At 52.6% G+C, this 57,671-nt stretch carries 48 protein-coding genes (2 of these 48 cut by a window edge); 26 read left to right on the top strand and 22 right to left on the bottom strand.

What is annotated here, in order from left to right:
• Positions 1–6,975: the 3' portion of an Ig-like domain-containing protein gene (locus ACOZIO_RS21125; RefSeq protein ID WP_421595679.1), read on the top strand. 1,869 nt of this gene lie to the left of the window's left edge; only the last 6,975 of its 8,844 coding nucleotides appear in the window; its start codon lies off the left edge, out of view; the stop codon is at positions 6,973–6,975.
• A 50-nt stretch (positions 6,976–7,025) separates the two neighbouring features.
• Complete coding sequence (locus tag ACOZIO_RS21120) at positions 7,026–9,185, top strand: peptidase domain-containing ABC transporter (protein ID WP_421595678.1); 2,160 nt, start codon at positions 7,026–7,028, stop codon at positions 9,183–9,185.
• A 67-nt stretch (positions 9,186–9,252) separates the two neighbouring features.
• Here ACOZIO_RS21120 and ACOZIO_RS21115 read toward each other — a convergent pair whose 3' ends face one another.
• The 7 genes from ACOZIO_RS21115 to ACOZIO_RS21085 all read right to left on the bottom strand — a co-directional run bounded on the left by ACOZIO_RS21115 (position 9,253) and on the right by ACOZIO_RS21085 (position 15,366).
• A complete protein-coding gene (locus ACOZIO_RS21115) occupies positions 9,253–9,945 on the bottom strand; it encodes a CidB/LrgB family autolysis modulator (RefSeq protein WP_129955680.1) in 693 nt (230 codons plus the stop codon).
• Positions 9,938–10,342 (bottom strand): CidA/LrgA family protein, encoded by a 405-nt coding sequence (locus ACOZIO_RS21110; protein ID WP_129955681.1) that lies wholly within the window; start codon positions 10,340–10,342, stop codon positions 9,938–9,940. The genes ACOZIO_RS21115 and ACOZIO_RS21110 overlap by 8 nt, the downstream gene beginning before the upstream one ends.
• A 370-nt stretch (positions 10,343–10,712) precedes the next feature.
• A complete protein-coding gene (locus ACOZIO_RS21105) occupies positions 10,713–11,558 on the bottom strand; it encodes an amino acid ABC transporter ATP-binding protein (protein WP_235173987.1) in 846 nt (281 codons plus the stop codon).
• Positions 11,559–11,573: 15 nt separating this feature from the next.
• Complete coding sequence (locus ACOZIO_RS21100; RefSeq protein WP_129955481.1) at positions 11,574–12,488, bottom strand: amino acid ABC transporter permease; 915 nt, start codon at positions 12,486–12,488, stop codon at positions 11,574–11,576.
• Between the two features lie 15 nt (positions 12,489–12,503).
• On the bottom strand, positions 12,504–13,019 hold the full coding sequence (locus ACOZIO_RS21095) for a GNAT family N-acetyltransferase (RefSeq protein ID WP_129955482.1): 516 nt from the start codon (positions 13,017–13,019) through the stop codon (positions 12,504–12,506).
• A 15-nt stretch (positions 13,020–13,034) separates the two neighbouring features.
• Complete coding sequence (locus ACOZIO_RS21090) at positions 13,035–13,964, bottom strand: ABC transporter substrate-binding protein (protein ID WP_205951635.1); 930 nt, start codon at positions 13,962–13,964, stop codon at positions 13,035–13,037.
• Positions 13,965–14,172: 208 nt separating this feature from the next.
• Positions 14,173–15,366, bottom strand: a complete 1,194-nt coding sequence (locus tag ACOZIO_RS21085; protein WP_129991809.1) for an amidohydrolase — start codon at positions 15,364–15,366, stop codon at positions 14,173–14,175.
• 232 nt (positions 15,367–15,598) lie between these two features.
• On the opposite strand from ACOZIO_RS21085, the gene ACOZIO_RS21080 reads away from it, so the two are divergent.
• The 10 genes from ACOZIO_RS21080 to ACOZIO_RS21035 all read left to right on the top strand — a co-directional run bounded on the left by ACOZIO_RS21080 (position 15,599) and on the right by ACOZIO_RS21035 (position 25,409).
• Positions 15,599–16,585, top strand: a complete 987-nt coding sequence (locus ACOZIO_RS21080; protein WP_129991808.1) for an MsnO8 family LLM class oxidoreductase — start codon at positions 15,599–15,601, stop codon at positions 16,583–16,585.
• 9 nt (positions 16,586–16,594) lie between these two features.
• Positions 16,595–17,932, top strand: coding sequence for an LLM class flavin-dependent oxidoreductase (locus ACOZIO_RS21075; protein WP_129955485.1), 1,338 nt, complete (start codon positions 16,595–16,597; stop codon positions 17,930–17,932).
• A 172-nt stretch (positions 17,933–18,104) separates the two neighbouring features.
• On the top strand, positions 18,105–18,770 hold the full coding sequence (locus ACOZIO_RS21070) for a TetR/AcrR family transcriptional regulator (RefSeq protein ID WP_129955486.1): 666 nt from the start codon (positions 18,105–18,107) through the stop codon (positions 18,768–18,770).
• A gap of 89 nt (positions 18,771–18,859) precedes the next feature.
• The gene (locus ACOZIO_RS21065; RefSeq protein ID WP_129955487.1) at positions 18,860–19,837 is read left to right on the top strand and encodes an oxidoreductase; all 978 of its coding nucleotides are present in this window, start codon (positions 18,860–18,862) and stop codon (positions 19,835–19,837) included.
• Positions 19,838–20,028: 191 nt separating this feature from the next.
• Positions 20,029–21,000 carry a chemotaxis protein gene (locus ACOZIO_RS21060; protein ID WP_129955488.1) on the top strand — a complete coding sequence of 324 codons (972 nt, stop codon included), beginning with the start codon at positions 20,029–20,031 and terminating at the stop codon, positions 20,998–21,000.
• Between the two features lie 324 nt (positions 21,001–21,324).
• On the top strand, positions 21,325–22,107 hold the full coding sequence (locus tag ACOZIO_RS21055; RefSeq protein ID WP_129955489.1) for an alpha/beta fold hydrolase: 783 nt from the start codon (positions 21,325–21,327) through the stop codon (positions 22,105–22,107).
• Between the two features lie 109 nt (positions 22,108–22,216).
• Positions 22,217–22,780, top strand: a complete 564-nt coding sequence (locus ACOZIO_RS21050; RefSeq protein ID WP_129955490.1) for a peptidylprolyl isomerase — start codon at positions 22,217–22,219, stop codon at positions 22,778–22,780.
• 45 nt (positions 22,781–22,825) lie between these two features.
• Positions 22,826–23,152 (top strand): hypothetical protein, encoded by a 327-nt coding sequence (locus ACOZIO_RS21045; protein WP_129955491.1) that lies wholly within the window; start codon positions 22,826–22,828, stop codon positions 23,150–23,152.
• A gap of 10 nt (positions 23,153–23,162) precedes the next feature.
• Positions 23,163–23,999, top strand: a complete 837-nt coding sequence (locus tag ACOZIO_RS21040; protein WP_129991807.1) for an MBL fold metallo-hydrolase — start codon at positions 23,163–23,165, stop codon at positions 23,997–23,999.
• 195 nt (positions 24,000–24,194) lie between these two features.
• The gene (locus tag ACOZIO_RS21035) at positions 24,195–25,409 is read left to right on the top strand and encodes an acyltransferase family protein (RefSeq protein ID WP_129991806.1); all 1,215 of its coding nucleotides are present in this window, start codon (positions 24,195–24,197) and stop codon (positions 25,407–25,409) included.
• A gap of 174 nt (positions 25,410–25,583) precedes the next feature.
• Here the strand turns inward: ACOZIO_RS21035 and ACOZIO_RS21030 are convergent, their stop codons facing one another.
• Positions 25,584–26,471: a LysR family transcriptional regulator gene (locus ACOZIO_RS21030; RefSeq protein WP_129955493.1), complete on the bottom strand. Its 888-nt coding sequence runs from the start codon at positions 26,469–26,471 to the stop codon at positions 25,584–25,586.
• 471 nt (positions 26,472–26,942) lie between these two features.
• On the opposite strand from ACOZIO_RS21030, the gene ACOZIO_RS21025 reads away from it, so the two are divergent.
• The 4 genes from ACOZIO_RS21025 to ACOZIO_RS21010 all read left to right on the top strand — a co-directional run bounded on the left by ACOZIO_RS21025 (position 26,943) and on the right by ACOZIO_RS21010 (position 31,950).
• Positions 26,943–28,370, top strand: a complete 1,428-nt coding sequence (locus ACOZIO_RS21025; protein ID WP_217138432.1) for a bifunctional 2-methylcitrate dehydratase/aconitate hydratase — start codon at positions 26,943–26,945, stop codon at positions 28,368–28,370.
• A gap of 67 nt (positions 28,371–28,437) precedes the next feature.
• Entirely contained in the window at positions 28,438–29,562 is a 1,125-nt protein-coding gene (locus ACOZIO_RS21020; protein ID WP_421595677.1) for a hypothetical protein, read from the top strand.
• A complete protein-coding gene (locus ACOZIO_RS21015; RefSeq protein WP_129955496.1) occupies positions 29,559–30,539 on the top strand; it encodes a hypothetical protein in 981 nt (326 codons plus the stop codon). The genes ACOZIO_RS21020 and ACOZIO_RS21015 overlap by 4 nt, the downstream gene beginning before the upstream one ends.
• Before the next feature lie 28 nt (positions 30,540–30,567).
• Complete coding sequence (locus ACOZIO_RS21010) at positions 30,568–31,950, top strand: DHA2 family efflux MFS transporter permease subunit (protein WP_129955497.1); 1,383 nt, start codon at positions 30,568–30,570, stop codon at positions 31,948–31,950.
• 88 nt (positions 31,951–32,038) lie between these two features.
• On the opposite strand, the gene ACOZIO_RS21005 is transcribed toward ACOZIO_RS21010, so the two are convergent.
• The 3 genes from ACOZIO_RS21005 to ACOZIO_RS20995 are packed head-to-tail and all read right to left on the bottom strand — an operon-like array spanning position 32,039 to position 35,182.
• Complete coding sequence (locus tag ACOZIO_RS21005) at positions 32,039–32,956, bottom strand: HlyD family secretion protein (protein WP_129955498.1); 918 nt, start codon at positions 32,954–32,956, stop codon at positions 32,039–32,041.
• Entirely contained in the window at positions 32,953–33,168 is a 216-nt protein-coding gene (locus tag ACOZIO_RS21000) for a DUF1656 domain-containing protein (protein ID WP_129955499.1), read from the bottom strand. The genes ACOZIO_RS21005 and ACOZIO_RS21000 overlap by 4 nt, the downstream gene beginning before the upstream one ends.
• Positions 33,158–35,182 carry an FUSC family protein gene (locus ACOZIO_RS20995; RefSeq protein ID WP_421595676.1) on the bottom strand — a complete coding sequence of 675 codons (2,025 nt, stop codon included), beginning with the start codon at positions 35,180–35,182 and terminating at the stop codon, positions 33,158–33,160. Before ACOZIO_RS20995 ends, ACOZIO_RS21000 begins: the two co-directional genes overlap by 11 nt.
• Positions 35,183–35,307: 125 nt before the next feature.
• Between ACOZIO_RS20995 and ACOZIO_RS20990 the strand changes: the two genes are divergently transcribed.
• From ACOZIO_RS20990 to katG, 3 genes are all read left to right on the top strand, one after another.
• Positions 35,308–36,093, top strand: a complete 786-nt coding sequence (locus ACOZIO_RS20990; RefSeq protein ID WP_421595684.1) for an AraC family transcriptional regulator — start codon at positions 35,308–35,310, stop codon at positions 36,091–36,093.
• 228 nt (positions 36,094–36,321) lie between these two features.
• Positions 36,322–37,347, top strand: coding sequence for an LLM class flavin-dependent oxidoreductase (locus ACOZIO_RS20985; RefSeq protein ID WP_129955501.1), 1,026 nt, complete (start codon positions 36,322–36,324; stop codon positions 37,345–37,347).
• A 271-nt stretch (positions 37,348–37,618) separates the two neighbouring features.
• Positions 37,619–39,829, top strand: a complete 2,211-nt coding sequence (gene katG, locus ACOZIO_RS20980; protein ID WP_421595675.1) for a catalase/peroxidase HPI — start codon at positions 37,619–37,621, stop codon at positions 39,827–39,829.
• A gap of 98 nt (positions 39,830–39,927) precedes the next feature.
• On the opposite strand, the gene ACOZIO_RS20975 is transcribed toward katG, so the two are convergent.
• From ACOZIO_RS20975 to ACOZIO_RS20935, 9 genes are all read right to left on the bottom strand, one after another.
• Complete coding sequence (locus ACOZIO_RS20975) at positions 39,928–41,205, bottom strand: TonB-dependent receptor (protein WP_129955502.1); 1,278 nt, start codon at positions 41,203–41,205, stop codon at positions 39,928–39,930.
• 127 nt (positions 41,206–41,332) lie between these two features.
• Positions 41,333–42,736, bottom strand: a complete 1,404-nt coding sequence (locus tag ACOZIO_RS20970; protein ID WP_421595674.1) for an FAD-binding oxidoreductase — start codon at positions 42,734–42,736, stop codon at positions 41,333–41,335.
• A gap of 27 nt (positions 42,737–42,763) precedes the next feature.
• A complete protein-coding gene (locus tag ACOZIO_RS20965; protein WP_129955504.1) occupies positions 42,764–43,579 on the bottom strand; it encodes an ABC transporter permease in 816 nt (271 codons plus the stop codon).
• Positions 43,580–43,583: 4 nt separating this feature from the next.
• Positions 43,584–44,411 carry an ABC transporter ATP-binding protein gene (locus tag ACOZIO_RS20960; protein WP_129955505.1) on the bottom strand — a complete coding sequence of 276 codons (828 nt, stop codon included), beginning with the start codon at positions 44,409–44,411 and terminating at the stop codon, positions 43,584–43,586.
• Complete coding sequence (locus ACOZIO_RS20955) at positions 44,408–45,391, bottom strand: ABC transporter substrate-binding protein (RefSeq protein WP_129955565.1); 984 nt, start codon at positions 45,389–45,391, stop codon at positions 44,408–44,410. The genes ACOZIO_RS20960 and ACOZIO_RS20955 overlap by 4 nt, the downstream gene beginning before the upstream one ends.
• Positions 45,392–45,404: 13 nt before the next feature.
• Positions 45,405–46,286, bottom strand: coding sequence for a creatininase family protein (locus tag ACOZIO_RS20950; RefSeq protein ID WP_129955506.1), 882 nt, complete (start codon positions 46,284–46,286; stop codon positions 45,405–45,407).
• Between the two features lie 29 nt (positions 46,287–46,315).
• The gene (locus tag ACOZIO_RS20945; RefSeq protein WP_129955507.1) at positions 46,316–46,777 is read right to left on the bottom strand and encodes a RidA family protein; all 462 of its coding nucleotides are present in this window, start codon (positions 46,775–46,777) and stop codon (positions 46,316–46,318) included.
• Positions 46,767–48,062, bottom strand: a complete 1,296-nt coding sequence (locus tag ACOZIO_RS20940) for a cytosine deaminase (RefSeq protein ID WP_129991914.1) — start codon at positions 48,060–48,062, stop codon at positions 46,767–46,769. Before ACOZIO_RS20940 ends, ACOZIO_RS20945 begins: the two co-directional genes overlap by 11 nt.
• 20 nt (positions 48,063–48,082) lie before the next feature.
• The gene (locus ACOZIO_RS20935) at positions 48,083–49,057 is read right to left on the bottom strand and encodes a PDR/VanB family oxidoreductase (RefSeq protein ID WP_421595673.1); all 975 of its coding nucleotides are present in this window, start codon (positions 49,055–49,057) and stop codon (positions 48,083–48,085) included.
• Positions 49,058–49,270: 213 nt separating this feature from the next.
• Here ACOZIO_RS20935 and ACOZIO_RS20930 point away from each other — a divergent pair, with 213 nt between their 5' ends.
• From ACOZIO_RS20930 to ACOZIO_RS20915, 4 genes are all read left to right on the top strand, one after another.
• Positions 49,271–50,194, top strand: coding sequence for a LysR family transcriptional regulator (locus ACOZIO_RS20930; protein ID WP_217138424.1), 924 nt, complete (start codon positions 49,271–49,273; stop codon positions 50,192–50,194).
• 262 nt (positions 50,195–50,456) lie between these two features.
• Entirely contained in the window at positions 50,457–51,446 is a 990-nt protein-coding gene (locus ACOZIO_RS20925) for an ABC transporter substrate-binding protein (protein ID WP_129991798.1), read from the top strand.
• Positions 51,447–51,457: 11 nt separating this feature from the next.
• A complete protein-coding gene (locus ACOZIO_RS20920) occupies positions 51,458–52,885 on the top strand; it encodes an amidohydrolase family protein (RefSeq protein ID WP_421595672.1) in 1,428 nt (475 codons plus the stop codon).
• A 27-nt stretch (positions 52,886–52,912) separates the two neighbouring features.
• Positions 52,913–53,902: an isopenicillin N synthase family dioxygenase gene (locus ACOZIO_RS20915; protein WP_129955512.1), complete on the top strand. Its 990-nt coding sequence runs from the start codon at positions 52,913–52,915 to the stop codon at positions 53,900–53,902.
• A gap of 80 nt (positions 53,903–53,982) precedes the next feature.
• Here the strand turns inward: ACOZIO_RS20915 and ACOZIO_RS20910 are convergent, their stop codons facing one another.
• The gene (locus ACOZIO_RS20910) at positions 53,983–54,171 is read right to left on the bottom strand and encodes a YjfB family protein (protein ID WP_129955513.1); all 189 of its coding nucleotides are present in this window, start codon (positions 54,169–54,171) and stop codon (positions 53,983–53,985) included.
• Positions 54,172–54,392: 221 nt separating this feature from the next.
• Here ACOZIO_RS20910 and ACOZIO_RS20905 point away from each other — a divergent pair, with 221 nt between their 5' ends.
• The 3 genes from ACOZIO_RS20905 (at position 54,393) to ACOZIO_RS20895 (ending at position 57,267) form a co-directional block, all read left to right on the top strand.
• Positions 54,393–54,932 carry a DUF2058 domain-containing protein gene (locus ACOZIO_RS20905; RefSeq protein ID WP_129955514.1) on the top strand — a complete coding sequence of 180 codons (540 nt, stop codon included), beginning with the start codon at positions 54,393–54,395 and terminating at the stop codon, positions 54,930–54,932.
• 51 nt (positions 54,933–54,983) lie between these two features.
• Positions 54,984–55,886 (top strand): LysR family transcriptional regulator, encoded by a 903-nt coding sequence (locus ACOZIO_RS20900; RefSeq protein WP_235173999.1) that lies wholly within the window; start codon positions 54,984–54,986, stop codon positions 55,884–55,886.
• Between the two features lie 172 nt (positions 55,887–56,058).
• Positions 56,059–57,267 carry an MFS transporter gene (locus tag ACOZIO_RS20895; protein WP_421595671.1) on the top strand — a complete coding sequence of 403 codons (1,209 nt, stop codon included), beginning with the start codon at positions 56,059–56,061 and terminating at the stop codon, positions 57,265–57,267.
• Between the two features lie 58 nt (positions 57,268–57,325).
• Here the strand turns inward: ACOZIO_RS20895 and ACOZIO_RS20890 are convergent, their stop codons facing one another.
• Positions 57,326–57,671 carry the end of a LysR family transcriptional regulator gene (locus ACOZIO_RS20890; protein ID WP_129955516.1) on the bottom strand. The gene runs 563 nt beyond the window's last position, so only the last 346 of its 909 coding nucleotides appear in the window; its start codon lies off the right edge, out of view — the gene reads right to left on this strand; its stop codon occupies positions 57,326–57,328.

Here is a 57,671-nt window from a genome sequence, read left to right as displayed (position 1 = left end):
GATGCAGACGTCTACAAAGTTCAGGTAGTGCTTAATGGCACGACCTATGAGGTGAGCAAAGATCCGAAGGATGCCTGGCACTGGACCGCACCGGAACTCGCGGCAGGTACGTATACATTAAGCACGATCGTGACTGATAGAGCGGGTAACCAGAGTACGGAGTCGATGACTTTTGTCATTGATACTTACGTACAAATCGACAGTATCCAGATGTCTGCTGACACCGGTTACGCTGACAACGATCACCTGACGTACGATCCCCGTCCTGATTTTACTATTCAGGTCTCTGACGATGTTTCACACGTTTATGTTTCTCTGGATGGCACCACGCCGGTTGAACTGACCAAAACTAATGGCGAGTGGATCTTCTCCTGTCCGGCTGAACTCTCAGATGGCGCGCACGCGGTCAACGTTCAGGTCATTGATGCCGCAGGGAACACCGCATCTCAGCAGGTTGATTTTGTTGTCGATACCACGCTCATGCCGGTCACCATCGATTTACGTGATGAGGATGATTCAGGCAACAGCAGCGTGGATAACTATACCCGTAATACTCAGCCGGTCTTTCTGTTCCAGGGCATTCCTGCGGATGCGCACAGTATGGTGGCAGTCCTCGACGGGCAACGTTACGAGATCGACCTGTCACTGTCGCCGGTGAGCTTTATGCCGCCAGCCTCGCTGCAGGATGGCAGCTACACCCTTGAGGTGGAGCTGACGGATAATGCCGGTAATACCGCAGAGTCTTCCATCATCTTCAACGTCGATACACAAACATCGGTGAGTGTAGATTTTGCTGCCGGTGATGACACCGGTCGCTCAGATAATGACAACTGCACAACGCAGAATATGCCAACCTTTGATATTGCGGTGCCTGAAGATGTCACCACCGTTCTGGTGGCGTTAGATAACGGTACGCAGACGTCCATTCTGAAAGACAGTTCAGGTAAATGGTTATTCACTACGCCGGTGCTCACTGATGGGGTACACAACATCGTGGTATCGGTGACCGATCGAGCCGGTAATACCGCCCAGACTACGCTCGACTTTACGGTGGATACGACACTGAATATGCCACTGATTGATCTGATCAGTGACAGCGGTTACCTCACTAACGACAATCTGACAAATGATGCCACGCCGAAATTTGAAATATCCAACGTGGATAGCGATGTCTGGTCCGTGGTGGTCTTGCTCAATGGCAAATCTTATCCGGCAAGCCGCGTGGACGGAACATGGGTATGCCAGATCCCGGATGCCGATGCACTGAGTGATGGCAACTATGTGGCAGAAGTAAGAATCGAAGATCAGGCCGGTAATACGCGTTCAGGCTCGTTAAACTTCATTATCGATACGGTTTGCCCTTCACCGGTTGTCTCGCTGAGTGATGCCGACAACAGTGGTGATAAGGGTGATAACATCACTAATGTTGCGCAACCTCGTTTGATCATCAGCGACATGCCTGGAGATATTTATCAGGTCAGCGTGACGCTGGGCGGAGAAACATGGCAAATCGAGCCGCAGGCGGGGGGCTGGGATGTCCCGCAAAGTCTGGCAGACGGAACCTATTCCGCCGTGGTCAGCTTCACCGATAAAGCCGGCAATACCAGTTCAACGACCTACAGTTTTGTCGTCGATACCACCGTGCAGTCACCGGGGCTGGTGCTGCTCGATGATACCGGCAGCAATGTGACCGATAACCTGACCAATGTCACCGCACCGAGATTTGAAATTACGGCAGCGGAACCGCTGGTTTCAGTCAGGGCCACGCTTAACGGTATTACGGTCAATGTAGAGCAACAGGATGGCCGCTGGATATATACGGCAGAAAGCCTTGCCGATGGCAGCTATACCCTGCAGGTCGAATGGGTTGATATTGCGGGTAACCATGTGACGGATGATCTGACGTTCACGGTTGATACGCAAATTCCAACGCCGGTGATCGATCTGAGCACGGACAGTGATTCAGGTAGCTCTGCGTCAGATAATATTACCAACGATCCTCAGCCTGTCTTTGTGATCAGCAACGTACCGGATGATGTTGATTCGATCAGGGTGAACATTAATGGTACGAGCTACATCGCCACCATGAATAGCGCTGACCAGTGGACCGTTCGCCCCAATAACCTGCCGGATGGAGAGTATACCGCCACGGTCATCATGACCGACAACGCGGGTAACCAGGCTGAAAACAGTATCAGTTTCGTGATAGATACGCAGATCGCCTTGTCGATGGAAATGGATCCGGCGTCAGATACCGGCGTTTCATACACTGATCATCTGACCAAGGATGTGTCCCCGACTTTTTCAGGCAACACCGAAAGCCATGCGCAGATAGTCATCAGTATCAAAGACAATAGCGGGACGGTCATGCAGACCGTTGAGCAGCAGGCGAATGCGGACGGTAGCTGGAGTTTCACTGCGGCTGATCTGGCTGACGGGCAGTATACGATTAGTGTGCGGGCCACTGACGTCGCCGGTAACTCGACCGAACAAAGTATGAATTTTGTCATTGATACGCTGGTTGCCACGCCGACTCTCGGGCTGACGGAATCTGATGCCAATAACTCCCATGAAGCGCTGGGGCTGGCACCTGAATTCAGCGGCATGGCAGAGGCGGGCTCAAATCTGTCGATTAAAATTGATGGCATGACAGTCGCCAGTGTCACGGTGTCGGCAAACGGGACCTGGGCCTGGACGCCGCCAAGTTCCTTCCTTTCCGGGGACCACGTGATTGCCGTCACGGCCACAGATAAAGCCGGAAATATTTCCTCGGAAACATCCTTTAGCTTCATTATTCCGGTGGTCGATCTTGATCCACCGACGGTGATGTTAAGCAATGATACAGACAGCGGCTCACTGGGTGATTTTATCACCAATAATACGAAGCCCGTGATCACGGGGATTACCCTGCCGGGCGTGACAGTCACGCTTTATATCAATGGCGTGGTCGTTGGCGCAGCACAAAGTGACTCCACAGGTCGTTACAGCTATGAGCTGCCGGTAATGGCTGAAGGCACTTACAGCCTGCAGGCAAGCATTATCGACCCGAACAGTCAGGAAGCGCTGCTTTCAGACAGTGCAAACCTGGTGGTTGATACGCACGTAGAACCTTTGGAATGGTCGATTTCCGGCATGACCGATGAAGGCTATATCAGCGACAACACCCCGACGGTAAGCGGGATATCCGAGCCTGGGGCGAAAATTAAAATTTATGTTGATGGCAAATTTGTCATTGAAACTTCGACGTCCAGTGACGGAACCTGGTCGGTCAGGCTTCCTGTCATTGGCAACGACGGTTCGCATGAGATTGCTTTTACCGTCAATGATCTGGCGGGAAATACGATGCAGATCGACCCGACGCCCCTTATTCTGGACTCCTATATCTCTCCGCTGACCCTTACTCTGCGGGAAAGTGACGATACGGGCAGCAGTTCAACCGACCTGATCACCAATAAAACCACGGTGAATCTGGAAGGGGTGGCCGAGGCCGGTGCGGTGCTGACTCTTTACGGAAAGGATGGCTCGGTACTGACCACATTAACGGTGGGAGACGACGGACAGTGGAGTTACAGCGTTGAACTGAGTGAAGGGGCCAATACGTTCATTGCGGTAGCTGAGGACAGTGCAGGTAACAAAGTCCAAAAAGACATTATTATTCAGTGTGACACGCATAACAGTATCAGTGATGTGGCGCTGGCCCGTGAGAGCAACAGTGGCGATATCGGTGATATGGTGACCAACGATAAGACGCCAACCTTATCGGCCATGACCGATCCGGGCGCTTCGGTGGATATTTATGTCAATGAGGTGAAAGTCGCCACGGTTGTCGCTGACGCCTCGGGGCTGGCCAGTTATACCTTGCCGGAAAGCGAGGACGGTAACTACAACGTGAAGTTTATCTCCACCGATGCGGCAGGAAACACCGTCACCAGTGCCACCTCCGTTGTGGTGATTGATACCGCGGTGAGCGGGTTCGAGATGACTGCGCCACCGGAGCTGATTAATTCCCGTGCTCTGGAACTGACCGGGACCGGGGAAATTAACTCAACGGTTACGATACGGGTGAACGGTGCGGTTATCGGCCGTGCGTCGGTTGATGCCGAAGGTAACTGGAATATGCCGGTCGTGCTGGGGGAAGACGGTGAATATATTATTTCGGCTACCCTGACCGATATCGCAGGGAATGTTGTGGCGGGTGAAGATTATCCGGTGACGCTGGACAGCCATACCGATTATCCCACCATTTCGCTTAATGATGAGACTAACTCCGCATCGAAGGGCGACAATATCACCAATATTAACCCGCCTGCCTTCCACGGGACGGCGGAAGCGGGCGCGACAATCAATATCTTGGTTGATGAAGTGATGGTAGCAACCACAGTCGCTGACGCTGACGGAAACTGGTCATGGGCCTACCCCGGCACCATGAATGACGGTGAATACTCTGTGCGTGTTATTGCAGAGGATGTGGCGGGAAATACCGCCGAGTCAGCCCGTATCCTGGTGACGGTTGATACCGAGACAGACATTCAAATCCAGGGAATGGCCAACGACGGGGGTTACTATGCCAACGACTATTATACCGATTCTACCCGGCCGACCTTTAATATCACCGGCGAAAAAAACCAGCCAGTATCGGTCTACATTGATGGTGAGTATGTAGAAACAATTACGCCGGGTTCGATCAATTCAACCTATACCGTGCCGGCGGATCTGGACGATGGTTCGCATTCTATTCGTTTTGAAATAACAGATGCGGCAGGGAATACGGCGTCGACCGAGTCCCGTAATTTCACCATCGATACCGTCAATGATACGCCAATCGTGTTGACGACGATCAACGGTCAGCCTGTTGAGACAATCACCGTTGGGGACGTGACTTATCTGACGGATATCACCACCAACGCCACCCTGACCGGGAAGGCCGAAGCCGGAAGTTACCTGAGTATTACGGTGAACGGGTTAACGGTTAATCAGTTCTGGGTCGGGGAAGATGGCAACTGGACGGCCAGCATCAATAAAATGGTGCTTCAGGATGGTGAACTGAATATTAAATTCAATTCGACCGACAAAGCCGGTAATGGGAAAGAAACCAGCATGGTGATTGTTGTTGATACCCGCATTGACGCATTCAGCGTCAATGTTGAAGACAATAAATCCACCATCGCTGACAAATGGGCGCTGAACAACCAAAACGTCACCTTCTTTGGTCGCGGGGAGGCTGGCTCGACGGTGACTGTGTTCCTGGCGGGTGTAGCGGTTGCTTCCGTGATGGTTGCGGCCGATGGCACATGGGCAATGGAGCCGACCTCGCTGGCTGACGGGAATTATTCCCTGAGCTTTAAAATTGAAGATCCCGCAGGCAATACCCAAATCATCAGTCACGATGTCACCATTGATACCCAGGCACCGGCTGTGCCGGTGGTTGATACCTCGGCCTTTATTGACGGCAGTGGTCTGTGGGTCATGTCCGGGACTGCTGAAGCGGGCAGTAAGTTAGTGGTTGAAGATGAAACAGGGAAGGTTATCGCCAGCGTCACGGCGGACAGCAACGGCAACTGGAGCACGGTGTTTAATTATCCTGATGGCGGGAAAGTAACCCTCCATGCTGAAGATGCGGTGGGTAACATCAGCCCGGACGTGACTTTTGATGAGATGCGTGCGGTGCCAGCCCTGACGCTGGATATTGCCTCCGACAGTGGCATTATCGGCGACATGATCACCAGCAACACTATGCCGACGCTGTTGCTGCAAAACATCGAAAGTGATGTCACCCAGGTTGTGGTCACGCTAAACGGACAGAGTTATAACGCGCTACAAAGTGGTCAGGGCATCTGGAGCCTGACATTTACCGAACCGCTGCCGGAAGGCCGCTGGTCCGTCATGGTCACCGCAACGGATGCCGCCGGTAACAGCCAGTCTGCGACAGTGATACTGGAGATTGATCAGTCTCTGTCATTACCGGAGGTGGTGCTGGACGGAATGTCTGACACGGGTAGCGTGGGCGATATGCTCACCAATAACGCGACGCCGACACTGATATTGCAGGACATTGATGCGGATGTTACGCAGGTTATCGTGACCATCAACAGCCAGACCTATAACGCGGTGCAGGGGGAAGAAGGCGGGTGGAGCCTGACGTTGCCGGATGCGCTGCCAGAAGGCACCTGGCCGGTAACGGTCACGGTGACGGATGATGCGGGCAACAGTCAGACCACCGTGACTGAACTGACGATTGACCAGTCGCTCTCGGTGCCTGTGGCAGCGATGGAATCCGATACCGGCGGTGATCACATTGTGAATGACAACACGCCAGGCTTTATTTTGACTGACGTTGATGCCGATGCCGACAGCGTGACGGTTAACGTTAATGGTAACAACTATGATGCGCTTAAAAGTGATGACGGCGAGTGGAGCTTTACGCCACCTGAGCCTCTGACAGACGGTGAGTATCAATTAGTGATAACAACGACCGATGTAGCAGGCAACGTTAGCCACAGCGAACCTTTTGATTTTATTATCGATACGCAGATTGACACTTTTGACGCCCGGCTGGTTAACAATGAAGGCGATCAGCCTGATGAATGGCGCAGTGAAAGTCATACGCTCGACATTGCCGGACAGGGTGAAGCCGGGGCGACGGTATCGGCGAGCATTGATGGCGGTGAAGCCATCAATATTCAGGTGGATGAACTAGGGGACTGGTCATTACAGATGAGTGACATTGCCGATGGTACGCACTCACTGCAATTGGGCATTGTGGACAAGGCCGGTAACACACAACAGATCGAGTACAGCGTTACCGTCGATACGTCGTCGGCTCTGCTCATGGCAACGATGCAGGATGAACCTGAAAGCGATACAAACGATTCAGTAAGTCATGATCAGGCTGCTGCAGTCATGAGTGCTGAAATAATGACAATCACACCTATTGATAATACGACACATGATGATCAGCAGGTCGATCACCCGTAATTAACATGCCTCTGCTGTGGGTACAGCAGAGGTTTTTTGAGTAACAAACCATGAAAGCTGAATTTGAACAGTATGATTTAGGGCTGTCCGGTGCATTAACGTATATTGCGCGAAACTATGGCGCTAAAATTGAAATAAGAGAAGGTGATAAAGAAATATCACTGACCGAATATCATAAAGATGATGTTGAACATGACACACAAATTAAAAATTATTTCCTTTCATTAGGGTTGTCAGTTTCTGCAGTGCAATTTAGCCAGCCAGATGATTTGCTTAATGAAAGCATGCCGCTTTTGCTGCTGACGGCTGAAATGCAGTGGCTCATTTGTGTTGGTTGTATCGATAACAAACTTAAACTGGTCAATATGCAAAATGATATTGGACAGATTGAAATAGAACGCTCTGCACTCCAGCAGATGTCGGCGTTCTCATTGCAGCCGATCAGTGAGGTGGTGGATTCCATTCGCATCAGCCAGATTTTAAAAAATGGCCTTAAAAATAATAAAATATTTTACTCAAAATATTTTATCTCCTCATTGTTTATGGCGATGTTTGCGCTGACAATTCCTGTTTTCAGTAATCTCTATTATGACAAACTCGTGCCAGGCTCATCGAACGCATCTCTCTTCGGAGTGGCAGGCATCGTGCTGGTGTTCATTATCTTTGAGTTTCTGCTCAAATCCTCGCGTGACATTTATCAGTCGATAGTTTCCCGCAGGGAAGATATTGATATCGATGTTTCCTTTCTCGAGGCGCTGCTTTACGGCGATAAAAAAAACACGTCTATGTCTTCAGCATTTGTTCTATGGACTGAATTTCAAAAAATAAAATCTGTGCTACTTAACTCGGTTTTTCAGCGCGTGGCCGATGCACCTTTATTTATTGTCTTTGTGATAGTTATCTATATCAATCTGGGGCTGTTGGTTTTAATTCCGATCACAATTATGCTGATTTCACTGGGGCTGGCTTATGTTAATTTCCGCTACACCAATGTCCTGATGGAACGTGTGAAAGAAGGCCAAAGTAACCGGAATATGTTCATTACGGAAACACTCTATGCATTAAGAATGATCCACACATTGAATAACCGGAACCTGATGCGGGACTGGGTTAATAATGCCGATCAGCAGTCCTGGCTCAGTTTACAGATCCGCAAAGTAAACGTTTATTATCAGTCTGCGTTATCCACACTCTCAAGCCTTAACCAGATCCTGCTCATGTTATTTGCCTTCTTCCTGGTGACGAAAGGGGAAATCACCACGGGTGCGATTGTTTCTTCCGTCATCGTTTCGGGGCGTATGTCGGGTATTATTTCAGGTTTTTCATCGACTTTATTATCGATATTTACCACTAATAAAACCATCACCGATCTGCTGAAAATGTTTGTCCCTGAAAATACAGCCCCCCGCGAGGTCTTACAATCACTCTCACATTGTGAAGGGCATATTAACCTGAAAGGGGCCAGCTACCAGTATGATCCTCAGCTGCCGGTGATACTTGAAAACATTACCCTGGATATTCCTGCCGGACAGCGGGTCGCCATTATCGGGGAATGCGGTTCAGGTAAAAGTTCGCTGATCTCACTGCTTTCAGGATTCAGTATGCCTTTACAAGGCAGCGTCATGTACGACGGTTACAACACCCGGCATCTTGCCCAGCATTTTTTCTCGCGTTTCATCAGCGTTATCACCACCCACGATGCGTTATTTACAGGCTCGGTGGAAAGTAACTTCGCCCTAAAGAGCGGTGAAGATCGTAAGAAAACCGTGCAGGCGCTGGGCGTGACAAACTGTAATTTCGTGCTGCAACATCCGATGGGATTACGTTATCCCATCAGTTTTATGGCGAAGAATCTTTCATCAGGACAAAATCAGCAATTACTGCTGGCACGCAGCCTGAGCAGTGATGCGAAAGTTTTTTTGTGGGATGAACCGACGTCCTGTCTGGATGAACAAACGGAACAGCGAATTTTTGACAATCTGGATCATTTTGTTGCGGGAAAAACGCTGTTAATGGTCACTCACCGACGCTACCTGCTGAAGTATTTTGATCGTGTACTGGTGATGAAGAACGGAAAGGTTATCCGCGATTGTAGCCCTGACAAGCTACTGGCACCGGTGGCGAACGCTGAGGTTAAAAAAGCCCGGCCGGTGCGCATCAGTGTGCCTGCTGCCGGGGGAAATCCCGTACCTGATAAGAACGAAGGTTAATAAAATGCCCTGCTTGCGGGCAGGGCATTTTATTTTACAGGGGCAAACACAGCCGCCGCCAAACTGTTTAGCCAAATATGACCAGTAATACGGGGAACAGAAAAGGTGCGAGCAGGGAAGTAATAATCCCGCAAATCACCAGCGCCAGTGAGCTGAATGCGCCTTCCTGATAATCCATTTCTGCACAACGGGCGGTGCCCAGTGCATGTGATGCTGTGCCCATCGCCAGTCCGCGTGAGGCCTTGGTGGTGATCTTCAGAATATTCAACAGCGTGTGTCCAAAGACCGCGCCGAGGATCCCGACGAAAATCACGCATACGGCGCTGATGGCCGGAATGCCATTAATCGACTGCGCGGTGGCCATTGCAATCGGTGTGGTGACCGATTTCGGTAATACCGATGCGGCAATTTCTGGCGTTGCACCCATCCATAATGCAATCGCGGTCCCCGTCACCATCGCTACCACGCTGCCGATAAAGCAGATGCTGATGATGGATTTCCAGCGGGCACGGATCTGATGCAGCTGTTCGTACAGCGGGAAAGCCAGCGCCACGACAGCGGGTTGCAGCAGGTCATTGAGGATCTTGCTGCCTGCGAAATAACGTGCGTAAGGGATATGGGTGATCAGCAACAGCGGAATAATCACCACCATCGACATCAGCAACGGGTTGAGCAGGGGCATTTTAAGCCTGGTGGCTAATTTGCGGGTGGCGAAAAAAACCACCAGCGTCAGCGGCAGCGACCACAAAATATCAATCATTTTTATCCTCCCCTTTATCCGTCACCACACCGCGTTCCCCATGGATATAGTGGGAGCAATAGGCGACAACCAGCAACACCACCAGGGTACTGACCAGGCATGACACCACCAGCGGCCCGAACTGCGTGCGCAGTTGCGCATAATAATTCATGACCCCGACCCCGATAGGCACGAACAGCAACGCCATATAGCGGATCAGAATATTGCAGCCCGGTTTAACCCATTTGAACGGCAAAATTTGTGTGGAAAGCAGACCAAACAGGATCAGCATGCCGATGATGCTGCCGGGAATGGTGAGCGGTAACAGAGATGAAATCGCATTCCCGGCGAATAAACAGAGATAAATCAGAATAAACGCCCGGATATATTGGAATGCCAGAGAGATTGAGGTGCCCATGGTGTTTCACCCAGTTGAATAATGTATTCATCATACAATTAAGATGTGATCTGTGCCACAAAACGAAGTATGAAATTTAGGAATGAAGTGTATTCCAAAATGACGTTTGGTAAACGGGGAAAATAGGGGGGACATCCGGGTTGCTCGCTCTGCTCGCTGACTATGTTCCAGGTACAACAGCGACAGCCGCAAAGCTCCCTCCCCTGCGAAAGGGAGGGTTGGGGTGGGGTATTAATGGTGGTGTAATTGTATGAGTTGCCATCAAACCCACACTCCTTCCCTTCGTGAGAGGGGAAGGAGCAAAAGCAAAATCGCGCAGTGTTTGCCGGGGAAGGAGTAAAGCAAAACCTTTGTCACATGTGTGTGGCAGCTAAAGCACCTTCTCCAGGAAAGCCTGGGTTCTGGCGTGAACCGGCCGTTCCAGCACCTGTTCGGCAGCGCCGCTTTCAACGACGCGACCATCGACCATAAATACCACCTGATCCGCGACCTGGCGCGCGAAGCCGATTTCATGAGTAACGACCACCAGTGTTACGCCTGATTGCGCCAGTTTCTTAATCACATCCAGCACTTCGCCGACCAGCTCAGGGTCGAGGGCCGATGTCGGTTCATCAAACAGCATGACTTTAGGATTCAGCGCCAGCGCGCGGGCAATGGCGATACGTTGTTGCTGTCCGCCGGACAAATGACGCGGCCAGGCGTGGGCTTTCTCACGCAGGCCGACGGTGTCGAGCAGTTCACCGGCGCGGATGATGGCGTCTTTGCGACTCATCAGGCCGTGAACTACCGGCGCTTCGATGATGTTATCCAGCACCGTCATATGCGGGAATAAATTGAAATTCTGGAATACATAACCGACGTGTCTGCGTTGCCTGAGGATGGCGCGCTCTTTCAGCTCATACAGTGTATCGCCTTTGCGGCGGTAACCAATGTAGTCACCATCGATCTGAATAAAACCTTCGTCGACGCGCTCAAGATGATTAATCGTGCGCAACAGTGTCGATTTTCCCGAACCGGACGGGCCGAGGATCACGGTCACGGTGCCGGGTTCAATGCTCAGACTGACGTTATCCAGCGCTTTGTGCGCGCCGTAGTACTTGCTCAGATTATTGATCTCTATACGCCCGACGGTGGCTGCCTGAGGTTTGCGCGGGAACAGCTGTTCAACCGGGGCTTCCCTTGGGCGGTTAACGAATAAATCAAAGGCTTCAGACATAGTGCTTTCCCTTTATTAAGAACGGGCGACGCGCCACTGACGCAGGCGCTGCAAGGGGGTTGGAGCGACCTGGCGCACAGTGCCGCGGGAGAAATAACGTTCGACGTAATACTGTAAAACCGACAGCACGGTGGTGATCAGCAGATACCAGACGGTAGCGACCATCAGCAACGGGATCACCTGTTGCGTGCGGTTGTAAATCACCTGCACGGTGTAAAACAGTTCCGGCATCGACAGGACGTAAACAATCGATGTGCCTTTCGCCAGGCTGATCACTTCGTTAAAACCGGTTGGCAGAATTGAACGCAAAGCCTGCGGCAAAATAATGCGAAATGTGCGGCGGTAGGCCGGTAATCCCAGCGCGGCGGCGGCTTCGTGCTGGCCGTGTTCTACGCCCAAAATCCCGCCACGAATGATCTCTGCGGTATAGGCTGATTGCACCAGGGAAAGGCCTAGCACGGCGACGGAAAACTGATCCAGCAAATTAACCGTCGGGGTGCTGAAAAAGGAAACCGTGGTGAACGGAATGCCGAGCGAAAGGTTGTCGTAGAGATAGGAAAAGTTGTAGAGAATGATCAGCACCAGCAGCAGCGGCAATGAACGGAACAGCCAGATATACCCCCAGGCCAGCGCATTGAGCAAATAAGATTTAGACAGACGGGCGAGGGCCAGTGCGGTGCCGAAAATCACGCCGAACAGCGTGCCCAGCAGTGTCAGCAACAGGGTTTTTCCAAGCCCGGACAAGATCACCGGATCAAAAAACCACTGGCGAAATACGCCCCATTCCCAGCGGGAATTCGTGGCGATTGACTGGATGATACCTAAGAGAATAAATGCCGAAAATACCGCACCGGCCAGTCGCCACGGATAGCGCGCCGGTACCACTTTCAGCGGCGGATGATTCACAGTTGAAGGGGTATTTTCGCTCATGGAGTTCCCTTGTCGTTATGTCGCAGATGAGGTGACCGGCACCTGCGCTTTCAGTGTTTTGGTAAACGGCAGTCGCCCGTCATACGGCGGCCGGGAATAGACTTCCGGGTCGAGACGGGTATCGAATTGCGGCTGATAACCGTGTGACAGATACAATCCGACCGCTTCAGGCTGGCGGAATCCGGTGGTCAGAAAGACCCGCCGGTAACCATACGCGGCAGCACGGCGCTCCAGTTCATGCAGGATTTTTTGCGCCAGTCCCTGACGGCGCAGCGCGCGGTGCGTCCAGATGCGTTTTAGCTCGGCGGTCTGTTCGTCGTAGCGTTTATACGCGCCCATCGCAACGGGCTCGCCGTTTCTCAGCAGAACAATGAAGGCACCATCGGGGGCGGAAAAAACACTGTCATCTTCCGGCGGCTGGCTCGAAAAGAAATCGCCGTAGCGTTCACGGTATTCACCGAATAATCCGTCGATGACCGGTGCAATCAGCGGGTCTTCCGGCACGGTCTGAATGAAAATATCTTCGCTCATCGTTTCTGCTCCTGATCAGTCGCCCAGTCCCGGCGGGTTAATTTCAGAGTGATCGATCTTCTCGACGCTTTCACCCCAGCGATCCAGCACTTTGATGTAAGCCCCGCTGGCAATGGCGCTGTTCAGCGACGCCTGTACGGCATCCACCAGACCATTCCCTTTTTTCAGCGTGACGGCGATATTGGCAGTCTTCGGCCAGCCGCCAGGCACGGTGCCGACCAGTTTGGTTTTGCCGGTCAGCAGGGATTTATACGCGCCGGTCACGTTCGGGCCGAACGTCGCGTCAGCCCGGCCGGATTGGATCGCCAGCGTCGCGGCAGCGTCATCGGTGACATACAGCGGTTTCAGCGCCGGTAAGCCTTTGGCCTGATTCTCTTTGTCCCATGCCAGCAACACGGCTTCCTGATTGGTGCCTGAGCCGACAATAATGCGTTTACCGGCGATATCGGGTGCGGATTTAATGGAGGTGATTTTGCTGTCACTTTTCACATAAAAACCGAGGGTATCTTCGCGGTAAGTAGCGAAATCAAATTTGGTTTTGCGATCTTTGGTGACCGTGATGTTGTAGATTGCCGCATCGTATTTGCCGGAAGTCACGCCCAGCGGCCAGTCCTCCCAGGAAGCCGGAACCACTTTAAGTTTCAGGCCTAAACCGTCGGCGACCAGACGGGCAATATCCGCCTCGCTGCCGATCACAGTTTTATTATCACGGGCGTACAGCCCGAACGGCGGTGCGCTGCCGAGCACGGCAAGTGCAACGGTCAGCGTGCCCGGTTCAACAAACTTAAAATTGGCCGGGATTTTCGCCACAGCCTCCGGGCTTTTGGGTGTATTTACCGGCGTTTCATTGGCAACCAGATCAATACCCGGTGCGGCGTATGCGGCTGATGAAAAACTTAATATTGCCGCGATGGCGGTTGCTGTAAGGGTTGCGCTATGCTTCATCATCATTATTATTTTTTATCCTGCAATCTTATTTTATGGAGTGAGAACCGTGAGGTGACGTTTTCACTATTCCCGAGTGTTGCCGGGATGTAAAAGAACAAAATTAAATAATCAAAGAGATAAAATAGAAATGCCTCGCGACGGAAATTTTCCACGGAAAATGCCCGGAATATCCGGGCGTGAGAAAATAAAATCAGGAATGAAATGGTTACTCTCCGGCTAATTCCACCAGCGCTTTTTCCGCCAGTTGCTGGAAATAATTTGCGGCCGGGTAAATAGCCGATTCATCCGGGTTAAATTGCGGATGATGCAAGCCGAAGTGACTGGCAGAGCCGATGCTGACAAACGCACCCGGCACATGATGCAGATAAAAAGCAAAATCTTCTCCGCCCATTTGTGCCTGCGCCACCTGCGCGTCATAGCCAAATTCTGCGGCGGCCTGTAAAGCAAACTCTGCCCAGCGCGGCGTATTCACCACCGCCGGTGGCCCGGCATACCAGTGCAATTCCGCCTGCGCGCCCAGCGCATCGGCTACGCCGGTGATGACTTTGCGGATGCGCTGCGGAAGGTATTCGCGGATCTCGCTGCTGTAGGTGCGCACCGTGCCTTCCAGTTCGACGGTTTGGGGTAAGACGTTCCAGGTATTGCCGCCTTCAATGCGGGTGACGCTGACCACCGCCGCGTCCTGTGCGCTGACGTTGCGGCTGACCACCGTTTGCAGCGCGGTCACGATATGGCTGGCGGTGACAATGCTGTCGGTGCCTTCTTCCGGATGTGCGGCGTGTGCGCCTTTACCGGTCACGGTTATCTGAAAGCGATCCACGTTGGCATAGAATGCTCCCCCTTTGGTCGCGAAGGTACCGACCGGCAGTTCAGGCGCATTATGTAGGCCAAAAATCGCATCAACGTTTTCCAGCGCACCGGCTTTAATCAGCTGCGATGCACCGCCAAAGCGTTCCTCAGCGGGCTGGAAAAACAGCCGTACGCGTCCGGGTAAGGTCTGTTCACGCGCCTTGAGCAAATATGCCGCACCGAGGATAACTGAGGTATGGAAATCGTGGCCACAGGCGTGCATTACACCGGGTTGCTGCGAACTGAACGTCACGCCGGAGGCTTCTTCAATCGGCAGGGCATCAATGTCCCCGCGCAGGGCCACAACGGGTCCCTGTTCCGGCCCGATTTCAGCCACAACGCCGGTTTTCAGCCCGAGCGATAAAATGCGGATCCCGGCGGCATTCAGCCATTGGGTAATCTTTTGTGTTGTCACAAACTCCTGATTGGATAATTCAGGATGCTGGTGTAATTCACGACGGTAAGCGATGAGTTTTTCTTCTAATCCGGATAATCCGGACGGGGTGCCGGATGAAATATTTTGTGTTTCTTGTGCAAGTGAAATGCTCATGGCGAAATAACCTTATTGTCTGAACAGAGAGAGTTAAACAGATGGAGCCATTCATTTCATGCTAGTCAGGCCAGCGGGAATAACGAAATACTCAGTCGCTATAATTTATAGTCGTTTTGCACAGCGGCCTGCATAGCAAAATACTGACTATAGAAACGTGATTTTATTATTTAGCTTTAACCTTATTTCGTGGAACTCTTTTTTATCACAACGGATAAAAAGGGATGCGCAGGTGAATTACCGACTGAGTTTATTAGATCAAAGCCCGATCAACGACGGGCAGACGGCTGCGCAGGCGCTAGACGCGACGCTGAATTTTGCGCTGGCAGCAGAAAAGCTGGGCTATCACCGCTTATGGGTGTCGGAACACCACGATACTGAAAAACTGGCGGGCAGCTCGCCGGAAGTGCTGATCGCCTGGTTGCTGGCACATACCTCCCGGCTGCGGATAGGTTCAGGCGGGGTGATGCTGCAACATTATAGTCCGTATAAAGTGGCGGAGAATTTTCATCTTTTATCATCGCTGGCGCCGGATCGTGTGGATATCGGCATCGGCAAAGCGCCCGGCGGTTTACCGCTGTCGACCAAAGCGTTGCGCGCCCATGCCCCGGCTGAATCAGCTCCCGGTTTCCCCGCCCAGTTACAACAACTGACGCATTATCTGACCCATCTGGATGACCATCTGGCGGGCACTGAAGCCCGTGCGTTGCCGCGTCCGCCGGTTGCACCGCAGCGGTTTTTACTCGGTGCCAGCAAAGAGAGCGCCCGTCTGGCGGCGTCGCTGGGCTGGAACTTTGTCTTCGCCGGTTTTATCAATGCTTCCGCTGAGGTGATGACAGAATCCGTGCTGGCTTTCCATGAATATTCGGCCGGACAAGGGCAGGCGCTGGTCAGTCTGGCTGCGCTGGCGGCGGAAACCCGGGAGCAGGCTGCTGAGCGGGTGGCCGGGCGACATAATTTTCGTGTCACGGTGGGCGACCGGCACGTCACGGTCGGTTCCCGCGAACAGGCTGAAGCCTTTGTGCGCCAGTCCGGCGCGACGCAATACCATATCGAACAGCAGCAAATCAGCATACTGCACGGCACACCCGGCGACATCCATCAGCAACTGCGCGATATTCAGCGCCGCCTGTGCGTGAACGAATTTGTCATACACACTCCACTGACTGAAGCCGGTGCGCGGCTGAAGTCCATCGAATTGCTGGCTGGCCAGCGGTAAGGAGATTTCATGAGCCAATCAAAAAGTATCAAGCTGGGTCTGATGTTGCACGGTGCCGGGGGGCATATGAACTCGTGGCGTCACGAAAAAGCGCCGGCAGATGCCAGTGTCAATTTCCCGTATTTCCGTGATTTAGCCCTGCGTGCGGAAGCAGCCGGTTTTGATTTCCTGTTCGTGGCCGACGGCCTGCACATTAACGAAAAATCGCTGCCCCATTTCCTCAACCGTTTCGAACCGGTGGCCTTGCTGTCAGCGCTGGCCTCCGCGACCCACAGCATCGGGCTGGCGGGGACTATTTCGACCTCGTACAGCGATCCGTTTACCGTCGCACGTCAGTTGGCTTCGATAGACAATATCAGTCAGGGGCGGGCGGGCTGGAACGTGGTGACCTCACCGCTGGCCGGTTCGGCGAAAAACTTCGGTAAAGATCATCCTGAACATGCGCTGCGCTACCAGATTGCGGAAGAATATATCAGCGTTGTGCAGGGGCTGTGGGACTCATGGGAAGACGACGCTTTTGTGCGCGACCGTGAAAGCGGTGTGTTTTTCGACGCGGCGAAGCTGCATAGACTGAATCATCAGGGGCAGTTTTTCTCGGTGGAAGGCCCGCTGAATATTCAGCGTTCGCCACAAGGTCAGCCGGTGATTTTCCAGGCCGGCGCGTCGGATGCCGGTATCGCACTGGCCGGTAAATCTGCCGATGCCGTTTTCACTAACGCCCGTACGCTGGAAGAAGCGCAGGAGTATGCGGCAAAATTACAGGAACAGGTCAGCAAAAATGGCCGCCATCCGGTGGGTATTTTCCCGGGGATCAGCCCGGTTGTCGGCAGAACTGAAGAGGAAGCTGAGGCCAAATATCAATATCTGTTGTCACTGTTGTCTCTCGACGATGCGCTGGCCTATCTCGGACGATTCTTCGATCACCATGATTTCAGCCAGTATCCGCCGGACGGCCCGTTCCCTGAACTGGGTGATTTAGGGCAAAACACCTTCCGCTCCACCACCGACAGTATCAAGAAACTGGCGCGTGAGGAAAACCTGACGTTGCGGGAAATCGCGTATCAGACCACCTTGCCGCGTGGTGAATTCTTTGGCACGCCGGAACAGGTCGCCGACCGTCTGATCCGCTGGGTGGAAGAGGGCGGTGCCAGCGGATTTATCATCAGCGGGCCGGTACTGACCGAAGCGCTGGATGACATTACCCGTCTGGTATTGCCGGTGCTGGAAGCGCGGGGTTACTGGCATCCCTCACAGGCTCCGACGCTGCGCGAGCGTCTGAATATTCCGTTCCCGGCCAACCGTTACAGCGTGCATGAAACCCGGCGTGAAACAGTGAGCGAAAAATAGTTACAACATACTAAGGTTTTTCCCAGGCCCGCCACGGTAGCCCCGAGCGGGCTTTTTGCTTTGCAGGGCTGACGGACGGGCAGGTTTTTACGGTTCGGCAACCGCGGCAGGCTTGCCGGCATAAAAAATTAGGCGTAGGCTTTTCGCAATTAAAAAACGATCGGTCTAAATTATGTGTAGTGCGTTTTCCCCTGTACCTGAGGTGCCACTCAAACCGCGCCGCGGACGTCCGCCGAGAACGGCCCGGGAGTTTGAGGATACGCGCGAAGCCCTTATCCGTTCGGGGCTGGAAGTGATCACAGAAACGGGTTACCTGTCGGCAGGCATCGAGGCGGTGATCAAAAACATCGCCGTGCCGAAAGGCTCGTTCTATCACTATTTCAAAAATAAGCAGGATTTCGGCATGGCCGTGCTGACGGCTTACGGCGCTTTTTTCGCCCACAAACTCGACAAGTTTCTGCTCAGCACTGAATTGTCACCGCTGCAACGCATTGACGCATTTGTGACGCATGCCGGTCAGGCAATGGCGAAGTTTGAGTTCAGGCGTGGCTGTCTGGTCGGTAATTTATTGCAGGAATCCCCGCAGCTGCCGGATGATTTTTTGCAGAAACTCAAAACGATTTTGTATGACTGGGAAAGTCGTATCGCCCTCTGCCTGGAAGAAGCCCGTCAGGCGGGCGATATCGTATCAACCATGCCGACCGCGTCACTGGCACAGATTTTCTGGTCCGGCTGGGAAGGGGCGGTGATGCGGGCAAAACTGTTTCGCTCGGCCGGGCCGCTGGATCAGTTCTGGGCGTATTTCCGTCATACCCTTGTGTCACCTGTTCAATCCTGAATCTAAAAATAGCACCTGCAATCATTACGTGAGTCATCGCATACCTCACGACAAAAAACTCAAATCACCTGAAATATAAAGGGAAGAAAATGAAAGCATTGGTCCTGGAACAACAAGATAAGGCCACGCTGGCCGAAGTGAAAGAGATTGCGCTGCCGGATATGGCGGCAGGCGATGTGCGGGTGGATATCAGCTGGTCAGGGCTGAATTACAAAGATGCCCTGGCCATCACCGGTAAAGGTAAAATCATCCGGCAGTTTCCGATGGTGCCGGGTATTGATTTCGCTGGCCATGTCAGCCGCAGCAACGACCCGCGTTTCTCCGTCGGACAATCTGTCATTCTGACCGGCTGGGGCGTCGGCGAAACGCACTGGGGCGGTCTGGCTGAGCAGGCTTGTGTTAAAGGTGACTGGCTGGTCGCCCTGCCGGAAGGTCTGGCTGCGCGCAATGCCATGATCATCGGCACCGCCGGGTTTACCGCCATGCTGTGCGTCATGGCGCTGGAAGAGGCGGGCGTGACACCGGAAAGCGGCACCGTAGTGGTGACCGGTGCCAGCGGCGGCGTCGGCAGTACGGCGGTGGCCTTGTTGCATACGCTCGGTTACACCGTGGCGGCCGTGACGGGGCGTGGGTCTACACATGATTATCTGCGTAAACTGGGTGCCGGCGAAATTCTCTCCCGCGATGATTTTGCCGAAACCCGTCCGCTGGAAAAACAACTCTGGGCCGGCGCGGTGGATACCGTCGGCGACAAGGTGCTGGCAAAACTGCTGGCGCAAACCAATTACGGCGGCTGCGTGGCGGCCTGCGGTCTGGCGGGGGGCTTCAACCTGCCGACCACCGTGATGCCGTTTATTCTGCGCAATGTGCGTTTGCAGGGGGTGGATTCGGTTTCAGTTCCCGCTGAACGTCGCGCTGCCGTCTGGGAGCGTTTACTGAATACGCTGCCGGACGATTTTTATCAGCAGGCTGCGACGGAAATTACGCTGGAACAAGCTCCGGCTGTTGCAGCCGATTTCCTGAACAATAAAATCCAGGGCCGGACGCTGGTGAAAATCGGCGGCTGACCGTTCCTGCCCGGTATTTTCGTGATACCGGGTGCTTTACTTCAATTTTTTCCCCGCTATAAAGAATTACCCCTGACCGGCCGATAAAAAGAACGTCCCTCTGAGAAAAAAGAGAATGGAATTCCTTATTTTCCGAATGACGCACCGCGCGAACACAATCAAAAACGAATAACGACAGGCATGGGGAAAGTATGGATAATTTTCAGAAAGAAATTGATGAGAGAACCAATCTCACTTCATCAAACCGGTTTGAGCTTTTGCTGTTCCGTCTGGGGACATCGCCGGATGACGAGCAATCTGAGCTTTTTGGTATCAACGTCTTTAAATTGCGCGAAATCGTGCCGATGCCCACGCTGACTAAAGCGGCGGGTATGGCCTCCCCGATGATGGGTATGGCCAACATCCGTGGCGAAATCATTCCGGTCATCGACCTGCCTGCTGTGGTCGGTTGTGTGCCCAAAACCGGCCTGAACATTCTGCTGGTCACCGAATATGCACGCAGTACCCAGGCGTTTGCGGTGGAATCCGTTGATGACATTGTGCGTCTTGAATGGAGTCAGGTGCTGGCTGCCGAGGCGGGTGTGAAAAGCCGTAACATCACCAGTATTGCGCGTCTGGATAACGATAAATCCAGTAACCGTCTGGCACTGGTGCTCGACGTTGAACAAATCCTCCATGACATTATTCCGAACAGTAATATCGACATGGATAAAAAGAAAACCAGCGCATTTAAACTCAAGCCGGGCACGGTGGCGATCGTGGCCGAAGATTCTAAAGTCGCCCGTCAGATGCTGGAGAAAGGGCTTAACATGATGGAAATCCCGGCGCAGATGCATGTCACCGGTCTGGAAGCCTGGAATAAAATCCGTAAAATGGCTGAAGAATGCAAAGCCCAGGGACTGCCCATTGCCGATAAAATTTCCTTCGTATTAACGGATCTGGAAATGCCGGAAATGGATGGCTTTACCCTGACGCTCAATATCAAGCGTGATGAATTCCTGAAAAATATCCCGGTCATTATTCATTCCTCCTTATCCGGCAGCGCCAATGAAGATCACGTGCGTAAAGTGGGTGCTGACGGTTATGTGGCGAAGTTCGAAATCAACGAGCTGGAAGCGGCTATTCATAAAGCGCTGGAGGCGAAGAAAATCGCACATGTGTAATCCGCTCCTGAGCCTGTAACTGCCAAAGCCCGCCCGTTGTGCGGGTTTTTTTATGGACAGAATTAATCATCAGAAACCGCCGCTTAAATTTTTACGCGCGCGGGCTTTAAGCACACCCATTGAAATAGCTGCCCCGAAGTCCTTACACATTTCAAAATTAATATTATCCGCCTCGTATCTACAATTTCGATAGTCGCATCGAAATTATCCATTAGAGCAAAGATAGCAATTGTTCTATTAATAACGTTAGCAGCGTGTTTAAGGTTTGCCATCGTAACGGGAATGTTTATTTCCATGAAGCTGAAAAAGAATAGGGAGTATTAAATGTTTATCCGGCCACTTAAATTAACTCAGCACGTCGATGTGCAGGGTTCAGAAAAAGCGCCTGCGTTGGTACTTCTGCATTCTTTGGGAACGGATTTGCACTTGTGGGATTTGCAAATGCCGCGTCTGACGGAACGTTATCGTGTGATCCGCCTGGATATCCGCGGGCACGGATTAAGCGCGGTCGATTCTTTGCGATTTACCATGGCAGATTTGGCCGACGATGTCGTGGCGGCACTCGATCATCTCCAAATCGATCAGTTCTATGTTGCCGGGGTTTCAATCGGCGGAACAATTGCGCAATGGATTGGATTCAAGATACCCAAACGAGTACAGGGAATGATTATTGTCGATACGGCACTGGTGAATGCCGCTCCGCCTTCGCTCTGGCGGGCACGGGCTGAAGATGTCTTTCACCACGGTGTTGAACACCTTGAGATGGGGATTTTAAGTAAATGGGTGACACCGAAATTTATCGATACGCCAGACGCAGACGGCCTGAAGCAGATGTTGCGTCGGACAACGGTTGAAGCTTTCGCAGGTTGTTCCTACGCCATCGCTGATACCGATCTGACAGATATGGATATTCCGGGGGTAAGGGCTGTGGTGGTGAGAGGGAGTGAAGATCAGCTTACGCCCCAGGACTACGCGCAACGTCTGGCTGAAAAGCGCAACGCCCCATTGCATATCATACCCGGCGCAGCCCATTTACCGAATTTTGAGCAACCCGAAGCGCTCACTGATGAAATCATCTCGTTCATTGAGAACAAGAATACGCATTAACACCCGGAGCAGGTATTCAGCGCGGGTCAGGGGCGCACGGGCGTCGTTAATGAGTCAATTTTGCAGGGCAGATGATGAAAAAATCTGAAGCGCGAACGGAGTAAATCCTATGAATCGTCGGTTATTTATTGGTGGAAGCCTGGGATTGTGCGCAGGTGCTGTAATACTTCCGGCTGCGTTAAAAGGGGTTATGGCACAGAGGGATGTTATCGAGATGCAACTGGCGAATGGAACAGTGAGCATCCGTTTATTTCCTGATTTGGCACCCGGGCATGTTGAACGCATAAAATCGCTGGTAGAGGCCAGATTTTATGACGGCATGCCGTTTAGCCGGGTTATAGAAGGTTTTATGGCACAAACGGGTGACCCGATAAAAGATCCTGGTCTGGATTACCGGAGATTACCGGCGCTGGCCGCAGAGTTTAACCGCATGCCTTTTGAACGCGGTACCCTCGGCATGGCCAGATCACGGTATCCGCACAGTGCCAGCCATCAGTTTTTCATTACCTCCGCCAGAGCAGGTTTTTTAGACCAGAACTACACGGCTTTTGGGAAGGTCACGAGTGGCATAGAGTTAATTGATCAACTCCGCCGGGGGGCTTCGGACACGGGCACGGTGGCTAATCCCGATGTCATAAAAAGCATGCGATTATCCCCTGTCAGAACAGTATAAGGCTCTCTGACTGCCTAAATAACTCGCCGAAGGAGTCGATGTCATATGCCCAGCATTACTCTCTATACCTCAGCCAGTCACCGGTTAGATGCCGGGGTTTTTGCTGAATTTTCAACCACCTTAACCCGTCTTGCCAAAGAGATTCTGAAAGCGAAAGAAAATAATATTCACATCAGCTACCTCACCGCAGAGATAGGTTTCGGTACGCCGGTCTATTTTGAAGCAAAACTAAGGCAGGAAGTTTTCCGAACCGTGCCCGTGTTGGATGAATTCATGCATCAGGTTGATTTATTAATTAAGGAGAAAACAGGAGTCACAGCAAGAATTCGCTGTTTCTCTTTTGAAGCAGGTAATATTTATGCAAAGAACTAAGGAACAGATTATGAATGTTAGTTTTCCAACAAGAGATCTCGGCGATATATCGGTTACTGCGGTTAGCGATGGCTATCTGCACGTCGACTTCGGGATGCTTTCAAATGTGGACGAGGAAGAGTGCAAAACCATTCAGCGCAGTGCGAAAATCAGTGAACTCAATGCGGTTCATATTAATACCTTCTTAATCCGCCGGCAGGATAAAAATATTCTTATTGATAGCGGAGCAGGGGGAGTTAAGGGATGGGGGGGCAGGCTGATTGCCAATCTGGACCGGTTGGGGATACAACCTGACAATATTGACGCTGTACTTCTCACCCATGCCCATCCCGATCATATCGGTGGATTGCTCACCGCAGAAGGCGACGCTGTATTTGTTAATGCTGAACTGGTGATAAACAGCGATGAATTCAATTATCTGCAAGATGATGAGAATTTCGCAGCCGTCAGTGACCGCGTAAAAGGTAATTTCCTGCTGGCGCGAAGTATATTCAAAAAGTATCAGAAAAATCTTCGTCTCATCGATCATGGCGAGGTATTTCCTGGTGTTTTTGCGATCCCGCTAAAGGGACATACGCCGGGGCATACGGGTTACCGGATTGAAGGTAGCAAAGGTAGCGTATTAATCTGGGGGGACATTGTTCATTTCCCCCATATTCAACTGCTAAAACCGGAAGTTGCGATCGCCTTTGACTACGATCCTCACATGGCGGCAGAGATCCGTTCCCACATGCTGGAGAAGGTGAGCTCGGAAAGAATTCTTGTCGGCGGTATGCATTTTGGCGAGCAAGGATTCGGTTATATTGAAAAACGTGAATCCGGATATGGGATCGTCGGTTTCAATTAATTAAAAGCTATTATCAGAACATTCTGCTCTGTAAATAATGTATTTCCTGACCGGCAGCGCAACGATTAAATGGGGCAACCTGTCTGGCTCTGCTTAAGTTGCTTTGCCGTTATTAATTTTTTTACTGTGTAACATTGTCGCTATGCTACTGAATAAATTCTCAGGTTTAAAATACTATCCTCGGGGGGGAGCAAAATGAATCCTGCAATCAACAGAGAAATAAATATTGATGCTATTCGCACTGATGTAAATGAACAGGATGGGAGTCAGTCGGTCACGGCGGAGAAATTACCCTCCCAGCCCAAACTTCCATCGCTTACCGGAAGCAGATTCTGGGCTGCTTTATTAGTCTTTTTATTTCACTCATCATTACCCAGCGATCTCGCACCCTTTTCAGATCCCACCATACAGCATATTTTTACGGTTATCGTAGGCAAAGCGGGTTGGCTTGGCGTTTCTTATTTCTTCATACTGAGCGGATTCATCATGGTGTGGTCTGCAAAAGATAACGACACCGTGGGGGATTTTTACCTGCGGCGTTTTGCGAAGATTTATCCCACGCACTGTCTGACCTGGGCCGTGGCGTTCGTTATTGGTGCTATGAGCATATATCAATATAAATTATGGTCATCAAACCTTCTGTTACTGAATACCTGGGTTGATGATGTGCATTATTTTTTTGTGGGTAACAGACCCAGTTGGTCTCTGTGTATAGAAGCGATGTTTTATCTTTCTTTCCCTTATCTTTTTAGAGTAATGAAGACAATACCTAAAAAATTCGATCTGCTCGGTTTAACGATTGTAACGGCAGGATCCTTGTTGGTTCAAACGTACATTTACCTGTGGGTTGAGCCGAATAAGATGATGGGGGCGTTTCCGATTTCGCAGCAACATTTTTGGGTTTCATATATTTTTCCTCCCTCACGCATATTTGAATTTCTGGCCGGTATGTTTGCAGCGCGGCTTATGATGCACGGGCGCATGCTGGTGCTGTCGAAAACGGCTTCGTTTGCCCTGCTTGCCGCCAGTTACTTGGGATCTATGTATATCCCATACCAGTTTAGTATGAGTGTGGTATTCATTATCCCCGTTAGCTTGTTAATCGTTTCAATTGCGGGTGATGATTTAAAAAACCGAAATACATGGTTGAACACTAAAATGTCTGTATGGTTAGGGGAGATATCTTATTCATTTTATATGGTTCATTTTTTAGTGCTTTTTTATTTTTTGAACCTCACGGCAGGAAGAAAGTTTAGCTTGCCGGAAGGGATTGCACTTATCGCCGTTGCGCTAGTGTTATCTGTCTCCTGTGCCTCCTTTTTATATAAATACTTTGAAGTACCCATGATGAAGTTAATTCTGGAGAAATGTCGTACCAGGTCGTTAGTCGTTCTGCGTAAATCTGCATAACGTAAATAGAGTATGCTTCCTTTCGTTGTCAGAACAGGATGCGTCGGGAAAGTCTGCTTACTGAATGGGAGAGCATATATCAGTCATATGCTCTCCCGATTGTATTTGATGAGGGGTTTTACTGAAAAGGGGAACGCCTAAGGGCTTACTACCCATGCCTTAATAACAGATGCCTTAATAGCCGATGTTGTGCAGCCGGGGATCCTGAAAAAGTGAGGTCATTATGCCCCGGAATTTTGTGCTATCCAGATAAGGTGAATCTGTACGATAAACAAGCTCTATCTTGAAATCATTGAACTGACCACTGAGTTCGTGAATTTTAATCTTATTTTGTACCTCGCCACTGATCGAACAGCGTAAAACTAAAGATACGCCTTTACCGGCGGCAATGCTGGAGAACAGCACGGGATATGATCCGCATTCCACAACCCGTTTGGGTGTGATATTCCCTTCATTAAAAAGAGTATTATAATTGCGGGTCGTGGTTGCACATTTTTTACTGCTGAGCAAAAAAACTTCGCCGTCAAGGCTGGAGATGTCTTTAATGGTTGGGTAATCTTTTTCGGTAATAATAACCAGTTCGCTGGAGAGTAATATTGAGCGTGAATGCTGGGTGTTTGAAAAACCCGCACCGATTATTACTGCATCGAATTCATTTTGGTCAAAGGCATTGAGTAAGCTGAGAGTATTACCTATCGAAATGTCTATGTTCCAGCCCAAATCATGCCCCAGATCGATGAGCGAGCTGACAATATAGGGGGGTAAACATTCAATTATGCCAATACGTATATTCAGCTGGCTATTTTTGGAGTGGGAAAGGTTGTTTTTACAATCATCCGCCAGGTTCAATATTTTAAGGGCGTAGTCATAAAGTATCTGACCTTGTGCCGTCAGTGAGCAACCATCAGTTTTCCGGTCTAACAGGGTGACATCCAGATTATCCTCCAGGCTCCTGATCCGGTGGGAAATACTCGATTGCACGCGATTCAGACGCTCGGCTGCCTGGGTTATGTTCCCTGTCTCCACGACTGTCACGAACGCAAGAAGTTCACTTAGCTTCATTTGAGACCTCATGCTAAAAATTAGTTCACCGTCACAACAATTATTTATATTCTGTATTAATGATTTTGTCACTATGTTTTAAACACCCGCGCGCCGGGATACCACCACAGGCTCTGTCTGGCCAGTTCAGGAGACGTGTCAGTATTATTACCCTCCGGGCAGACATTAATTCTGAATTACGAATTACAACAACAGACTGTGCTTATTTTTCTGCTCTGTAACTCATGCACATTTCCCCGAACAATCAGTCATCCGCAACAGGCATTTTTTCAGGGTATCAATACTTTCGATGAGTGCCTCGATTTTATTCGCTGGTCTTTTATTGTCATGCCAATTACGATTTTAGAAGTGAAGTCATGTAACTTCATATAAATCAACTGCTTGTCTATTTCTATTATTTGAATATATATATTACCCAATCTCAGCTGGGTGTATTTAAGAAAATTCATTTTAGTTTCCGGAGGGTGAAATATGGCGCACGCAGAGTTTGATAAAGTAATGACTGAACTGGTTGACTACGCCTATGAGCAGGCAACCTTTGATAATGAGACTTTACGTCTGGCACGTTTTTGCCTGTTGGATTCGATAGGTTGCGCCATTGCCGCCTCTGCTGACCATGATTGTATGAGGCTAATGGGCAGCGCTCAGTTCAGCAAGAGTCGGGAGGGGGTTCCGGTTGCCGGTACCGGGCTCAGACTGGGACCGATAGAGGCGGCCTTTCATCTGGGTTCGATGATTCGCTGGCTGGAGTTCAATGATACCTGGCTCGCGCAAGAGTGGGGGCACCCGTCCGATAATCTGGGGGCTATTCTGGCAGCGGCGGCATGGCACAGTCTGCGTGGTGGTAATCAGACACCCACGGATATGAACGCCGTCCTGAATACAATGATTCGTGCCTACGAGATCCACGGTGTGTTGTGCCTGTCGAACTGTTTCAACGAGCTGGGTATTGACCATGTCGTGTTGGTTAAAGTGGCTTCTGCCATCGCCTCAGCTCAGCTCCTGGGCCTGTCAAAAGACCAGGCTCTGAGTGCGCTGTCCAACGCGATTATCGACGGTCATTCTCTCAGAACCTACCGGCATGCGCCCAATGCGGGGACGCGTAAATCATGGGCCGCCGGGGATGCGACGGCGCGTGGTCTGCAGCTGGCACTGTTCGCGCAAACCGGCGAGATGGGATATCCCACGGCGCTGACGGTCAGCCGGTGGGGATTCAATGATGCTGTTTTGAGAGGCAAACCCTTCAATCTGTCGCGTAATCTGTCAGATTTTGTCATTAAGAATATCCTGTTCAAAGTCCCCAATCCTGCGGAGTACCATGCCCAGACGGCTGTCGAAGCGGCCATTAACCTCCGGGAACGGATACTGGCCGCCGGGTTTACACCTGAGAGTATCGAGTATGTGCGGGTCGAAACAACCCGACCGGCGATGCAGATCATTGATAAATCAGGGCCGCTTAATAACGCCGCCGATCGCGATCACTGTCTCCAGTACATGGTTGCGGTAGGCCTCCAGACCGGAAACCTGACCATTAAGGATTTCCACGAACCGCTCGCCAGCGATCCTCAGCTTGATGCGCTGCGATTGAAAATTACCTGCACTGAACGTCCTTCCTTTACCGGGAGCTACTACGACCCGGATAAACGCGCCATCCCTAATACGCTCTTTGTGAAGTGCCATGGAATGAGCGAAGAAATCGTTGAAACCATTGAATATCCGCTGGGCCATGTTCGTCGCCGTGAAGAGTGTTTCGAAGCACTGCTGACGAAATTCCATCTGAATCTTTCGCAGAGTCCGCTGCGTGACCGGTCCCGTATTCTGGCCGACACCCTGATTTCGGCATCGAAGCTTGATGCTATGTCCGTCACTGACCTCCTGAAAATGTTCTCCTGGGATTAGGTCGCATCAAAAAACACTTACCTATATTCATTTAATGCGAGGTGATGAAGTGAAAAAAGCAATATTGGTGGGCTGCGGAGCGGAAATTGGTGCGAATTTGCTGATTCAGAACGATCCGGCGAAGGATGGTTTTATCATTCAGACTGTCGTCACGAATCCTCCTTCTTTAGATAAACATTATCCTGAACTGCGTCCGATAGATGGCATTGTTGCTCGTCTGGCGATGGCGCTCCCTGGTATGCAGGCCCATATCCAGATTATCAACAGCGATACCCTGCAAATTGACGGCCGCGAGGTCCGCTTTTTCTTTGGCGATCTTGCCCGTGAGCTTCCCCCGCAGGCTGGCCGTTTTGACATGGGTTTTATCGCGACCAGCAAGCTGGATATGGACAAGAACAGCCCTGTAGCACGCAATATGCAAGAACTCGCTGATGTGGTGCTGGGGGTTGCAGAGGCAAACGAGTTGCCGAGTATCTATGGTTGTCTGGAGGATCTGACCCGTGATGATATCAGTACCCTACATCGTCAGGTGGTCGATTCTGGCCTGTATTGCCTCGGGTCCTGTCAGACCAACGGGATGCATGCTTCATTGCGCGTATTAACCGAAGCACTGAGAACCATCAGTTGCAACACCTCGCATATTCTGTCGGTTGAAACCGATATCGTGCATCCCGATACGCCAAACGGCGTACTTGGCACCCGCTCGTTTGAGGGCCGTCTGCAGGATGCACGCGACAATCTCCGCCCGAGCTTCTCACAAATAGCCATGAGTCAGGACAAGGTTATGCCCTGGGCACCGTTAGTGAATACCGTTTCATTACGTGCCCCTGTGCACGCACCTGGCTATCAGATTAACCGTTTCATCGTCCGGGATGAGGGGGCATTAACCCCGGATATCATTGAGGCGGCAATTGAGCGGGTGAGCGGGACCCACCCTCATGTTGTCAGGGCATCCCGGTCGCCTCTGGGAAGCCGGGCGTATGCTTTCGAGCGCAGGTGCTCAACGATTCTCTCTGATCACAATCACTTGCTTATTCTCCGGCCGGCCTACCTGGCGGGCCAGGGGTTGAGTGAGGTCATCATCCAGTCGTTTGTTAACAACACCGTCGGCTATAGCGCTGTTGTGCGTGCCGTCGCGCGTAGCATCGCGCTTGGCCTGCCATTGGCAACTTTCCAGGGGATTGAAAAATGACAAGCTCTCATACAGTGGATTTTCTGAGTTCAGGCTTTGTGGTGAAGACGGCTATGTCCGAAATGTTCAATGGCAAACTGAAAGCTGAAGTCGATCAGATACGCGCATTGCATGATATTTACCCGGAACTGATGGTCCCGGTCTTACATGACGGGCTGGCTGCCGGGCGGCAATTTTATATTCTTGAGAAGATGGATTCCCTGCCGTTGTCCAAAATTGTCTTTGACGACCAGCGGTCGCTTGCTGAACGCAGGGTGATCGTGAGAAACGCACTGGAAAACGTACAGAAAGCGATCAGCCTGGAATCAGAGACCCCGTCGGCGATGACCCACGATATGCCAGCCCGACTCCTGGAAGAGTGGGAAGGCACGCGTTTCGCACATGAACTGTTTGAAAAACCTGTTTTGCTTAACGGCGCACCCTTTAGCATTACCGCACGGGAAGTGTTTGAAAAGTCGCTGGCGCTGGCCCGGACCGAAGAGTTCAAATCAGTTGAAAAAGCCCATTTCAATTTCCACTTTGGTAATGTGCTTTATAACGAAGAACATGCTCAGACCCGCTTTATTGACCCTGATTTCTCGGTACGGGGACTCGATCCGCTTTTCGGTTTTTCCCGCTTTGCCTTTTCGTTTTGGCATGAGCTTGCGGCAGAGGTAAAGGATGCTGTGAAAATAGTACCGATGCCTGATGCCCTGATGTTCGTGCTGGCGAAGTCAGACTATGGCAGCATTCTTAGCGAGATCCCGGAGTTAGGCGGTATTTCCGGTCTGCTGCCGCTGATGGGAGAAAGTATGCGCAACCGCTTCTATGTTCTCACGACCTATTGTTTCCTGCGAAGTATCCGTATTAACGGCAGTAAACAACCCTGGAAAGTCCCGCGGTCTCCCGTCGTGGCCAGCCCGGAAGAAGTGCTGATGCTGGGTTTGCTGGCCTACCTCGAAGGGCCGGATGCCGGGGCTGAAAGCCTCTGCGCGTAATTCCCATTCACTATAGGACGTTAAGGATATGTCATTGGTAAGCAGTAGTCCCTTAGAACAAGGATTTGAGACCCCGAGGCGCTATCTGGCGGCTGCGGCCATTTTAATTGGCGTGATTATGGCGGCGCTGGACAGTTCCATCGTCAATATCTCCTTGCCCTCTATTGCCGGGGCTTTACAGGTAGATTCAGCATCTATCATCTGGGTTACCAACGGCTATCAGGTGGCCAGCGCTGCAACCATGTTGATCTGTGCATCGCTGGGTTCGAGGATAGGGGAGCGGCGCTTTTACACCGCAGGCATGGTGCTGTTTACGCTGGCATCGCTGGGTTGTAGCCTCTCCCCGACCTTCGGCATGCTGGTTACCATGCGTATACTCCAGGGAGTGAGTTATGCGGTTATGATAAGCGTCGGACTGGGTCTTTACCGGGTTATCTTTCCGCCACATGCGCTGGGAACTATTTTAGGGCTGAATGCACTGGCATTTGCGGTGGGTACGGCGATTGGCCCTGCGTTAGGCGGCCTGATCATCTCTTATCTGGACTGGCCGTGGCTGTTCTACATTAATCTCCCGCTGGGCGCACTGGCCATTGTGTTCTCGCTTATCTCTTTGGGCGTTGATACGGAGAAAGAAAAAGGCTTCGACTGGGGAGGTGCTGTCACCTCAGCCGCAGCCCTGGGTCTGATGGTTATCGCTGTCGATCAAATCGGGCGCTGGGACAGCCGCCTGCTGATGCTTTGCGGCGTCGCATCAGTGGTGCTGCTGGCCATCTTCGTCAACGTGCAGACGCGTTCAAAGAGCCCGTTGCTGCCTCCCGATATATTCCGTTCCCGGCGGTATACCTTCGCGGTGATCTCTTCCGTTTCAATGTTTGTGGCACAGGGAATGGCGCTGGTGGGGTTGCCTTTTGTACTGCAGCACGCCTATCACTATTCGGTATTGGAATCGGCGTTTATCTTTACACCCTGGCCGGTGGCCGTTGCAATCTGTGCCCCGGTGGCTGGCCGGTTGTCTAATCGTTTAAATCCTACCCAGATATCGACAGTCGGCGTGGTGATTTTTAGTCTGGGATTAGGTTCTCTGGCTCTGTTACCGGAGGCTGCGACGGTGAATGATTTTCTCTGGCGTGTGGCAGTGTGCGGGATAGGTTATGGATTATTCCTGCCGCCGAACAACAAAGAGATGTTCTCGAATGTGGCATCGAACCGAACGGTAACCGCCTCGGGCGTCTTGTCCACCGCCAGAACAGCGGGGCAATCTATTGGCGCGGCACTGGTCGCCATGGTTATTGCCCTGTTGAACGGACTGACGGGACATGCGGGGGCACAGTTCGCCGTCTATGTCTTCGGGCTGGCCTGTCTTATCTCTGCGCTATCGTCTGTCTCCAGTATGCTACGCCTGCACCGTTAATATCCCGGGCAGAGTAGATGCGTTATCCGGCGGCAGGATGAATGCCATCCTGCTGCCGGTTTTTCTGACAAATGTGTTATCCCGATATTCACCGGTCAGAAGACAACAGCGCGATACGCTCTGTTTCCACATCCGCAGGCTTTGTCGGGGTGATGGCGATACTGGCGGTCATACCGGCCACTAATTCGACCCCTGCTGGCAGTTTATCAATATGGATGCGCACCGGCACACGCTGGGCAAGCCGCACCCAACTGAATGTGGGCTCTACGTCGGGAAGGCCCTGATTGCCGGGCGCGTCATTGCTATCATCTATTCCGCGCCCCAGGCTTTCCACGTGGCCTGTCAGTGCAGGTTTATATCCCATCAGCACGATTTTTGCCGCGCTACCCACATGAATATGCTGCATTTTGGTTTCCTCAAAATAGCCCACAACCCAGAAGCTGCTGGCATCAATAACGGCAACTTTTGTGACTCCTGCGCTGGCATAATCTCCGGGCCGCAGTCTCAGATGCGTGACGTAACCGTCGGCCGGAGAACGAATGGTCGCGCGGGAAAGATTGAGCTGCGCCAGTTCCAGCGCGGCCAGTGCTCCCTGATATTCAGCCGTCGCTACGCCCGCCGCACTGCGGGTATTTTGTATATCCTCTTTAGAGATAACCCCGCTAATCTGACTGCGCCGTCTGGCCGCATCCTGACGCATCTGCATTTCATTTCGCTTCGCGTCAACCTCAGCCTGTGCGCTGATCACCGCCAGTTTTAACCATTGCGGATCGATGGAGTAAAGAATATCTCCGCGGTTAACCCGTTGATTATCGGTTACGGCGACATGGCTTACCGGCCCGGACACATCCGGCGTGATTTGCACCACCTCTGCCCGTACACGACCATCACGCGTCCAGGGGGTTTGTGCATAATGCTTCCACATCATGAACGCAATAATGGCTGCGGCAATGACGGCGCTTAAGGTAAACACATAACGGGCTAAGAGAGAAAAAAATGGCTTCATACTAATAATCCTAACGCGTTCAGTGCCTGCATTAACAAGGCAAAAATAATGATAAAAGTCGTAAAATCAATGAGCGGCCGGCAGGGCAAACGCCGGTAAAACCGGCTGAAAGCTAAAAAAGGAGTGATTAAAATCGTGCCGGAGAATGCCACCAAAGCCATGACTAATAAGCCAGGTAAAAAGACGCCACCAATATTAATATCAGTCATCATGTGCCTGTTCCTTATCCCTCTCTTGCGTAAAGTTTTTTAACGCACAGTGCAGGTCAATAATATGTTCAATAAGCGCGTGCGCTGGTTGATGTGAAACCTGAGCGTTCATGGCGAGTATCTTGCTAATACTGTTTTGCAATTCACTGGGTTGTGCACCACGGGCCAGCAGGTTGAGAAGGTGATTCACCTGTAAGGCGGTTTCCCCTTCCAGCTGATTCAGTGAGCGTCGTAAATACGTCACCGCAAGGCCGATATTAAGGTAATTCAGCAGACGGTTAAGCACCTGGTCGGCCGCCTGATTACTACGCCGCAGCCGGGGCAGGATCAGTGCGGTCCGATCTATCATCAGGTTCACCCAGGCCACATCATGAACGGATGACAGACCTTTTGCGCGGGACCGGATATCCCGTCGGCATCGGTCCAGCAGGCGACGGATAGCAGAATCCGCCTGTACGGTCTGTAATAAACTCATGCTGATCACGGCATAACCGGTTGCGGCAAATAAGGCGACCGACGTGTTTATTGCAGCGGCAAAATCACCACTGTAGCGGGCGCCTAATTCAGACAATACAGGCAGCGTTAAGGTGATGCCCATGGCCATGAATGTGGTGGGTGGCCTGGCCTGCAGGGAACCGGCCAGCAAATAGGCAGGGGCAAGTACGGCAACCAGCACAGTAAAGCCGGTCACCTGAGGGAGCAGGACGAAGCTATAAAGCAGGCTGATAATGACCCCGTAGACGGAGCCTGCAATATACTTAACGATATGAGGCGCCGGGGTGTCGAAGCTGCCAAATAATGTGCAGCAGACGCCGAGAATTGATACGGCTGTGGCGCCGTCGGGCCATGCGGAATAAATCCACAGCAGACAGCCGCTGAAGATGATTGCAAATGCCCCCAGCGCGGCGCGCGCGGCGGTAAAGTGATCCCGGTGATAAACGTAACCTTTGGCATTCCGGGCGTCATCAGCCAGGTGCTCAGACTTCGCGGAAAGGATGGCATGAGAAAGCTGTTCGCATTGCTGCAAAAGCATGATGGTCTCGTGCAGGCGGTTGACAAAATTAACGTGAAGTTCTGTTTCTACCTTTAATTCGTCCGTACATGACCGTTGTTGCAACGACACGCAACGTTGCAGTAGCGTTTCGGCACCGGCTTTACGTGCGGCGGGATCGTCACAGGTGAGCCACGCCGTGATCTCACTGACCAGTGTCGTAATCTCTTCAGGTAAGGTTTTTAATACCTGCAGGTAATCATGCAGTTGGTTACTGAGGACCAAAAGCCGCGACAATCTGTCATGTATTAACTGGCGGGCTTTACGGGATGGTTTTGAGATAGCGAAGTCATAGGGCAGATGGTGACCCACCCCCTCAAGAGACTGTAACGTCAGCGCAAGTTGAAGCTGTTTTTCTTTCCCGCCTGATGCTCTTTGCAGCGTTTCAGCCACCAGCCGGCGGGCATCACGCTGCGTTGCCGAGAGTGTGCTGTTAAAAAGACCGGTAATGCGTTTTGGTATGACATACCGGTGGATCACACTGGCGCACAGTATCCCGATCATGATCTCCTGTACCCGGGTGATGGCGATGTCAAAAATTGCACCGGGCCCGAACACGGCAGGAAAGCCGATAAGGCTCGCCGTGTAGCCTGCCAGCACAAAGGCATAAGCGCGGGGTGTGCGATCAAGCTGCGAAAAATAAAGACAAATTGTTATCCAGCCGGTGAGGACCAGGCTGCAAATTATCGGGGTGTTGACAAAAACAGGCACAATCACCACCGTCATCGTTGCTCCGGCTATCGTCCCGGCCAGGCGATAAATGCTCCGGCTAAGTGAGGCGCCGACAGAGGTCTGCGAAACAATATAGACAGTAATAATGGACCAGGAAGGCCTTTCCAGACCGATAGACAACGCGATGTAATATGCCAGCATGGCGGCGGTAAACGTCTTGGCTGAATATAACAACGCATTCGCATCGTTAAGAAGAGAGGAGGAGGGGAAGACCCTGCGTAACGGGTTGAACATGAGAGTAATGGTCCCTGGCAAGCGGTGGTGGCAAAAAATTCATTTGCGCATACCGGCAATTATTGCCAGATTACTCAGCAGAGGAAATGCAGTATACTGCCAAAAAATACCTAAATCCTGCCAATATGAATGCTTCCCGTGATGTGACTTCTCTTTTTGATCCCGATTCCACTCGCTGTGCGGCAGTAGCACGCCTGCTTGATTTTACCGAGTACGAAGCGGAGGTGCCGGTTCATACGCATCGCAAAGGACAGTTAATTCTTGCCCTCTACGGCGCGGTAACGTGCCGGGCCGAAAATGAGATATGGATTGTGCCGCCTCACTGCGGCGTATGGATCCCCGGCGGCATTGCGCATAGTGCGAGAGCAACCTGGAATGCGCACCTGAGCTATTTGTTTATTGAGCCGGGCGCGGCCGCCCTGCCGGAGCAATGCTGCACATTTGCTGTTTCGCCCCTTATCCGCGAACTGATGAATCGTCTGGTCAGGGAAGATAATGACTATCCGCCGGACAGCCATGCCGCGAGGCTGGCCCGGGTCACGCTTGATGAACTGGTTAATATGCCCCGGCAGAATTTTAATTTGCCGGTCTCTGCACATCCCAAAATACAGGCGATGGCCGAAACGCTGGTCAGTCATCCGCAGGACCGGAGTACGCTCAATGAGTGGGCCAGACGTCTGGCATTAAGTGAACGATCCCTGGCGCGACTGATGGTGCGTGAAACCGGCCTTTCGTTCGGACGCTGGCGTCAGCAACTTCATTTGATTATTGCGCTGCGGGGGCTTGCCAGCGGTGAGTCCGTGCAAAATGTGGCTCATGAATTAGGCTATGAGTCAGTCAATGCGTTTATCACCATGTTTAAGAAATCTGTCGGCTGTACCCCTGCGCTCTATTTTAGTGAAAGGAAATAAACCTGTTGTGTGTTCCCGGTAATGCACATTATGCCGCCCCGTTGAGGGATTTTTTTCATGTCCAGATCCGCAATGCTTCCTAATTGTTAATCAAATAAACTGAATCTTTATGTTAAACAAATGATATTTATTCTCATCCTGAGTCGCGTAAAGTAAACCCATCACAACGCCTTGTCCCGCATGACAGAGACAGCGCACAGGTTCACGGATTATGAGGATGAAGACGCGATGAAAAAGATTGGATTTTTATCATTTGGACACTGGACACCGTCACCCCAGTCGGGCACGCGCTCGGCGGCTGATGCCTTATTGCAATCTATCGATCTGGCGGTCGCTGCCGAAGAACTGGGCGCCGATGGTGCGTATTTCCGGGTGCATCATTTTGCGCGCCAGCTGGCATCGCCTTTTCCGTTGCTGGCCGCCATCGGCGCGAAAACCCGCAAGATTGAGATCGGTACCGGCGTTATCGATATGCGTTATGAAAATCCGCTGTATATGGCGGAAAGCGCCAGTGCGGCGGATCTGATTTCCGGGGGGCGTTTACAACTGGGTATCAGCCGTGGCTCTCCGGAGCAGGTCATTGACGGCTGGCGCTATTTTGGTTATCAGCCGGAAGAAGGCGAAACGGAAGCCGATATGGCGCGCCGTCATACAGAAAAACTGCTGGATGTACTGCGTGGCGAAGGTTTTGCGAAACCGAATCCGCAACCGATGTTTGCCAATCCGCCGGGTCTGTTACGCCCTGAGCCGTATTCAGAAGGGCTGCGTGAACGTATCTGGTGGGGCGCGGGGTCGAATGCCACCGCAGTCTGGGCGGCGAAACTGGGCATGAACCTGCAAAGTTCCACGCTGAAAGATGATGAAACCGGCGAGGCGTTCCATATTCAGCAGGCGCAGCAAATTCGTGCTTACCGCAAGGCCTGGGCGGAGGCGGGACATCAGCGCACACCGCGTGTCTCCGTCAGTCGCAGTATTTTTGCCCTGATGGATGACCGCGACCGCGCGTATTTTGGTGGCAGTGGCGATGACGGCGATAAAGTCGGGTTTCTCGATGAGAAAACCCGCGCTGTTTTCGGCCGCAGCTATGCTGCGACACCGGACCGGCTGATCACACTGCTGAAACAGGATGAAGCGATCGCCGAAGCCGATACCTTATTGCTGACCGTTCCTAATCAGCTTGGTGTGGATTACAACGTGCATGTGATTGAGTCGATCCTCAAATATGTGGCCCCTGAAATGGGCTGGCGTGACTGACCGCTGAAAATAGTGAAGATAGTTTAGCAATCCACAAGCCCGTCTGAGGAAACTCCGGCGGGCTTTTTGCATTTTGAGATCCAGGCAGATAAACCCCTGTTATGACATGGCTACCCTATCATCAGGGATGAAATAATGTTGTTATGAAAACGCGCAGAAATAGCGCCGGATTCCGAAGGGAACAACTATCAAAGATATAGGGTGATACAGATGTGACGGTTTTCAATCTGCGTATAGAGTAGCAATGAGACTACATAACAGGAGTGTGAGCATGAGCAGTTCTATTGATGAAGAAGCAAAAGACGCAAAGCCGATTGTTGAAGCAAACAGAGAAGCCGGTGCTGGCAAATGCCCTTTTCATGAAGGCAACACCAATAAAGCGTCAGGTGGCGGGACAAATAATCGTGACTGGTGGCCCAACCAGCTCAGGGTTGACCTGCTGAATCAGCACTCAAATCGCTCAAACCCGTTGGGCGAATCCTTTGATTATCGTAAAGAATTTGCCAAATTAGATTACTCCTCACTGAAAGCCGACCTCAAAGGGGTGCTCACGGCGTCACAGCCCTGGTGGCCAGCCGACTGGGGCAGCTATATCGGTCTTTTCATCCGTCTGGCGTGGCACAGCGCCGGAACGTATCGCTCCGTTGACGGACGCGGCGGTTCAGGCCGCGGCCAGCAACGTTTCGCACCACTCAACTCCTGGCCGGACAACGTCAGTCTGGATAAAGCGCGTCGCCTGTTATGGCCGGTGAAACAAAAATACGGCCAGAAAATTTCCTGGGCTGACTTGTATATTCTGGCGGGGAACGTCGCGCTGGAAAACGCCGGTTTCCGCACCTTTGGTTTTGGCGCCGGGCGTGAAGACGTCTGGGAACCGGATCTGGACATCAACTGGGGTGACGAAACCACCTGGCTGGAACACCGTCATCCTGAAGAACTGGCTAAATCGCCGCTGGGCGCAACGGAAATGGGGCTGATTTACGTTAACCCCGAAGGTCCGAATCACAGTGGTGATCCGGCGTCGGCGGCCCCGGCTATCCGTGCCACTTTCGGCAATATGGGCATGAACGATGAAGAGATTGTCGCGTTAATCGCCGGGGGGCACACGCTGGGTAAAACCCACGGCGCAGCCGATGCCAGCAATGTGGGCGTTGACCCTGAAACTGCACCGATTGAATCACAAGGTCTGGGTTGGGCAAACCGTCACGGAACCGGTGCCGGTGCGGATGCCATCACCTCAGGTCTGGAGGTGATCTGGTCGCAAACCCCGACGCAGTGGAGCAATTACTTCTTCGAAAACCTGTTCAAATATGAATGGGTGCAGACCCGCAGCCCGGCCGGAGCGATTCAGTTTGAAGCTGCCGATGCGCCGGATATTATTCCTGACCCGTTCGACGCGACGAAAAAACGCAAACCGACCATGCTGGTGACCGATCTGACCCTGCGTTTTGATCCGGAGTTTGAAAAAATATCGCGTCGTTTCCACGGTGATCCGCAGGCCTTCAACGAAGCCTTTGCCCGTGCATGGTATAAGCTGACCCACCGCGATATGGGGCCGAAAGCGCGTTATATCGGCCCGGAAGTGCCAAAAGAAGATTTAATCTGGCAGGATCCGCTGCCGGTTCCGGTATATCACCCGACGGTTGCCGATATCGCGCAGCTGAAAGAAAAAATCGCCGCTTCCGGCCTGAGCGTCAGCGAACTGGTCTCGGTGGCGTGGGCGTCGGCGTCTACCTTCCGTGGCGGTGACAAACGCGGCGGCGCGAACGGTGCGCGTCTGGCACTGCGAGCACAAAGAGACTGGGAAGTCAACGCCATTGCCGCCCGCGTATTGCCTGCACTGGAATCCATCCAGCAGTCATTGCAGAAAATGTCTCTGGCGGATGTGATCGTTCTGGCCGGTGTGGTGGGTGTTGAAAAGGCGGCGAAAGCTGCAAATATTGATATTGAAGTGCCTTTCACGCCGGGCCGGGTGGATGCGCGTCAGGATCAGACGGACAGTGAGTCGTTCGAATTGCTGAAGCCGAAAGCAGACGGTTTCCGCAACTACCGCAGTGATTCAGCCAATGCATCGACTGAAAATCTGCTGATCGACAAGGCGCAACAACTGACCCTGACGGTGCCGGAATTAACGGTGCTGGTCGGCGGATTACGTGCGCTGGGGGCAAACTACGACGGCAGTAATCTCGGGGTCTTCTCTGAAAAAACCGGTGAACTGAACACCGATTTCTTCGTGAATCTTCTGGATATGCGCACCGAATGGAAAGCCACTGACGGATCCGGTGAACGTTTCGAAGGACGGGATCGTGTCAGCGGAGAAGTCAGGTTTGCTGCCACGCGTGCCGATCTGGTGTTTGGCTCGAATGCCGTATTACGTGCCAACGCTGAGGTTTACGCCAGCAGTGACGCCAAAGAGAAATTCGTGAAAGACTTTGTCGCGGCCTGGAGCAAAGTGATGGATCTCGACAGATTCGAGCTCTGATCTGACTTCTGATGTGAACTGGCAGTTTGAAAGCAAATAGCCCGCCTGAGTCTTCTCCGGCGGGCTTTTCTTTGATGTATGCGGGAACTGATGTGTCGTTAAAAATCGTATTCCAGCGCCAGTCGGTTCTGCCAGAAGTCTTTGCCGGAGGTAGACGTCGTCTGCACACCGGCAAAATCTGTTATGCTCAGGCCTTTCAGCACACCGCCAAAGTTATACGTGCCGTACACCAGATATTCAGACTGATTGCTGCTCGATGCGCCTTTGGCTGGCGTGAGATCCATAAACGAGTAACGGCTGCCCAGCGAGATGCTGTCCGTGGCGCTCCAGTTCAGGTCGGTGGAATAGGCGTTACCGCTGCCCAGATCCTGCGTGCTGGTGAAGAACGGTTGCGCAAAGTACGGGCCGGAAGAGGTATTGTGCGCGTAAGGCGTCACCAGTGCGCCGTTGCCGTAAGCATCGCCATTGGCCGCGATATGGTTGTAATTGAGCGACCATTTTAATGCCTGCGTGAAATTCATCGCGAACTGCCCGCCGTAGCTGGTGCTGTTCACATCGCCCGCCAGCGCTTTGCCTTCGCTGACACCACGAATAAATTGAATGCCGATTTTCGGCTGGGAAGGGCTGTCAGTCCACGACAGGAAACTGTCCGCGTACACCATTTTGGTGTAGTTGTGATACTCCTCGTACCACAACTGACTGTTCAGTTTTTGATTATCAAACTTAAGGGCACGACCGCCGCCAATCCCCCACATGCCGTTGGTGGTGCCGTCGGCGTCGGTATAAGCGGTGGTGTTAAGGAACTGGTCGTCGCCCCAGGGTTTGTAACGGGTAATTTTGGTGGCGTGCAGGAAGTTGTCACTGTCACCGTAGCTGCTGTCGATACCCCGGAACAGGATCGGCGTAATGCGCCAGTCATAGTCGCCGATGAACGGAATATTAATACGCTGATCCCCGGCGGTGATGCGGAAGTCCTGATAGTGGTAACTCAGATAAGCTTCGCCCACGCCGGTCTGGTTAGAGCCCAGTTCGGTGATCAGATGGTCGTCGTTGTGTGAAATTCCGCGCTGAAGAATACCGCTGACGCCCAGACTCAGGCCGTAATATTCCGCCGTGGCATATTTCACGCTGCCGCCGTAGCTCACCGTGTCCTGAGAATAGCCCGGTACGAAGTACGCGTTGTGAGTGGAATAATATAAGGTACGCAGGCTGCCGCTGACCGATCCGCAGGTGAACATTTCGGTCAGGGAATCCGCCGCGTCTGTGCTGCAGTCACTCGTGACCGGTATGGCCGCAACAGCGTGGTTTATTAGCAGCGCTTGTGAAATGACAATAGCGCTCAGCTTCAGCGCAAAGCTGAATGTGTTATTTTTCATTAATGCCATCCTGTCAAAATGTAATAGATTTTGTCCGGCAGAAAAACTGCCGGTAATGGTTTTTATGAGGGCGCACGCAACGGTTGCCACTCCGTCTGTTTACAGACCGGGTGGCTAATAGTTATTTTTACGGGTCAGTCAATAAAAGAGGATTGTTATCTAATGTCAGAGTGTCGCGGACATCCCAGCCACGCAGCTTGCCGGGGTTGAGTAATCCATTAGGATCAAGGCAGTTTTTAACCGAAACGACGTCAGGTTTAATTTCGCCTTGTTTGCCATCTTCAATGTGATAAACATGCGGGTTATTTATTTTTACGTCATTATTACGGAAGATTGTCATTATTTCGTTCAATCTTTCTTCGGTGGAATAACGTACTAATTGTAAACCGCTGGCGGTGATATTTCCGTCATTGTCACGCAGGAACTCAATATGCGAAATAACTTCATCGCCAAATAAATTCGCCATGTCGATAATCTGCTGGCGATAATTCGAATAATTAAACGCCGTCTGCAAATAGGTCAGGGTGCTGTCGATTTTCAGCGCATGAAGTGTGGTGTGGTTCCAGCAATATTCCATCAGCGACGCATTAGCCTCGCGGGCTTCACCGGCGGACTGGCGCACGGCGCTGTGGCCGCGGTACTTCTCCAGCAGATGGGCACAAAAACCTTCGCTTTCCTGCGCAATCACGCTGATCACCGCGTGCTGGCTGGCCCGATAATGTCCGTTCAGATGGCTGAAGTATGACGGGATTGGCGCGGCAAAAAGCGCCAGCTGGCGTTTGACCAGCCCCGGTGAACGGGCAAAGGCGTTGGCGTAATCCAGCGCATCGGTAAAATCGTCGAACACGTCCAGCCGTTCGATCCACTGATGAACCGGCGCCAGCGCCAGTTCCACCTCGAGTACAATGCCGTTGCTGCCGTAAGCGTGATGCAGCAACAACGCCTGCGGCGCAGGGACGTGCAGAATGCGCGGTTCGGCTTCCATGGTCATGACTTTAACGCTGAGCACATTGCCCGGCGCGCCGAGCGGGCCGTAGTTGATTGAGCCGATACCGCCGAAACCACCGCCATACAACCCGCCCAGACTGGCGAGCCGGTACGTTGACGGCATGCAGCGCAGTTCCCAGCCTGCCGGACGGGTCAGGGTTTCAATTTCAGCCAGACGGATCCCTGCCTGGGCACGCACCACGCCGTTACCCAGTTCACAGACCTGATTAAAGCCGGTCATATCCACCAGAATTCCGCCTTCCAGCGGTACCAGCTGGCCGTAGTTACCGGTCGCGCCGCCGCGCAAAATCAGCGGTAACCGGTGCCTGACACAGGCTTTTACCAGTAAACGCAGTTCTTCTTCGCTGCGCGGCCTGACCACGGCATCAGCCTGTTTGTCTTCCAGTTGCCGCTTCAGCACCGGACTGAACCAGTGAAAATCGCGCGAAAGGCGTTTGACCTTGGGGGCCTGCAACGTCCAGTCGAGATCAGGGAGCGCCTGCTGAATCAGGGCAAGCGCATTCTGACGTTGTTCATTGTCCATATTCTTCCTGCCTAAAAATGAATGAGGTTAATGAGATTGCACGGCTTCGCTTTCATGCCAGGCGCTCAGGGCTCGTCTCGAAATCCACGACATCACGCCAAACAGCGCAATTCCGGTAAGCGAAATGAGCAGCAGGGCGGCAAACATCAGCGGGATGTCCAGCTGGTATCCTGCCTGCAATATCTGGTAGGCCAGGCCGGTGTTATTGCCGCCGGTACCGGCAACAAATTCCGCGACCACCGCACCAATCAGCGACAGGCCGCTGGAAATGCGCAGCGCACCGAAAAAATACGGCAGGGCAGAAGGAATGCGTAAACGGATCAGGATTTGTAAACGGCTGGCGCGGTTCAGCTGAAAATAACTCAGCAAACCCGGTGACACGCTGCGCAACCCCTGCGTGGTATTGGAAATGATCGGGAACACCGCCATCAGCGTCGAACACACCACCAGCGACAGCGTGGTGTCTTTGACCCAGATGATGATCAGCGGCGCAATAGCCACAATCGGCGTCACCTGCAGGAACACGATGTATGGGAACAGCGCGGTTTCAACAAAGCGGTTTTGCACCAGCACGAACGCCACCGCCGCGCCGATCACTATCGACAGTAGAAACGAGATCAGGGTGATTTTCAGCGTAAACAGCAGCGACATCGTCAGCGAGCCGAAATTAGTCCACAGGCTTTCCAGCATCACCACTGGCGAAGGCACCAGAAACTGCGGGATTTTGAAATAACTCACCCAGCCCTGCCACAGCATAATCACCACGACGGCCACGACAGCCGGATACAGGACTTTACGAAATGTTGGGTTATTGATCCACGGAGTGGATTTTTGAGTTTGCATACTGTTACTCCATACCCGATTGGCTGGCTTGCAGCAGACTGTCCTGCAACTGTTTCGCATAGCGTGAAAACGCGGGACTGACGCGGAAATCTTCGTTACGCGGGAAGGGTTCGGTAATGGCGATATCTTCTACCACGCGTCCCGGCCGGGCGGCCATCATGATCACCCGCTGCGACAGAAATACCGCTTCATGAATCGAGTGCGTGACAAACACCACCGTCAGACCCTGTTCCCGCCACAGGCGCAGCAGGTCGCTGTCGAGCTTGTTGCGGGTGATTTCGTCGAGCGCGCCAAAGGGTTCATCCATCAGCAGCAGTTTCGGACGCGTCACCAGCCCGCGGGCAATCGAAACGCGCATCTGCATGCCGCCCGACAACTCGCGCGGCAGAACGTGGGCAAATTTACCCAGTCCCACCAGTTCCAGCGCTTCACTGACGCGGGTATTGGCTTCGGCACGCGGCACGCCCGCGAGATCCAGCGGCAGGCGCACGTTGTTCTGCACATTGCTCCAGGGCATCAGTGTGGCTTCCTGGAAGACAAAAGACAGCGGCACTTGGGTTTTTTCACGACTGTCGCGCCGCCACAGCATCAGTTTTCCGTCGCTGGGTTCCGTCAGTCCGGCAACCATTTTCAACAGCGTACTTTTGCCACAGCCCGACGGACCGAGCAGGGTGACGAATTCACCCTCATTAATGGTCAGATTGACCGGCAAAAGGGCGCGCGTGCCGTTGCTGTAGATTTTCTCCGCCGACAGCACGTCAATGGCGGGTACAGGCGGAGGATTGGCTGAGCGGACGTCGCTCATCACGGTCAGTTTAGGGGCTGAATTCATGGCATAACCTTCGCGTCTTTGATCATATCGAGGGTAAACGTCTGCTCAAACGGCACTTTATCCGCGTCAATCAGCTTGTTTTTCACCAGCATGTCCCAGGTTTTTTTCAGCCGTGGTTCAGTGATGATACCGATACCGCCGGTTTGTGCATCGCCGCCGGTCACCAGCTCATATTTCTTCATTTGTGCAATGCCGAAGGCAATCTGGTCGGCACCCATGCGCGGATTGGCCTGGGTGATCAGTGCATTACCTGCGGTCGGATCCTGCAAATAGTCTTTCCAGCCCTGCATCGAGGCTTTCACGAAAGCAGCCACCGCAGCCGGGCGTTTTTTAACAGTGTCGGCCATACAGATAACAGAGTTGCCGTACGGCGGATAACCCCAGTCGCTGAGCATGTAGACGTAAAACGGTTTGCCGCCTTTTTCAACGGAGAAAGGCTCGGAGGTGACATAACCCTGTTGCACCAGATTATTGTCCGCGAGGAAGGGCTGTACGCTAAAGGTGTACGGACGGATTTTTGCGCTGGCCAGTCCCAGTTCACTCTTCGCCCACGGCCAGAAAGAGGTATAAGCCTCGGTGGCCAGCAGGAAGGTTTTGTCTTTCAGTTCCTGACCTTTTTCCACTTTGTCATGGCTGATAAACACCGTCGGCGAGTGCTGGAACACCGTCGCTACCGTTACCGCATGCACCCCGGCCTGCCAGGTTTCCAGCGCCTGGCCGTTGTCGCCGAGTGTGCAGTCAGCCTGTCCGGCGGCCATCAGTTGCATGACGTTGACCTGCGGGCCGCCCATTTTAATGCTGACATCCAGACCGGCGGTTTTGTACAACCCTTTGGCCTGCGCCTCGTAAAAACCGCCGTGCTCCGCCTGCGCGTACCAGTTCGTCAGGAAGGTGAATTTTTCTTCCGCCATGACTGAAGCGGAAACTCCGGCCAGCAACAGGGCCAGCAGGGTGTAAGCCGGTTTACGCCGTATTTTCATCATAAGAATTCCCTTATTTAGAGACACAAGAAGACGAAGGAGGGGTGAAGCTGGTTTGCACAAAACCGTTCCAGTGGTGTTTTCCCCAGGTCGGTTCGCTGCGGACTTTCCATTGCATGTGGTGGATTTCGGTGATTGCCTGCGCCCAGCTTGCCGCCAGTGAATCGAGAATGGCCTGACCCTGTTCAGCGGTCGCGCCGGTCGGATCGCCAATGACGCCACTCGGACCAAAATCATAAGAAGCCCAGGCAGCGGCAGGGCGACCTGATGACAGTGTCGGACACGGGAACTCCGGCGGATAATTGGCGACCGCCTGTTCGAGGTGGACGCATTCCGGTGCCAGCGCCAGCATGACTGCGGTTTCGCTGTGACCGGCATGCATCGCCATCTTCTGCTCCTGTGCGCTGAGGAACTGATTTTCCACGCTGGGTACGCGGAACACATCGTGAGGGATCATGATCATGTCGCCGTGACGCAGACGCATTTCCCGCGATGCCATTTGCAACACCTGTGGTTGGCCGCCGTGACCGTTGATCATTAAGAGTTTGCGGAATCCGGCGCGGTAAAGGGATTCGGCAATTTCTAAAATGGTTTGCAAAAGTGTGTCACCGGTCAGGGTCAGGGTACCGGGGAAATTCAGATGTTCGTCAGATTTGCCATACGTGACGGGAGGAATAGCATAAGCCGGGATCGTCTCTGGCAGCCGCGCCAGCGCATGACCTGCCACGCCGGAGGAGATGACACTGTCAACCGAACACGGCAGATGCGGACCGTGTTGCTCGATTGCACCGGTTGGCAAGACGATCACGGTATTGGCTTTGTCGGGCAGGGCAGCAATCGCCGTCCAGCTCAGGAAAGGAAGAAAACGTGCTGCGGGAATATAACCGTTAATCATGCTGTACCTCTGAGTCGGAAATTATGGGGTTAGCGGGACAGGGGCAACCAGGCGGTAGCTTCCACTTCAATCAGCACGTCGGCGTTTGGCAGCATTTCACTGACCTGCACCACGGTGGAGACCGGCGGTTCCCCGGTGTAAAAGAGTTTTCTCACCCGGCTGTAATACGGGAAGTGATCGAGATTGCGAAAATATTGCACCAGCTTGATCACATCGCTCATTTGCCCGCCAGCCTCTTCAATCGTGTGGCGGATGCTTTCGAGCACATACCAGCTCTGTGCCAGAACCGGCCCCTGTTTGGCATCGGTCGAGAATTCGCCGGTTTCGCCCAGCAGCAGTCGTGCTTCGGCGGGGATATCCTGAAAACCGCGCACGATGGTCGCCGTCTGCGGATTGACGGGAATAATGCCGGAGAGAAAGATGAAATCGCCGGCACGACGCCATGCGGCATATCTGGCGAGCGGTTTGCCCGCTCCCGCGTCAAGACTCATGGGATAACTCCTGATTCCAGGTGCGCTGATGGGTTAGCCTGCCGTGGCGGATAACCAGGCGGGCCGGACTGTGTAAAGGCCAGGTGATGCTGTCGCTGCCCGGGAAGAGCACCAGACTGGCATCGCTGCCGGGTGCGAGTGGCAGATCCGGCTGAATATCACCGGTCAGTGCGGCGATATCACAAATCAGCCGTGACTGCTGGTCAAAGACGTTTTCCAGCTGAAGCGCGAACAGGGCGCAGCTCAGCGTATCCAGCGGGTCATAGCTGCCTGCCGGACAAAAAGCGTCCTGCACGTTATCGCAGCCGAGCAGCAGCGGAATGCCCGAGGCTTGCGCTTCTTTAATCAGGGTAATGCCGCGCTGGCGCGGCGTGCGGCCCGTAACGGCGTCCTGTAACAGCAGATTGGTCATCGGCAGTGCAATCAGCGTGACGCGCTGCGCCGCCAGCAAACTCAGCACATCCTGCGCCTGTTGGTCACTGCCCGAGGCCAGTGCGCAGCCGTGGCTGCAACAGATATGGCCGCTGAAGGCATGCTCTGATAATTCATTATCTGAAAGGTAACGCGCCAGCCAGCTCAGGCCATGCGCCACCGGCGAAAGCTCCTCATCAATATGTAAATCCAGATTCAGTTGCCAGCGTGAGGCACTGCGCATCAGGTTGGTCATCGCCGCCGGATCCCAGTTTGAAGAGTGGATAAATCCGCCCAGCAGGCAGTCTTTTCCGCTTTGTGCAACCGCGCAGGCAATGCGGTCAGCCGCTTCGGCATCCGCGAAAAAGCTCAGCGGTACCAGCGCCACCCGTTCCAGCGTGATATCCGCAGGGGCCATCCCGGCCAGCTCAAGCCAGGCCAGCGGGGGAACCACGTCGAACCAGTCAATGTGGGTGCGCAAACGGGTCACACCGTTTGCGGCCGCCCAGGCCAGCCCCTTGCCGGCACGCCGGCGAAGGTCTGCCGCCGTCCAGTGCTGACGATCCTGATGCAGGGTTTCAATGGCTGCCAGCAGACCGGGTTTTGCCGGGCGGCTGCGGGCAAGGGTGAAGGTTTTATCGAGATGCGCATGGGGTTCAATCAGCCCCGGTAACGCCAGCGTACCGTGCACATTCCACAGATCGTCCTGAGACGGAGCGGCGGGCATCAGTGATGAAATTTTGCCCGCCTGAAAGCGCATATCTGCCGTGACCGGCTCGCCATTTTTCACAGGCCAGTTCCCCGGCAGCAGCCATGCGGGGAGGCGAACGTTGGCAATACCGTTAAGTGCCGAAGCGGGAGGGGGAATATGCATCATAAGGCTCCGCGTTAACATTACAGGTCGAGGATCAGAACAGGACTTTTGGCACGCGAACAGCACAGTGTTATCTGCGTGTTCTCCGCTTTCTCCTCTTCAGTCAGTACGCAGTCACGGTGATCGGGAATACCGTCGATCACGTCAGTAATACAGGAACCGCAAATACCCTGTTCGCACGACAGCATAATATCGACGCCGGCGCTTAATAAGACTTCCGCAATGGTCTGTCGCGGGCCGACTAAATAACGCGGCCCGCCGGAACCCAGCTGAATATGAAATGGCCGACTGTCTGTTTCATTATTCAGATTCGTATTACTGAAACGCTCAAAAGATAATTGATTTTCCTGCCAGTGATGCGTGCGCATAATATCTTTAAGGCGCTCAATAAAGCCGTCCGGGCCGCAGGCCAGCACTTGCGTATTCTCTTCCGGATGACACAAACTCAGCGGCGTATTGTGGCGCAGGGAATCGTTTGCGCTGCTGTCATGCAAAAATACATGCTGTGCTAATGCAGGCCGGGTTAAGCGCGGCAGAAACGCCGCCTTTTCAGTGTCGGAGAGATAATAATGCAGTTCAAATTCAATCTGTTGCTGCGTGATTTTTTCCGCCATTGCCAGCAGTGGGGTGATGCCGATTCCGCCGGCAAACAGTAAATATCGCCCGGCCTGTGGCAGCGGGAAATGATTGCGCGGTGCCGAAATTGTCAGGTGATCACCGGGGGCGAAATGATGATGAATAAAGTGCGAACCGCCGGTGGAAGGTTCCGCCAGTTTTACGCAGATCTCATAATATTCCCCGTCATTGTGTTCACTGCATAAAGAATATTGTCGCGGCCCCAGTTGCGGAATAAAAACGTCAATGTGAGCGCCCGGTAAATAAGCCGGTAACCGGCTTCCTTGCTGCGCAACCAGGTGTAAGGACATATTCCCGACACCGTTGACATCGACAGTTTTAATGGTAACAGGGATTAATCCGGCATCTTTCATCGTCATTTACCGTACTTGTGCTGATGGATCATTGATAAAAAACGGCGTCAATGTGTTCGCCGCATCATCCGCTGCCTGATGCGCATTGCCGCACCGGGTCAGGCGGATAAGCAGTGAAACGATTGTTCCCGTTGCAATGAAAGCTACGTTATTGTTATAAAGCTGTTGCGTCCAGCGCTTTGATTCGCACGTCCCGTTGCATAAAAGAGAGCACTCATTATGTTCGCATTCTCCCGGTTTTTGCTGTACTTCACTGAGGTTGCCCGCCAGGGATCGTTCCGTAAGGCATCCGAAACCTTGCATGTTGCCGCATCGTCGATTGACCGGCAGATATTGCGGGTTGAAAAAGAATTAGCCATGCCGTTGTTTGAGCGTCATCCCACCGGATTGCGGCTGACGGCGGCCGGTGAGCTGTTGCTGCATGCGGCCAATAACTGGAAAAAAGATTTCTCCCGCGTCTGCGAACAGCTCGACGACTTGCGGGGATTACGGCGGGGCCATGTGCGGATTGCCACCATCGATGCCATTAACCGGCAGTTTTTCTCATCGATGCTGAAAAAGGTCCATCTCGATTATCCGAACATCTCCTTCACACTGACGACCATGAACAACGTGGATATTCAGCAGGCGCTGATGTCAGGTGATGCCGACTTCGGACTGATGCTGAATCCGCAAAGTTCCCGTGAGTTGCAGGTGCGGGCTTTTGCCGAAATCGATTTGGGCGTAGTGGTGCCGAAAGGGCATCCGCTCGGGGGCAGAAGCGGTATACGGTTTAATCAGTGCATGGAATATCCGTTTATCCTGCCCTCAGCGCCGCTGATGCTGGCTGAGCCGGTTCAGGCGCTGATGAATATCAATGGCGATAGGATCCATGAAGTTGCGGTATCGAATAACATCCATATGATCCGCTCGCTGATAAAAGAAAAAATCGGCATCGGTATCCTGTGCTGGCTCGATATTATGGATGAGGTGCACAGCCACGAGTTGCAGTTTATTCCGCTGACCGATCCTCAGTTAAAAGCTTTCACGCTCTCCTTGTGCGTTGCGCCGGCCAGACAACTTTCCCTGGCCGCCTCAATGATGCTCAAACAGCTGGAGATGTTGTTCAGTCAGATCCAGACCCCGGGGCGCAACCGGCAATGATATGCACTGTTCTGGTGCTCCGCGCTCTGCGATGAATCAAAGGTTGCAGGCTCCGCAGGCCCGATCCCCTCACAAAGCACCGGGGAAGCGCACCGGCGAAGTTGGCATCCTTTTTGTATAGATCAATGTGAGTAGAAGCGGTCAGCGCAGGCAACGGCGCGGGACATTGCTCAGCAACCATTTCGCGGTTTATTTTGAGCCGGTCAGGGGGGCTGAGCCGCATGTGCTTATCCTCCCTCCGGCGATGATTAGGAGAGGAGCAATGAAGTCTATATCCCGCATTCCCCTGTCTTGCTGTGTACTGAGCACGCTGGTTCTGGGATCATTTTCCCTGGCGGCACAGGCAGATGAGAAAATCGCCTTACTGACCTCCTGGTACGCCCAGGCCGAGCAGGGCGGATATTATCAGGCGCTGGCGACCGGTCTCTACAAACGTTACGGGCTGGATGTCAGTATTCAGTCAGGCGGCCCGCAGATCAACGGCATGCAGCTTCTGTTGTCGAAACGCGCTGATGTGATCATCGGTTATGACCTCCAGTTGCTCGAATCCGTGCAGCGCGGTTTTCAGGCCAAAGCGATCGCTGCTCCCTTTCAGTACGACCCGCAGGGTTTACTGACCCATGCCTCCGTCACCTCCCTTGATGGCCTGAAAGATAAAACCATTCTGGTGTCCAGTTCCGGTCAATCCACCTGGTGGCCATGGCTCAGGGCGCGCTATCAGCTCAGCGATGCGCAGGTTCGCCCCTATACCTTCAATATTCAGCCGTTTGTTGCTGACGAAAATGTGGCGCAGCAGGCGTACGTCAGCTCTGAAGTGTTTCAGGCGCAGAAGGCCGGGGTGAAATCCAATTTCTTCCTTTTCTCGGAGCACGGCTATCCGCCTTACGGCGGGATTCTGATCACCCGTCCGGACCTCATCAGTAGCCGTAAAGACGCGATGGCGAAATTTGTGCGCGCCTCGATGGAAGGCTGGGTGAGTTATCTGCAAAACCCGGCACCGGGCAATGCGCTGATCAAAAAAGACAATCCGAAAATGACCGACGACCTGCTGGACTGGGGCGTTGAGCAAATCAAAGCACATCATCTGATTGACGGTGGTGATGCGACGACACAGGGCTGGGGCACCATGACACAGGCCCGCTGGCAAAAAACCCGTGATTTCATGGTGAGTGCCAAACTGCTGAATGCGGATACCGACTGGAAGCAGGCGTATACCACTGAGTTTGTTGAGCACATGCAGGTTAAACCTTGAGGAGCGTTGCGATGTCATCCTGTTCATTGCTGATTAAAAATGCGCACGCCATCCTGACCGGTCTGCCGGGAGAAGACGCGCGTCACGTCGGACCGGATATCCGTGTCCGTAATGGCGTGATCCAGGCGATCGGTACTCTGACCCCGTTGCCCGACGAACGGCTGATTGAGGCGCGTGACTGCGTGGTCTATCCGGCCTGGGTCAATACTCACCATCATCTGTTTCAGTCATTGCTCAAAGGCGAGCCGCAGGGGTTGAACAAAAGTCTGACCGCGTGGTTAAGTGCCACGCCTTACCGTTTTCGCGCCACGTTTGACGAATCCACCTTTCGCCTCGCCGTGCGCATCGGCCTGACCGAACTGCTGCGTTCAGGCTGCACCACCGTGGCGGATCACAATTATCTCTACTGGCCTGATATGCCGTTTGATACCTCGGACATTTTGTTCAGTGAGGGAGAGGCGCTGGGCATGCGCATTGTATTGTGCCGGGGCGGGGCAACGCAGGGGCGGGCGATTGAGCAGGATTTGCCGCAGGCATTGCGTCCGGAAAGCTTCGACCATTACATGGCGGACATGGAGCGGCTGGTTGACCGCTATCACGACCCTGAACCGGCATCGCTGCGCCGCGTGGTGATGGCACCGACCACGTTGTTGCATTCGGCACCCGGTGCGCAGTTGCGCGAAATGGCGAAACTGGCACGCCGTTTAGGTATCCGGCTGCACAGTCATTTGTCAGAAACCGTGGATTATCTCGATGCGGCACGCGAGAAATTCAACATGACGCCGGTACAGTTTTGCGCGGAACATGACTGGCTGGGCGATGACGTGTGGTTCGCGCATCTGGTGAAGTTATTGCCGCAGGAGATTACGCTGCTGGGACAAACCCGCACCGGTATTGCGCATTGTCCGCAAAGCAACGGGCGTCTGGGCAGCGGCATTGCTGACCTGCTGGCGCTGGAACAGGCGGGTGTTCCGGTTTCGCTGGGGGTGGACGGCGCGGCATCAAACGAGGCCGCGGATATGCAAAGTGAAGCACATGCTGCGTGGCTTTTACAGCGCGCCAGAAAAGGCATGCTGGCGAAACCGCGCTATGACGGCGGAACGTTTGAGGGGGGCGGTGACGCCGCTTCCATTGAAGACGTGGTGCGCTGGGGCAGCGCGGGCGGGGCACAAATCCTCGGACTGCAACGGAGCGGCACCGTGCAGGTGGGCATGCAGGCTGATATCGCCATTTACCGGCTGGATGACCCGCGTTACTTCGGCCTGCATGACATGGCCATCGGGCCGGTGGCCTGCGGCGGCCGGGCGTCCCTTAAGGCGCTGATGGTCAACGGCCGCGTTATCGTCGAAAACGATGTCATCCCCGGGCTTGACCTGGAGGCAATGCGCCATGAGGCCATGTCTGCCGTTCGTATCCTGCAACAGCGTGCTGCGGGCTAACCTTATTGATTCAGAAGGATAAAAATCATGACACAATCCACATCAACATCAGGCTATGCCTTACAGGAACTGGAAAAAGAAGCGGGAATGGGCGCGATGGGCGAAGAGACGTTTGCCCGTGAAGTTCGCTGCATTGATCTTGCAGATTTCGAAAACCGGAAAAGCGAAATTGCCGATGAACTCTGGCTGGCCGCCGTGGAAATCGGTTTTTTTCAGGTGAGCAATCACGGTATCGCACTGGACGATATCCGCCAGGCATTCAGCATGACAGAGGATTTTTTTGCGCTGCCTGAGGACGTGAAAGCTCAGTATCCTCTGGCGCGTAACGCCGGTTGGGAAAATAAATCTCAGGTGCGTCCGTCAACCAAAACGCCGGATCAAAAGGAATCTTATCAGATTACCCGGCCGCTGATGGCCTCGCTGTGGCCAGACGAACAGGAACTGCCTGCGTTTAAACATACCATGCTGAGTTTTGAATCACAGTGCTGGCAACTGGGCATGAAATTGCTGTCTTGTTTTGCGCTGAGGCTGGGTTTCCCGGAGCACTTTTTCGAACAGGCACATGATCCTTATCAGCCAACCTATCAGAGTACACTGCGCATGCTGCATTACTATGCTACTGAACAATCAGAGCAGGGGATGTGGCGTGCCGGTGCGCACACCGATTTCGACTGCCTGACGCTGCTCTTCCAGCGTCCCGGTCAGGGCGGCTTGCAGGTGTGTCCGGGCAAGGATCGCGAAAGCCAGCAGTGGACCAGTATCGAACCGCGTGAAGACGTGATCACCTGCAATATCGGCGATATGCTGATGCGCTGGAGCGACGATCAGTTGCCGTCAAATTTCCACCGGGTCAGAAGTCCGCTGCCCGGTGAATATCAGGGCGCGCGCTACAGCCTGGCGTTTTTCTGCCAGGCCAACAAAGATGTCGAAATTCTGGGGCCGCAGGCCAAATATCCGGCCATCAGCGCTGAAGATTATCTGCAACAGCGTATTCAGGCCAATTTCGCGAAGGGATAAAGGCATATAAAAGCAATAAGCCCGCCTGGTGTGCTCCGGCGGGCTTATTTATTGGGCAAAGTTCAACAACCGATCGCCGGTCAGGCAGTGGTATTGATATTGCGTCCGATCGCCGGGTTAGCAGGCAACTGCGGGATCGAATCAATCATACTGGCTACTGCCGTCTGCTGAGTATCCAGTGACTTTTTCAGCAGGATATTGTTCACCTGATTACTGGTATCCAGGCTATTGAGGCTGGTTGCCAGCGATGCAATTTGCGATACATCCATTTTGCTCTCCTGTTCGGTACAACATAAAAGGAACTGATCCGGGCGTAGAACTGGAAAGGTATCGGCAATTTCCGGCATAACTTGAGAGAAAAATAAGGCTGACGCCGCCACCGAAAGACCCGCCGACGTCCGGCCGGAAGATGAAAAGGTGCTGTAACCTGTATAGCCTCAGGAATTACGGTTATAATCCCCCGCATTATTCAACCGGTTTAGAAACGAAAATGACAAAACTCTCCTTACAAGAACAACTGCTGAAAGCGGGATTAGTGACCAGTAAAAAAATGGCCAAAGTCCAGAGAACGGCGAAAAAATCACGTGTTCAGGCGCGTGAGGCAAGAGAAGCGGTGGAAGAAAATAAAAAAGCGCAGATGGAGCGTGATAAGCAACTGAGCGAACAACAAAAACAGGCCGCGTTATCGAAAGAATATAAAGCTCAGGTGAAGCAACTGATTGAAATGAATAAAATTCTCATTCCAAAAGGGAATATAGATTTTAACTTTACCGATAATAACCTGATTAAAAAAATGGTGGTGGATAAGGCCACGCAGTCTCAGCTGATTAGCGGCCGTCTCGCCATCGCGCGTCTGGTTGCTGATGGCAGCGGCGAGAGTCAGTACGCCATTATTCCTGCCAGCGTGGCGGATAAGATTGCCCAGCGCGATGCCAGCAGTATTGTATTAAACAGTGCGCTGAGTCAGGAAGAGCAGGATGAAGAAGATCCTTATGCTGATTTCAAAGTGCCTGATGATTTGATGTGGTAGTTTCGTTTTCCCCGGCAGTTCAAAAAGGATCACATCGGTAACTGGGACAAGATGGATAATTACAATCAGCTACTGGCATTCATATGGGCCTATGAATACGGCAACTTTTCTGCCGCTGCGCGGGCAAACGGGCTGACCCCTTCAGCGATGAGCAAACTCATCAGACGGCTGGAGACCCGGTTGCAGGTCAGACTTTTCTTTCGTGGAACGAGGACGTTAACACTGACAGAAGAGGGGCAGGTTTATCTGAAGAGTGCCCGCGCCGTGGTGGATGCAATGGCCGAGGCGGACTCGCTGGCTGAGAACATGCCAAACCGTATCCGCGGGCAACTTAAAATCCGGACCATGAACACCTTTGCCCGCTATCAGATACTGCCGTGGTTGCCTGCTTTTATAGAGGCTTACCCGGCTTTACGCGTAGATATTGAAACGGGGCCGGTTTACCGTGACGACTTTGATAAAGGTCTGGATCTGGCCATATATGGGGGAGTGCTGGCCAGTTCTTCCCGCATTGCCCGTCGTATCGGTGAGAGCCAGTGGGTTATCTGTGCGTCGCCTGCCTATATTGAAAAATACGGCGCACCTGCTCATCCGCGCGAACTGATCGACCACCGCTGTTTTCACTTTAATTTTGAAAGCCACTGGAATCACTGGGTGTTCGCCGAAGGCCAGCAAAGTCTTATCTTCCCGGTCAAACCCGTTGCCTCACTGTCGCAGGGTGATTTGCTTCGTGATCTGGCCATCCGGGGAGAAGGAATCGTCCGGCTGGCAGACTTTCACATCCATCAGGATGTGAAAGAGGGGCGGTTAATTCCGCTTCTGGAGGCATTCCGGTCTCCGCTCAGGGAACCTCTTTATGTCATTTACGCGCAAAGGCAGCATCTCAGCCCGCGTATCCGCTGTTTTATTGAATTCATGGAAAAACAGATAGCCCGGCATCCCTGGCGTCTCTGAGGAACCTGCCGGTCCGCCTGGCATTCGTTGTTTCTCCCTCTTCCTTTGTCTCCTGTGAACCGGATTCACAGTGGGTTTGCCTGCGCCCCGAATCCCCTGCCTGAGAGTTTATGGTACCGTTTTGTTCACTTTCACAGAATGTATCCATTCATCACAAATAGCAGAAATTACTATGTCAGACAGACAATCATCACGGGCAGGGCTGGCACTGGCGCTGGCCTTTTTTTCCGGCATGCTCAGCAGCAGTTTGCCTACTCCTCTGTATCCCGTATACATTCGTTTATATGGATTCAGCGCGTCACAAATAATGACAGTATTTGGCGTATACGCCGCCGGCGTTCTGTTCGCATTATTATTGACGGCTAAAGTTAATATCAGGGCTGAGTTATATACCAGGCCGATATATGCAGGTTTGGGGTGTGTACTGCTTTCAGCGATTCTTATGATGTTTGCAGATAATATTCTCATGCTTATTTCTGCCCGATTTATAACCGGATTAGGTTCCGGTATTTTAATGGCATATATTAACCGGTCATTGATTAAAATATTCGATACGGAGGTCAGTAACACGGCGGCACTGACTGCCGCAGCTTCATTAATTTTGGGGCAGGCTATCGGACCATTAGTCACAGGGAATATCGTACATCATCATTTTTATACCCTTGAAGCCCCTTACATTATCCTTCTTATTCTGGTGGTAATGTCTGTGGCCGGAGTCTGGAATAATCGTTTACAGATAAATAAAAGCCTCCCCCCCGTACTGAATGTATCGAAAAAAATCACGGTTCAGACACCGGGGCTTACTTTGCGAGACGTTACCGTGTGCTGCATGGCCATATTTCTTTCATGGGCCATGGCCTCCACGTTTATGTCCCAGGGCCCCACGCTGGCACATAGCTATTTCCATATTACCAGCGTGCAACGGGTGAGCTACTCACTCTCTGCGTTTCTGGTTGTGGCGGGTATCACCCAGTTAATAATGAGAAAGAGGCACCACTATTCATCGCTAAGAACAGGCGTTACTGCCCAGCTTGCAGCTGTCTTACTCGCACTTATGAGTGTTTATGCAATAAGTCCCGGGCTTTTGTTCATTTCAGTCATGCTGGAAGGCTTCGCCTACGGGGCCATACTGGTTGGTGCGGCAACCATCGTCAATAGGGTGGCCAGACAGCGTCAGCGGGCACACATAATAAATCTGCTCTATATCGTGGGGTATGTCGGCAACTGGCTCCCGTTCTCCCTGAGCGTAATGATGGATCATGGGTCTCTGGAGAAGGCGCTGACGGGTTATCTGATAATATGTTGTTTATTAGGGGGCGGTATTTATTTATCCACGTATGTTTCATCAAGGAAGCATTGTAAAGCGCCGGTCGGCGAATAATCAGTTCCAACATGAATATAAAGTAAAACGGAGCGTTTATAGCATGAAACGGGATGGTTCAATTATCCAGATGGGGGTGTATCAGTATCTCAAACCATGAATGGAAGACAGCCAGCCTCCGGGAGCGCTGACGGCGATGCGGATAGATAAAGGATACCGGCATGGAAGCCGCCCGGTAATCTGGCATGACCTCCACCAAATCCCCGGTCGCCAGCAGATGTTGCACATCGAAGCGGGGGATTTGTATCAGCCCAAGACCTGCCAGGCAGCAGGCAATATAGCTTTCTGCAGTGTTCACCGTAACCTGGTTGGGGATACTGACACTGTGTATGTGGCCGTCCTTTGACTGATACTCCCATAGCAACTCTTTACCCGTTTTGGATGAAATATAACCGATTGCCTGA

Origin of the sequence: Rahnella sp. PD4, assembly GCF_049199325.1 — a bacterium.
Classification (GTDB): domain Bacteria; phylum Pseudomonadota; class Gammaproteobacteria; order Enterobacterales; family Enterobacteriaceae; genus Rahnella; species Rahnella perminowiae.
The sequence above is the reverse complement of the archived record's forward strand: the minus strand, read 5'-3'. Positions and strand labels throughout refer to the sequence as shown.

Excerpts from the sequence above, each read along its gene's own strand:
- ACOZIO_RS21120 (WP_421595678.1), top strand. The coding sequence starts at position 7,026 with ATGAAAGCTGAATTTGAACAGTATGATTTAGGGCTGTCCGGTGCATTA.
- ACOZIO_RS21115 (WP_129955680.1), bottom strand. The coding sequence starts at position 9,945 with ATGATTGATATTTTGTGGTCGCTGCCGCTGACGCTGGTGGTTTTTTTC.
- ACOZIO_RS21110 (WP_129955681.1), bottom strand. The coding sequence starts at position 10,342 with ATGGGCACCTCAATCTCTCTGGCATTCCAATATATCCGGGCGTTTATT.
- ACOZIO_RS21105 (WP_235173987.1), bottom strand. The coding sequence starts at position 11,558 with ATGTCTGAAGCCTTTGATTTATTCGTTAACCGCCCAAGGGAAGCCCCG.
- ACOZIO_RS21100 (WP_129955481.1), bottom strand. The coding sequence starts at position 12,488 with ATGAGCGAAAATACCCCTTCAACTGTGAATCATCCGCCGCTGAAAGTG.
- ACOZIO_RS21095 (WP_129955482.1), bottom strand. The coding sequence starts at position 13,019 with ATGAGCGAAGATATTTTCATTCAGACCGTGCCGGAAGACCCGCTGATT.
- ACOZIO_RS21090 (WP_205951635.1), bottom strand. The coding sequence starts at position 13,964 with ATGAAGCATAGCGCAACCCTTACAGCAACCGCCATCGCGGCAATATTA.
- ACOZIO_RS21085 (WP_129991809.1), bottom strand. The coding sequence starts at position 15,366 with ATGAGCATTTCACTTGCACAAGAAACACAAAATATTTCATCCGGCACC.
- ACOZIO_RS21075 (WP_129955485.1), top strand. The coding sequence starts at position 16,595 with ATGAGCCAATCAAAAAGTATCAAGCTGGGTCTGATGTTGCACGGTGCC.
- ACOZIO_RS21070 (WP_129955486.1), top strand. The coding sequence starts at position 18,105 with ATGTGTAGTGCGTTTTCCCCTGTACCTGAGGTGCCACTCAAACCGCGC.
- ACOZIO_RS21065 (WP_129955487.1), top strand. The coding sequence starts at position 18,860 with ATGAAAGCATTGGTCCTGGAACAACAAGATAAGGCCACGCTGGCCGAA.
- ACOZIO_RS21060 (WP_129955488.1), top strand. The coding sequence starts at position 20,029 with ATGGATAATTTTCAGAAAGAAATTGATGAGAGAACCAATCTCACTTCA.
- ACOZIO_RS21055 (WP_129955489.1), top strand. The coding sequence starts at position 21,325 with ATGTTTATCCGGCCACTTAAATTAACTCAGCACGTCGATGTGCAGGGT.
- ACOZIO_RS21050 (WP_129955490.1), top strand. The coding sequence starts at position 22,217 with ATGAATCGTCGGTTATTTATTGGTGGAAGCCTGGGATTGTGCGCAGGT.
- ACOZIO_RS21045 (WP_129955491.1), top strand. The coding sequence starts at position 22,826 with ATGCCCAGCATTACTCTCTATACCTCAGCCAGTCACCGGTTAGATGCC.
- ACOZIO_RS21040 (WP_129991807.1), top strand. The coding sequence starts at position 23,163 with ATGAATGTTAGTTTTCCAACAAGAGATCTCGGCGATATATCGGTTACT.
- ACOZIO_RS21035 (WP_129991806.1), top strand. The coding sequence starts at position 24,195 with ATGAATCCTGCAATCAACAGAGAAATAAATATTGATGCTATTCGCACT.
- ACOZIO_RS21030 (WP_129955493.1), bottom strand. The coding sequence starts at position 26,471 with ATGAAGCTAAGTGAACTTCTTGCGTTCGTGACAGTCGTGGAGACAGGG.
- ACOZIO_RS21025 (WP_217138432.1), top strand. The coding sequence starts at position 26,943 with ATGGCGCACGCAGAGTTTGATAAAGTAATGACTGAACTGGTTGACTAC.
- ACOZIO_RS21015 (WP_129955496.1), top strand. The coding sequence starts at position 29,559 with ATGACAAGCTCTCATACAGTGGATTTTCTGAGTTCAGGCTTTGTGGTG.
- ACOZIO_RS21010 (WP_129955497.1), top strand. The coding sequence starts at position 30,568 with ATGTCATTGGTAAGCAGTAGTCCCTTAGAACAAGGATTTGAGACCCCG.
- ACOZIO_RS21005 (WP_129955498.1), bottom strand. The coding sequence starts at position 32,956 with ATGAAGCCATTTTTTTCTCTCTTAGCCCGTTATGTGTTTACCTTAAGC.
- ACOZIO_RS21000 (WP_129955499.1), bottom strand. The coding sequence starts at position 33,168 with ATGATGACTGATATTAATATTGGTGGCGTCTTTTTACCTGGCTTATTA.
- ACOZIO_RS20995 (WP_421595676.1), bottom strand. The coding sequence starts at position 35,182 with ATGTTCAACCCGTTACGCAGGGTCTTCCCCTCCTCCTCTCTTCTTAAC.
- ACOZIO_RS20990 (WP_421595684.1), top strand. The coding sequence starts at position 35,308 with ATGAATGCTTCCCGTGATGTGACTTCTCTTTTTGATCCCGATTCCACT.
- ACOZIO_RS20985 (WP_129955501.1), top strand. The coding sequence starts at position 36,322 with ATGAAAAAGATTGGATTTTTATCATTTGGACACTGGACACCGTCACCC.
- katG (WP_421595675.1), top strand. The coding sequence starts at position 37,619 with ATGAGCAGTTCTATTGATGAAGAAGCAAAAGACGCAAAGCCGATTGTT.
- ACOZIO_RS20975 (WP_129955502.1), bottom strand. The coding sequence starts at position 41,205 with ATGAAAAATAACACATTCAGCTTTGCGCTGAAGCTGAGCGCTATTGTC.
- ACOZIO_RS20970 (WP_421595674.1), bottom strand. The coding sequence starts at position 42,736 with ATGGACAATGAACAACGTCAGAATGCGCTTGCCCTGATTCAGCAGGCG.
- ACOZIO_RS20965 (WP_129955504.1), bottom strand. The coding sequence starts at position 43,579 with ATGCAAACTCAAAAATCCACTCCGTGGATCAATAACCCAACATTTCGT.
- ACOZIO_RS20960 (WP_129955505.1), bottom strand. The coding sequence starts at position 44,411 with ATGAATTCAGCCCCTAAACTGACCGTGATGAGCGACGTCCGCTCAGCC.
- ACOZIO_RS20955 (WP_129955565.1), bottom strand. The coding sequence starts at position 45,391 with ATGAAAATACGGCGTAAACCGGCTTACACCCTGCTGGCCCTGTTGCTG.
- ACOZIO_RS20950 (WP_129955506.1), bottom strand. The coding sequence starts at position 46,286 with ATGATTAACGGTTATATTCCCGCAGCACGTTTTCTTCCTTTCCTGAGC.
- ACOZIO_RS20945 (WP_129955507.1), bottom strand. The coding sequence starts at position 46,777 with ATGAGTCTTGACGCGGGAGCGGGCAAACCGCTCGCCAGATATGCCGCA.
- ACOZIO_RS20940 (WP_129991914.1), bottom strand. The coding sequence starts at position 48,062 with ATGCATATTCCCCCTCCCGCTTCGGCACTTAACGGTATTGCCAACGTT.
- ACOZIO_RS20935 (WP_421595673.1), bottom strand. The coding sequence starts at position 49,057 with ATGACGATGAAAGATGCCGGATTAATCCCTGTTACCATTAAAACTGTC.
- ACOZIO_RS20930 (WP_217138424.1), top strand. The coding sequence starts at position 49,271 with ATGTTCGCATTCTCCCGGTTTTTGCTGTACTTCACTGAGGTTGCCCGC.
- ACOZIO_RS20925 (WP_129991798.1), top strand. The coding sequence starts at position 50,457 with ATGAAGTCTATATCCCGCATTCCCCTGTCTTGCTGTGTACTGAGCACG.
- ACOZIO_RS20920 (WP_421595672.1), top strand. The coding sequence starts at position 51,458 with ATGTCATCCTGTTCATTGCTGATTAAAAATGCGCACGCCATCCTGACC.
- ACOZIO_RS20915 (WP_129955512.1), top strand. The coding sequence starts at position 52,913 with ATGACACAATCCACATCAACATCAGGCTATGCCTTACAGGAACTGGAA.
- ACOZIO_RS20910 (WP_129955513.1), bottom strand. The coding sequence starts at position 54,171 with ATGGATGTATCGCAAATTGCATCGCTGGCAACCAGCCTCAATAGCCTG.
- ACOZIO_RS20905 (WP_129955514.1), top strand. The coding sequence starts at position 54,393 with ATGACAAAACTCTCCTTACAAGAACAACTGCTGAAAGCGGGATTAGTG.
- ACOZIO_RS20900 (WP_235173999.1), top strand. The coding sequence starts at position 54,984 with ATGGATAATTACAATCAGCTACTGGCATTCATATGGGCCTATGAATAC.
- ACOZIO_RS20895 (WP_421595671.1), top strand. The coding sequence starts at position 56,059 with ATGTCAGACAGACAATCATCACGGGCAGGGCTGGCACTGGCGCTGGCC.